The sequence below is a fragment of the Pseudomonas sp. 29 genome, assembly GCF_002754355.1.
In the GTDB taxonomy this organism is placed as follows: Bacteria; Pseudomonadota; Gammaproteobacteria; order Pseudomonadales; family Pseudomonadaceae; genus Aquipseudomonas; species Aquipseudomonas neuropathica.
Genome location: NZ_PEEY01000001.1, coordinates 341,859 through 398,210, shown reverse-complemented (window position 1 = coordinate 398,210; position 56,352 = coordinate 341,859). Strand labels below are relative to the sequence as shown.

The window sequence follows — 56,352 nt, the reverse complement described above, 5'->3', positions numbered from 1 at the left end:
CTCGCGATATCGGTGTGTCAGCCACACATAAGTCGACTGATTCACCGCTATCGCGAGCAGGCTCACTCCTACAGGAGATTTTCATCGTTTCTGTAATATCTGGCATCAATTGGTTACATTCATAACCTCTACGAATCAATCCCCCGAGTCCCGCCATGGCCATCAACTTCGACCTCAACGACCTGCAAGCCTTTCGCGCCGTGGTCGAGCAGGGCAGTTTTCGCAAGGCCGCCGACACCGTGCGCCTGTCGCAACCGGCGCTAAGCCGGCGCATCGAAAAGCTCGAAGACGCCCTCGGCGTCAAACTCTTCGAACGCACCACACGCAAGGTCAGCCTGACCCAGGCTGGACGCGGCTTCATGCCCAGCGTCGAGCGTTTGCTCGATGATCTCGACGTCGCGTTGTTGGGCATCAGCGAAGTCGCATCGACCCGTTTGGGCCATGTCACCGTCGCCTGCGTGCCTTCGGCGGCGTACTACTTCATGCCCCGCGTGGTTGCGCGCTATCACCAGCAATTCCCACGGATCAAAGTCAAAGTGCTCGACTCCAGTGCGCACGATGTCTTGAGTGCGGTGGTCAACGGCGAGGCGGATTTCGGCTTGAGTTTCCTCGGCACGCAGGATGCCAAAATCGAGTTCGAACCGCTTGTGCAGGAGTGCTACGTCGTCGCTTGTCGCCGCGATCACCCGCTGGCCGGGCGCAGCAGCGTGACCTGGGACGAGTTCTATCAGCAGGATTACATCTCGCTCGACAAGACCTCCGGCAACCGCTTTCTGCTCGATCAGGCGTTGAGCAGCGTAGTGCCGCAGCGTTCGAGCATCTGCGAAACCCGTCATGTGACAACGATGATCGGTCTGGTGGAGGCGGGGTTGGGGGTGGCGGCGGTGCCGCTGATGGCGATGCCGGGGCCGGATCATCCGATCCTGACGCGGGTGCCGTTGACCGACCCGCAAGTGATGCGCAGTGTCGGCATCATCAAGCGCCGGGGTCGTACGCTGACCCCGGCGGCACTGGAACTGGAGCGGCTGGTGGTGGAAATGAAAGTCCAGCCGCCAATTGTCAGCGCTTGACCGAATCCAGTCCGGTGGCTTGCACGTCAGCTTGTGCGGCCGGCGCGGCGAGGTAGGCGAGCAGGGCTTTGGCTTCTTCAGGATGCTGTGCGCCGACCGGAATCCCGGCGGCAAAACGCGTCACCGACTGTACCGATTCCGGAATCTTCGCCACGAAACTCACGCCCGGCACCGGCAGCAATTCGCTGACCTGCTGGAAGCCCAGTTGATAGTCGCCAGTGGCAACCACCGAGCCGACCGGGATTTTCGGGATCATTTTTGCCTTCGGCTTCAGCTGATCTTCGATCCCCAGTTTCTTGAACAACTGCTGCTCGATGTAGACGCCGCTGGCGCTGTCGGAGTAGGCCACTGACTGCGCGTCGAGCAGGGTTTTCTTCAGGCCGTCGACACTGCTGATGTCCGGTTTCGGCGCGCCTTCGCGCACCACCAGGCCGATCCGCGAATCGGCCAGCTCAACGCGCGAGGCCGGGTCGACTTTGCCTTGCTTGATCAGGTCATCGAGGGCATAGCCGACCATGATCACCACGTCGGCGTGTTCACCGCGCGCGAGGCGATTGGGGATCGCTTCGGGGGCTTTGCCCATCGACGGGCCGAGGCTGGTGGTCAGGGTGTTGCCGCTGGCGGCAGCGAATTTCGGCCCGAGAATCTTGTAGGCGGCGGTGAAGCCGCCGGAGGTCATCACGCTCAATTCTTCGGCCTGCGCCGCGAGGTTGAACGCGAGACCGGCGAGCAGGGCGGTGACAGTAAACAGTTTTTTCATGGCGAGTTTTCCTCAGGCCGCGACAGGTTGCAGACGACCACCGGCACGGCGGTACAGATAAAGAGTGGCGCACAAGGCACATAGCGCACCGATGCTCATCCAGTAACCCGGCGCGGCTTTGTCGCCGGTGTACTGAATCAGGAAGGTCGACATCGCCGGGGTGAAACCGCCGAAAATTGCCGTGGCCAGGCTATACGCGAGGGAGAAACCGGCAACCCGCACTTCCACCGGCATGATCTCGGTGAGCGCCGGAATCATTGCGCCGTTGTACAAGCCGTAGATAAACGACAGCCACAACAGTGACAGCAGCATGTGGCTGAAGCTCGGCGCCTGCACCAGGTACGACAGCGCCGGATAAGTCGTGGCAAGGGCCAGCAGCGACATGGCGATCAGCACCGGGCGACGGCCGATACGGTCGGACAACAGGCCGCCAATCGGCAACCAGAAGAAGTTCGACACACCGACCAGCAGCGTCACCAACAGTGCGTCGGAGGTGCTCAGGTGCAGCACGGTTTTGCCGAAGGTTGGCGCGTACACGGTGATCAGGTAAAACGCGGTGGTGGTCAGCGCGACCATCAACATGCCGCCGAGTACCACGCCCCAGTTCTGGCCGAGGGTGCGGAACACTTCGCCCATGCTTGGGCGGTGTTTGCGTGCGGCGAACTCTTCGGTTTCCGCCAGGTTACGGCGCAGGAAAAAGATGAACGGGACGATCATGCAGCCGACGAAAAACGGAATCCGCCAGCCCCAATCGGCCACCACATCCGGCGCCATCCATGCGTTCAAGGCGTAGCCCAAAGCGGCGGCGACGATGATCGCCACTTGCTGACTGGCCGACTGCCAAGCGGTGAAGAAACCTTTGCGGCCCGGCGTGGCGATCTCGGCGAGATACACCGACACACCGCCCAATTCCGCCCCGGCCGAGAAGCCTTGCAGCAAGCGCCCGATCAACACCAGTGCCGGCGCAAACAGGCCGATGCTTTCGTAACCGGGCACCAGCACTATCAGGATCGTGCCGCTGGCCATGATCGACAGCGTGACGATCAACCCTTTGCGCCGACCTACGTCATCGATGTACGCACCGAGCACGATGGCGCCCAGCGGACGCATCAAAAAGCCTGCGCCGAACACCGCAAAGGTCATCATCAGGGAGGCGAACTCACTGCTCGCCGGAAAGAACACCGCCGCAATCTGCGTGGCGTAGAAGCCGAAGAGGAAGAAGTCGAATTGTTCGAGGAAGTTGCCCGAGGTCACCCGGAAAATGGCACCGGCCCGCGAGCCGTTGTGTGGGATTGAGGCTGTCATAGAAAAGTACTCCACCGCTTTTATGACGTGCGCGACGGGAGGGCGGCGCACGGTTTTTATTGAGGTGGATGGTGGCGCAGGTGTAACCGGATGTTAATTGCATTATTGGCATGGATTGATGTGCAAAGTGGATCAATGGGGTTTTTTGGGTACAAATCCATTGCTGCTGTAACGGCTGTTTATGGTTTCGCCACCCCAGCCCTCTCCCGAGGGAGAGGGAGCCGATTTCGGTTGGTTTTGAAACTTGCATTCGACTCGGTATCGCACGTCGGCACACTTCTGCCAAACACCTCGGTCAGTCCCCTCTCCCTCCGGGAGAGGGCTAGGGTGAGGGGCTCTTGATTTCCTCTAGCGCCCACCCCCGGTAAAAAAGGAATGATTCCCGCCCCACGCAGTCGGAGTTGAGGTACTACACATCTCAGGAGGTTCACCGATGAACAGCAAAACCCTAATCGCCAGCCTGGCCCTCGTTGCCGGCATTGCCGGGATCAGCCCACTTGTTCAAGCGGCGCAAACCTCAAATGAACAGGCCGTGCAATCCCCGGTCAGCGACCGCGAATTGAAGGTCAATGATCGGGCGCCGGATATTTATCAGCGCAGTGAAAAAGCCATCGACTGGAAAACCAAGGGCCTGAAAAAACCTGTTGATCAGGCGCAATGGGTACAGATCAATGACCAGTACGTCATGGTGATGATCACCAACGGGACGATTGTCGAGATGAAGCCGGTCCCACGTTAAATCTCCGGCAATAATCAGCCATGGACGGTTGATTGCAATCGAGCGCCGTTCGGGTAAAACCCTTGGGGCGTTTTGGATGTCGGGAAGTCAGGAGCAACAGGTTGGAAAAGAAACCGCTGTATCGCAAAGAAAACACCACCGCCCATAACGTCTGGCGCAACAACCCAGGCGGGCACTACCGTGATCAACGAAACACCAAAGCGCAAAGCCACAGCGAGGCCACGCGCGGCTCTATGCATGGCATCAAACACCACGGCTACGACTACACGCCGTTGTTTCGTTTTCTGTTATCCCGCGTCGGCGGTCATTGGGATGAGATTTTCAGCGAAGCGGTATCTCGCCTTGATCGGCCAGAACCGGTTTTCTGGATGGTTGCCATCCACGAAGACGATCGCAAGGACATTGTGCGACTGGGCGAGTCGGCCTACTTCAACGGCCTGTTCGTCGATGAGCAAAAGCAGCTGCAAATCGTCAATCCGCAGCTGAGTGTCGAAGAGATGAAGCCTCATTGCCGGTGTTGCACGCATACCTTCAATGGCATTCCGTTTGGCCTGCCTGCGGACTGATCGAGCTACTCAACCCGAACGTGATTCATCACCTGCCCACCCCCCAACCGATACTGATTATTGCCACTGCGCTTGGCCTCATACATCGCCAGATCGGCAATGTGCAGCAAGCGATCCATAGCCGTCGCATGATCCGGAAACACCGCCACGCCAAGGCTGGTGCCGATGTGGCGCTGGTCGTTGCCGATGCTGATCGGTGGCGACAGTTCGATGAAGATTTTCTGGCAGATGCTGCGGGCTTCGTCCGGCAAACTCAGGTTCGGCGCCAGGCCTTGCAGGATCACCACAAACTCATCACCGCCAATACGCGCGACGGTGTCGGTGGCGCGCAAGATGCGTTTCAACCGTGTTGCCGTGGTGATCAGCACGCGGTCGCCGGCGGCATGGCCGTAGCGATCGTTGATGGTTTTGAAACCGTTGAGGTCGATGAATACCAGTGCGACGCGGGTCTCGGTCTGCCGCGCGTGATCCAGCGCTTCCGACAAGCGTTGCTCCAGCACCAGGCGATTGGGCAGGCCGGTCAGCGGATCGAAGTGGGCGAGGTGTTGCAGGTAGCTGGCCGAGGCTTTTTCTTCGGTGATGTCGCGCACCACGCCCATCATTTTCACCACCGCATCGTGGTCGTTGTGCACCACGTTGCCGGTTTCCCGCAGCCAGCGAATCGTGCCGTCAGGCCACACCACGCGGTATTCCTCATCATGGTTTTCGCCGGTTTCAAGACAGCGCAACTCACCTTCGCGCACTTTGGTGCGGTCGTCCGGATGGACGCAGGAGCAGAACAGCGCATAGGACGGCGTAATCTCGCCGATCTTGAACCCGAACATGCCGTAAATCGCGTCCGACCAGTACAGCCGATCCGTGTCGACTTCCCAATCCCAAGTGCCGATGCGCGCAAAGTACTGGCTGCGTTTGAAACGCTCGACGTCGCCGTCCTGCTGAATGTTTGGGCCATCAGCAGCACGCGTCAGCAGATCCCGGTAGTGCGCGAGTTGCCTGCGCAAACCGCGTTCGCGCCACAGCAGCAGGGCGATGATGGCCAGCACGATCACGCCCACGGCAAGGCTGATCCAGAACAGAGTCATTCGGGCGCTGCCAGCATGGCGGGTCGATCCGTAGAGTAGTGGCGGTTGGCTATGTTAATGCTTCATTACTCGGTTCGGATACCATGTTGATCTGCGCTGGCAGGTTGCCAATCCCCGGCATTTCTGGGAAAACGGCGGCCGGCTGAACAATAGAGTGAATGTTATGAATGATGAACTGCAGGTAATCGATCTTCAGATCGGCGAAGGCAAAGCCGCCGTCAAAGGTGCGCTGATCACCACCCAATACACCGGATGGCTGGAAGACGGCAGCGAGTTCGATTCTTCCTACAGCCGAGGCAAACCTTTCCAGTGCGTGATTGGCACCGGGCGGGTGATCAAGGGTTGGGATCAGGGCTTGATGGGGATGCAGGTGGGGGGCAAGCGCAAATTGCTGGTGCCGGCGCATCTGGGGTATGGCGAACGGACGATGGGCAAGATCCCGCCGGGTTCGAATCTGGTGTTTGAGATTGAGTTGTTGGAAGTGCTGACGCGGGAGGATTGAGGTGGGGGGCGTCGATTTGGATGAAGTCCGTTACTTCATCCAAATGCCGTCAGGGTGGATCAGGTGAATACGTCTATATCGTCAAGCGTGTCTTCGATGATTCCTTGCAGTGAAGGGTGCGTTTGCTTGGCTGATTCGAGTGCCGCAAAAACTGTTTCAGTATCCAGTTCGCCATGTCGGCGAGCGATGTGCCCGAGTGCAGTAGCCGCAGCGGCCACAATTGCTTCGGTTTTGCTGGCGAGCTGTTTCAGGCAGATGTCCTGAGCCCAGTTTCTATCGGTTTCATTCAGGCCAATGGATACGAGTGCGGTGATTACGTTTGCATCCGTGTCGCTGGAAAGTAGGCGAATGGCCTCGTCATGGCTAATAGATGGATCTTGATAGATGAGGCTCACTTTGCATCTCCCAGGATTCTGCCTTTGTTGTCTACTTTTTTAGCCTTGATCAGCGCATTTTTCATATCTTGGTGAAGTTTATCCCATGGCCTTACGTGGCCGTGATAGACATCTCCACCCGTGCGATCGAAGACGACTAGCTCATTTGTTTCTGGATCAATTCCGATTCTACGTGGTGATGTAGGTTTGACCTGAACCGAGTTTTCTAGCGCTTCCTGACCATTGGTTGGTCCTTTACTTTTTATGGGTGTATCTGTTTTTCCGTGGTAACTGGCTGCATCGAACTCAAGCGCCAAAACAATATAAAGGGGTTTAATTCCCGAGTTTGGAGGAAAAACAAGGATGAAATCTCGGTACTCAGGCGGGTAAACCGGATTAACGATGAGCTTGTCCGCTTGCTCAGTCGGCGGATAAATCCAGATCTGGGGAATTTGCGGTGCGCCTTCCAGCGGTGGAATTTCCGATGTACTGCTTGTGTCTACGGCGGGAGTCCAAATCAGTGTTGCCCCATTACCGAAATCTGCGACTTGCTGGGTGCCTTGCTTCACGAACCGTACGACAGGAATCATCTCCCAATCGCTGCGCGTCTGGGTGTTGTACCCATATCCTTTCAAGGTGCCGTCGGCTTGTTGTTTTAAACGCAATCGGACACGAGTGCGACCTTTCTCAAGCGATTTAAGTTGTTCTTCTGTGTATAGCGAGCTGTCGCCCAAACTCGAAGGCCAAAGCAGAGCAACCATGCCGAGCAATGCACCAGCGACAACACCTCCCGTCACTGCACTTGCACCACTCACTGCACTTGCGCCTGGGCTTGCAGTGGTAGTCGTAGCTAATAAAAGCGTTCCTGCCGCAGCGGGAAAATTACGGCCTCCTACTTTTTTCAGCGGGATGTTGCCAGCAGTGTCTCGTTCGCGGCCGCCCAACAAAGACAACTCTCCAAAATCAGCCAACTTCTCGACCGGAATAAATCCGGTACTACTGACATGGTTGATTACACCATCCGGAAGTTGGCAGCTTTTAGCGAACACGCAACCTTTTGCATCGGGCATGGGCTGTTGTGGCTGTTTGATTAGGCTATTTTCGTAAGCTTGCTGTCTGGCAAGCATGTCGTCATAGGCGGTTTGTCTAGCTTCCCGCTCTGCCAACTCGCTGTCGGTCATGTAGCGGCTAGTGATGTGGTGTCCGTCACCGGCCGGTGGATTTTGAACCCGAGGTCTGTCTGTCTTTCGCGCCATGAGCGTCCTTGTTCTATCGTCAGAAAACGATGCGGACGCTAAATGAATGGGCGTTTGATGGATGTAGGACGGGTCTGAAATTGCGACAGTTGTTACAAGTGTAAAAAATCAGGATGGGTACATCGGCAGGTACGCCAACTCGCTCGGGCCTTCCTATGGTCTGGTTTTCAGATATTTGTCAGCAGAAAGAACGCCATCGCGAGCAGGCGAAGGCCTACAGTTGATCGCGGATGCTCATGGGATTTGAGTGCACCGCAGATCTAGTGTAGGAGCGAGCCTGCTCGCGAAGAACGATTACACGGTCAATCAGGCTGCGTGTGCCATTTCGGCCAGTGTGTCGGCCACGGTTCTTTGCAGTGAGGGGAACCGGCGGGTTACGCGGCGCAGTGCGGGCAGGACGGCGTCGATTTCCAGTTCATCGAGTTGGGGAAGGGCGGTGACGGCGGAGGCGACGATGGATTCGCGTTCGCTTTCGAAGAGCACCAGGCAGGCGTTCTGCGCCCAGCGTCCGTCCCGCTCGTTGAAACCCATCGCCACCAGTGCCGCGACGACTTGTGCATCGGTTTTGTTGGACATGTTTATTGCCTCAGGGCGGGTTCGATTTTGTCGAGGGCGCGGTTGACCGCGAGTTCGCCGAGCATGACCACTTGCTGGATGCCGAGCACGGTGTTGCGGTAGGGCGAGTCGAGCAGGGCGGCGAAGTCGCTGAGCATGATGCTGGCCGAGGCCATGGATTCGCAGGCGTGGGCCATGAGGTCTTCGGCGCCGGTGTTCGGGTCGACGAGGAACATGGTGCTGGGTCTGCGCGGTGGTGACGGCGGTGTGGGTTTCAGATAGTGATCGAGGGCGCGTTCGGCGGCTTCGTGGAGTTTTCTGGAGCCCGGTTCGGAGTAGGGGGACGTTGGATTTGGATCAACTTCCGCACCTGTTTCGGGCGGATTCGGCGTTATTTTGAACATTTCTTAGAACCTTTTAATGAGGCCGACACGTTCATTGCGACTAAACAAATGGGTGGCAGCTATGCGCAGGTTAGTCGACCGGTGGTTCTAAGCAATCCCGGCGCACCCGAAGGCGCCCTGCGCACAGCTACCATTAAGCTCAGGCGCGAGAATGCCTGACTGAACGGACTGTATGCTGCCAAAAAACCACCGAGCGACTAAACCCGATCACTGAACATTCAGTGACGCGAACCAAGTTACCGGCAGCCCCCAAGCCGCACAAGCCGGCGGATTCTGGCGTAGTTGTAGGCAAAGGCGCAAGGCGCTGTAGCCTCATGGCTGATGTCTAAATGATGCTGCGTTTGACTGGGCGCCTTCGCGAGCAGGCTCGCTCCCACAGGGGGAACGCATTCCAAACTGTGGGAGCGAGCTTGCTCGCGAAGGCGCCTGCAAAATCACCTCAGGATTCAACCCTCACGCCCCGCCCAAACCGCTCCCGATAAACCGACGGCGGCACCCCCACCACCCCACGAAACGCCACACGAAAACTCTCCACCGACCGATAACCGCAACGCTCGGCAATCTGCTCGGTGTTATGCGGCGTACTCTCCAACAACTCCCGCGCCCGCGCCAAGCGTTCATGTTGCAACCACGCCTTCGGCGACTGCCCACTGGCCTCGGTAAAACGCCGCAGAAACGTGCGCTCACTCATCGCCGCTTCACTGGCCAGATCACGCACCTCCAGCGGTTCATGTAAACGCTCGCGCGCCCACTGCATCACCCGTGACAGATCGTTGCGCGGCGTCGGGCTGACCGGGGTTGGAATGAACTGCGCCTGGCCGCCAGTACGCTGTGGCGACATCACCAGTCGCCGCGCCACCGAGTTGGCGACTTGCGTGCCGAAGTCCCGCGCCACCAGATGCAGGCAGGCATCGATTCCGGCGGCGCTGCCGGCCGAGGTGATCAACTGCCCGGAGTCGACGTAAAGCACATCGGCATCGACGGCAATCGCCGGGAAGCGCTGCGCCAGTTCCGCCGTGTAACGCCAATGGGTGGTGGCGCCGTGGCCATCGAGCAGGCCGGTGGCGGCCAGCACAAATACACCGGAGCAGATCGACAGCAACCGCGCGCCCCGGGCATGGGCCTGACGCAACGCGTCGATCAATGCTGGAGGCACCGCCGCGTTACGGTCGCGCCAGCCGGGAATGATGATGGTGCGCGCCTCGGCCAACAATTCCAGACCGCCATCGGCCAGCACCTGAATGCCGCCCAAGGCGCGCATCGGGCCTTGATCGACCGCCGCAATGGCGTGGGTGTACCACGGGAAATCGAACTCCGGCCGGGTCAGGCCGAAGACCTCCACGGCGATGCCAAACTCGAATGTGCAGAGGCCGTCGTAGGCCAGAATCGCAACCAGACCTGGTGATGTCGGCATTTGGCGGAAAATTCCCGGTGAGTGTCTTGTGCGCCACTGTAGCCGCAAGCGACCGCTCGATAAAGTCTGTTCACACCCGTTCAGATAAAGGAGCAACACCCATGGTCAGCCTGGTTCGCGACATTCCTGCGGCGCCGTCGGCGATCGCCCTGATGCACTTCAGCAATCGTCTGACTTTCGAAACCGATTGTTCCGACGTCTTCAGTAGCCAGGAGGCTGGCGAGATCGATTTTGTCCTGGTCGATGTCCGTGGTCCGCTGGCCTTTGAGCGCGGGCATGTACCGGGCGCGATCAATATCCCGAACCGGTTACTGACGGCGGCGGAGCTGGCGATCTACCCGAAAACCACGCTGTTCGTGGTCTATTGCGCCGGCCCGCACTGCAACGGCGCGAACAAGGCGGCGGTGAAACTGGCAGCGCTGGGGTATCCGGTCAAGGAGATGATCGGCGGGGTTACCGGATGGCTGGATGAAGGCTTTCAACTCAGCGTTGAGCAAGTCGGCAAAACCGCCATCGGCTGCGAATGCTGACGTTCTTTTAAGAGAAATCCTGAGCAAAAAAAGCGCTTGTCCTACAGCCTTTGCACCACGACGGCGCACCCGTTGACCCCGGTCAATCGGTGCGCCGATCTTTCATAAGTATTTGTCGCTTAAACACAATTTACCCTGTGCGCGCCGCCATAGACTGCCGGCCACTTCGGTGTTTGTAGCCAATTGGCCATGACCGAACGCTGAATCGAAAGCTGCCAATAAAAGCCTCCGCACACAGGAGTTATAAATGAAGAAGCTAGTGATGTTCGGTGCCCTGGCACTGTCGATGTTGTCCCTGACCGCCGTGGCCGAAGACGCCAAGCCGATCCGCATCGGTATTGAAGCCGGTTACCCGCCATTCTCGATGAAAACCCCTGACGGCAAACTCGCCGGTTTCGACGTCGATATCGGCGATGCGCTGTGCGCGCAGATGAAAGTCAAATGCACCTGGGTCGAGCAGGAATTCGATGGCCTGATCCCGGCGCTGAAAGTGAAGAAGATCGACGCGATTCTGTCGTCGATGACCATCACCGACGACCGCAAGAAAAACGTCGATTTCACCATCAAGTACTACCACACCCCGGCGCGCTTCGTGATGAAGGAAGGCTCCGGTGTCAAAGACCCGCTGACCGAGCTCAAGGGCAAGAAAGTCGGCGTGCTGCGTGCCAGCACCCACGACCGTTACGCCACCGAAGTGCTGGTGCCGGCCGGGATCGACCTGGTGCGTTACGGCTCGCAACAGGAAGCCAACCTCGACATGGTTTCCGGGCGTATCGACGCGATGCTGGCTGACTCGGTCAACCTGAGCGACGGTTTCCTGAAAACCGACGCCGGCAAAGGTTTTGAATTCGTTGGCCCGACCTACGAAGACGCCAAGTACTTCGGCGGCGGTGCCGGCATCGCAGTGCGCAAGGGCGATACCGCGCTGGCCGAGCAATTCAACAAAGCCATCACCGAAATCCGCGCCAATGGCGAGTACAAGAAAGTCCAGGACAAGTACTTCGACTTTGACGTGTACGGCCATTAATACGCCGTAGAAAAAAGTGGCCCCGTTTGCGCGGTGGCCACTTTTTTTATGCTTTCTTTCTACAGATGGAGATCCCTGTGGGAGCGAGCTTGCTCGCGAATACGGTTTAACATTCAACATCTTTATTGACTGTCAAATTGCATTCGCGAGCAAGCTCGCTCTCACAGGGATCTCATTGATCCAGATCTACCAGACTGCAGGAGTCTTCCCATGCAACGCATCGACCATGTTCTGCCCTGGAGCCACTTGGGCAGCGAACGCTCGCTCAGTGTGTTCCGCTATGGCGCCGGCACCCGCAAGGTCTACATCCAGTCCAGCCTGCACGCCGATGAACTGCCGGGCATGCGCACCGCGTGGGAACTCAAGCAGCGCCTCAATGAACTGGAACAGCAAGGCCGTTTGCAGGGCGTGATCGAACTGGTGCCGGTAGCCAACCCGATCGGCCTCAATCAACACGTGCAAGGTGCGCACATGGGCCGCTTCGAACTGGGCAGCGGCAAGAATTTCAACCGCGCCTTCGTCGAACTCAGTGCCCCGGTCGGGGCGTTGATCGGTGAGCGTCTGGGCACTGATGCCGAGGCCAACGTTGCACTGATCCGCCAAACCATGGGCCAGGTATTCGATGAACTGCCGGCGCCGGCCTCGCAACTGGAAGCCTTGCATCGCCTGTTGCTGCGCCATGCCTGCGATGCCGACATCACCCTCGATTTGCATTGCGATTTCGACGCGGCGATTCACTTGTACGCGCTGCCGCAGCACTGGCCACAGTGGCAATCGCTGGCGGCGCGCTTGAAGGCCGGCGTGGCGCTGCTGTGTGAAGATTCCGGTGGCAGCTCGTTCGATGAATCCTGCTCGACGCCGTGGTTGCGTCTGGCGCGGGCATTTCCCAATGCTGCAATTCCGGCGGCGAATCTGGCGACCACGCTGGAACTGGGCAGCATGGGCGACACCCGGGTCGATCAGGCGCAGGCCAATTGTGAGGCGATCCTCGGCTTCCTCGCCGAGCAAGGTTTCATCAGCGGCGAATGGCCGCCGGCGCCAAGCGAGTGCTGCGAAGGTCTGCCATTCGAGGGCACCGAATACCTGTTTGCGCCGCACCATGGCGTGGTGAGTTTCCTGCGCAATGCCGGCGAGTGGGTGGAGCAGGGCGATGCGTTGTTCGAGGTGGTCGATCCGTTGCAGGATCGCGTGACCACCGTGCGCGCCGGCACCAGTGGCGTGCTGTTTGCGCTGGATCGTGGGCGTTATACCGAGCCGGGGATCTGGCAGGCGAAAGTGGCGGGGCGGGTGGCGTTTCGGACGGGCAAATTGACCAACGACTGACGGGATCTCCGTTGGGGCTAATGGCCTCATCGCGAGCAGGCTCACTCCTACAGGGGGAACGCATTCCAAATGTAGGAGTGAGCCTGCTCGCGATGGCGGCATCAGCAACACCACCGAATTTGGATCCTCGCCGCAGGATGTTAGGCTCCCCCCGAACCCGACACTCCGTGAAGGAAGGCTCTATGTTGAAGGTCTTTGCTCTCTTGACCCTGCTGGCGTCCAGCGCCGTGCAGGCGCAAACCACGCTGCAATCCGATCTGCCGCTCAAGTACATCGAGCAGGTGCACGCCGACGCCGAGCCGCGTCCGTTGGTGATTTTTCTTCACGGCTACGGCAGTAACGAAGCCGATCTGATCGGCATGAAATTCCAGCTCCCGGCGCAATACAACTACCTGTCGGTGCAGGCGCCGTTGTCGTTGGGCGAAGGACGTTTCCAGTGGTTTCGCAAGAAAGGCGAAGGTGCCTACAACGGCGAGACCGATGATCTGAAGGTCAGTGGCCAGAAGCTGCGCGACTTTGTCGCGCAAGCGGCGCAGAAATATCACACCACCCCGAGCAAGGTGTACCTGATCGGCTTCAGCCAGGGCGCGATGATGACCTACGAGGTGGGGCTGCGGCCGCCAGTCGCTGTCGGCGGGATCGCTGCGTTGAGCGGGCGTTTATTGCCAGTGTTGAAAGCTGAACTCAAAGGCGAGCAGCAGCCGTTGCCGCTGAATATCTTTATCGGCCACGGCACCGCCGATGATCGGGTGCCCTACCACGACGGCACCGAGGCCAATGCGCAGCTACAGAAGCTGGGCTACAAACCGCAGTTTCATGCCTATCCCGGCGTCGGCCACAGTATCAGTGCGGCCGAGCTGCGCGACTTGAATGGCTGGCTGCAGCAGCTCAATCCTTGAGGATGGTTTTCACCAAAGCATCGTGACCTTTCTTGTCGCTGGCGCGGGAGATCACCTGTACCAGCGCCATTTTCGTCCCGGAGCCGGCCATCAGCGTGGTGTTGAGGGTCTGGCCACCGCCCTGGGTCGCGGTGCTGTCGACCTGACGCAGGCCAAGGCCGGTGCCTTTCTGGGTCAGGCTTTTTTCGCTGAGTTTGTTGAAGTCCGGCAGGGCCTTGCGCTGGTCGTCGATGAAACTCGAGACGGTGCTGTCGAGGAACTGCCCGTCGTTATCCTTGACGTGCTGGCCTTCGGGAATCTGGTTTTCAGCGGTAATGACCACGGTCTTCGTCGCTTCATTGGTGTACATCGTGCCTTTGGTTCCGCTCGGGCTGGTCGGCAGCGGGTCGGCGACGAAACCTTTAGGCAACACAAAGGTGAACTTGCCCTCGAGCATCGAGACTTTCTCGGTGCCGGCATTTTTCTTGGCCGCTTGCGCGTGGAGGGCGCCGAAACCGGCGAGGGCCGCCACCAGCAGGACGACGGCTTTTTTGCTCAACAATGACATGTGAATCTCCGGTGGATGGTCGCGCGAGGCGGGCGATCATCCCACGGAGGGGGGCGGGCGTTCCAGCGCGAATCGTCTGACCGGTTACTGCGCCTGCGCTTTCGCCAGCGGACGGGCCAACAGGCGTTTGGTCACGCCGAGCATCGCCACCGACACCGCGACACCGACGGCGAATCCACTCAGTCCCATGCTCGGCAAGGTCAGTGCCGAGACCAGACAAAACGCCGAAAACGAATACATGCCGGTGGCCGTCGCCCTTAACAATGCGGCGGTAAATGCCGGGCCGCGCGTCTGTTGCGAGAACACCGCCATTACACTGCCGAGCACCGGGAACACCGCGAGCAAACCGCTCCAGCGCTCGCCGACGGTGCTGGCCAGCATCGTCACCACCAAGGTCAACGCGGCACCGGCGATCATTCGCCAGATCAGTTTGTCCGACTTCGGCGCCGGACCGTTGAGCACCGGTTGTACCGCAGGAAACAGATACGGCGATGCCAACAACGCAACCGCCGCCGCTGCCACGGAAAACGGCAGCGACGCCGGGATCAGCGACAACACCCAAGCAATCACGGCCCACACCGACAGCGACGCCGCCAACGCCAGCGGCCAGTTCGCCCGTTGCGCGACCTGTGCGTAGGTGATGCAGAACGCAATCATCGCGAACATCGCCGATAACGCCGCCACCGCTGATTGCGCGGCAAACGCCGGACCCTGCTCGATGGCGAGGAAAAACAGAATCGGCCCGACCACCACGGGCAACCCCGACAGCCACCCGGCCACGCTCGGCCCCCAGCGTTTGCCCGCCAGGGATATCAGCAGCAGAAAACCGGGAATCAGCAGCAGTTTGAGGATCAGCACGCAGGTGTCTCCGTCCGTTGAGGGTAGGCCACGGTAGCATTGTCGATCGGCGATTGCTGCCTATGTGCGCAGTTTTTGTATACAAAGTAACGGGGGCGATACCCGGCTATGCTGTGTGTATCAGGGTTTACCGGAGTCGATGCCGCGATGAGAAGAACACCGAAGCTGGTGCGAGGATGCTGCGGCATCGGCTTGTGGGCGTTGTTGCTGACGCCGACCTGGGCCAATTGGCAGGACGCCGTGCCCGGCGCGCAGATCATCGGCACCGGCGATTACAGCGTGTTCGGTTTCGATGTCTACAACGCACGATTGTGGAGTGCCGCGCGGCCCTTGGTCGACGGTCAGCCATTTGCGCTGGAGTTGATCTACCGCCGCAACATCTCCCGCGATGATCTGGTCAAGGCCAGCGTCGACGAAATCAAACGGCTGGCCGGTGCCCGCGTAAGCCCGGCGCAATTGGCCGGGTGGCAGGTACAGATGCAGCAATCGTTCGTCGATGTGCAAGCCGGCACGCGGATTACCGGGGTGTATCTGCCGGGGCAGGGTGCGCGGTTTTTTGTCGGTCAGCAGTTGCAGCATGAGATCGATGATCCGCTGTTTGCCCGCGCATTTTTTGATATCTGGCTGGATCCGCGCACACGCAGTCCGGAGTTGCGCGAACAGTTGTTGGGGGTGAGTCGATAGATTCTTTTGCACTTCAAGGCTCCGGCGGAAACCTCTAAGCTGCGCCTTTCCGACTTGTTTCTGGATGTGTGCGTGAAATTCAGTTTGCCCAAAATCGCCACCGCGCCGTTTTGCCCGCCGGAAGTGGCCGGCAGTGTTGCGGTGGATCCCAGCGCCTCGTTCTTCAAGCGCGTGCTGCGTTTCGCCGGCCCCGGCTTGCTGGTGTCGATTGGCTACATGGACCCGGGCAACTGGGCCACCGCCATCGAGGCCGGTTCACGCTTCGGTTACAGCCTGTTGTTTGTGGTGTTGCTGGCGAGTCTGGCCGGCATGGTCGTGCAGTGCCTGTGCTCGCGCCTGGGCATCGCCACCGGGCGCGACCTGGCGCAATTGTCCCGCGAGCGCTACAGCACACCGACCGCACGGCTGCAGTGGGTGCTGGCGGAAATCTCGATCATCGCCACCGATCTGGCTGAAGTGCTGGGTTGTGCGCTGGCGTTCCACTTGCTGCTCGGCTGTTCGCTGACCTTCGGCATCGCCCTGACCGCGTTCGACACCTTGCTGGTGCTGGCCCTGCAAAATCGCGGTTTCCGCCGTCTGGAAGCAATCATGCTGGTATTGGTCGCGACCATCGGCGTGTGTTTCTTCGTTGAACTGCTGCTGATCAAACCCTACTGGCCGGACGTCGCCCAAGGTTTCAAACCGTCGCTGGCGGCGATTGGCGAAGCGGCGCCGCTGTACCTGGCGATAGGTATTCTCGGCGCGACGGTGATGCCGCATAACCTCTACCTGCACACCTCGATCGTACAGACGCGGATGATCGGCAAGGATCTGGCGAGCAAGCAGGACGCGGTAAAACTAGCACGCATCGACACCATCGGTTCGCTGGCCCTGGCGTTGCTGGTCAACGCGGCGATTCTGATTCTCGCGGCGGCAGCGTTCCACCAGTCCGGGCACACCGACGTGGTGGACATTCAGGACGCCTACCACTTGCTCGATCCGCTGGTCGGTGGGGCGCTGGCCAGCGTGTTGTTCGGCGTCGCGTTGCTGGCATCGGGGCAGAGTTCGACCTTCACCGGCACCATCGCCGGCCAGGTGATCATGGAGGGTTATCTGAACCTGCGGATCCCGTGCTGGCAGCGGCGCTTGATTACTCGCGGACTGGCGTTGATTCCAGCATTCGTCGGCGTGTGGCTGATGGGCGATAACGCGATCGGCAAATTGCTGGTGTTGAGTCAGGTGGTGTTGAGTCTGCAGTTGCCGTTTGCCTTGTATCCACTCATTCGAATGACTAACGACAAACAACTGATGGGGCCGTTTGTGAACCGCTGGCCAACTCGGGTGTTGGCCTGGGGGTTGTTTGTGGTGATCAGCGGCGCTAACAGCTGGCTGATTTTGCAGTGGGCGGCTTGAGCCAGCATTTTCAGTGACTGGGCTGGCCTCTTCGCGAGCAAGCTCGCTCCCACAGGGTTATCGGGTGTGCACACTATTGCGATCACCCGATAACTCATGTGGGAGCGAGCTTGCTCGCGAAGACGGACTGTCAGGCGCCCACATCGCTGAACACTGGAATGCGCCCATTGAGTGAAGGCTTGTAGTGCCAGTTCAAGCGATTCAGGTCGATGTCATGCCTGATTATTTCCCTCACCGTTGCGCTGGCAATACTCATCGCCAGCGCTTGCCCCGGACACTCATGCCGGCCACTGCCAAAACTGAAACTGCGGCGGTTGGCGCGCTGTGGCAGAAACTGCTCCGGCTGTTCGTTGAGCGCCGGATCTCGATTGGCCGAGGCCAGCAGCACCAGAATCACATCGCCCGCTTCGACACGTACTCCAGCAATCTCACAGGACGCGGCGACAAAGCGCCGGGTGTTCTGCACGGGCGGGTCGAAGCGCTGGACTTCGTTGAGCAGTGCTTCGATGGATTCGCCGCGCAACGCTGGCTGCTGACGTAGCGCCAGCAGCGTATTGCCGATCAGGCCGGCGCAGGCTTCGAACGTCTGTGAACAGAGGCCGATCAGGTTGGCGATCAAGGTTTCCTCATCGCCAGTGAAGCGCTGCTGGATTGCACTGAGCAACGGGCTGGCCGGCTCGGCGAGCAATTCGATGAAGTCACCGCGCAGTTGTTCAGCCGCTGCCTCTGCTGCGGCCAGTTGCAGGTCATTGCTCAACGGCGACAGGCAGGCAACGAAATCCGCCGTCAATTCACTGATCGCCCGCGCTTGCGCCGGGGTGAACCCCAGCAGCGCCGCGACCACGCACACCGGGCCACGAAGCATTGCCTTGTACACCCCGTCGGCGTCCGCTGTGATCAGCCGCGCGGCGACCAGTCTGTCGACGGCCTCAAGGTCGAGCGAGGCCAACTCAGGCTCAATGGCAGCGCGCGGGCAGCGCTGGCGTTCACCGTCATTCATCCGCATCAGTTGGCCGAAGACTTTGCCGGCCATGCCTTTTGTAATCGCTTTGGGCACTGGCTCCTGCGCCGGACGCACCCGGCAATCCGCGTGGGCCAACACCGCACACACCGCCCGGGCACTGCTGGCGACCCACAGTTTCAGCTCTGGATGAAACGTCAGTCCACCTGCTGCGCGCAGTTCGGTGTAGTAGGGATAAGGATCGGCGTGCGTTGCGGCGCTAATCGGGTTCATGGTTTGCATCCTTGTCGGCGGGGAAAGTGTTGCTACTATCTCCACTGCGCAACGACGATGATTCGTCCGGGAGCGAACTATGCACGCAGAACATCAAGACATCGGCGTTTCCCAAGTGGCCGCCGCCATCGCCGAGCCGGCGCGAACGAAAATCCTCTGTTCGCTGATGGACGGCCACGCCCGCACCAGCACTGAATTGGCGACGATCGCCGAAGTCAGCGCCTCGACCGCCAGCGTGCACCTGGCGAAACTCAAGGACCTGGCACTGCTGCGCCTGCATGTGCAGGGCCGTCATCGCTATTACAGCCTCGCCGATCAGCGCGTGGCGCAGGCGCTGGAAGCGTTGATGGTGATTGGCCAGAACGCCGTGCCGACGTTCAAGGCGCACACCCCGGATCGCCTGCAATTTGCGCGCACCTGCTATGACCACATGGCCGGGACGCTGGCGGTGATGCTGCATGACCGTTTGATCGAGGGCGGTTGGTTGGTGGCAACCGACGAGCAGGCGTATCGCTTGAGTGAAAGCGGGGAGGCGCTGTTTCTCGGGCTGGGTATCGATGTGCATGATTTGACCAGCCTGCGCCGCAAGTTTGCCTGTCCGTGCCTGGACTGGAGCATGCGCCGGCCGCATCTCGGTGGTTCGCTGGGGGCGGCGCTGTTGCAGACCGCGTTGAAGCGCAAGTGGGTGACCCAGGATCTGGACAGTCGGGCGCTGGCGTTGACGGCGCTGGGGCGCAAGGAGATCGGTGCGCGGTTTGGCGTTGAGTTACCGGCAGACGGGCAGATCAAAAGATCGCAGCCAGCCGTAAAGCGTGCCCACCCGATAAATTCCGACCGTACCGAATCCCTGTAGGAGCTGCCGAAGGCTGCGATCTTTTGATTTTCAGCTTCTGACCGACGAGGGGCGCATCTGCCACCTTGTATCACCGCTGCCGACCCTATACTGTATATAAAAACAGTATAGAGCCCGCGCCATGCAAATCATCGACAAGCTCAGCATCCTCGCCGACGCCGCCAAGTACGACGCCTCCTGCGCGAGCAGCGGCGCGCCCAAGCGCAGCTCCGAGGGCAAGAGCGGCCTGGGCTCGACCGATGGCATGGGCATCTGCCACAGCTACACGCCGGACGGGCGCTGCGTGTCGTTGTTGAAGATTCTGCTGACCAACTTCTGCCTTTACGATTGCCAGTACTGCGTCAACCGCCGCTCCAGCGATGTCCCGCGCGCACGCTTCACCCCCGAGGAAGTCGTGGCGCTGACCATGGATTTCTACCGGCGTAACTGCGTCAGCGGGCTGTTTCTCAGTTCCGGCATCATTCGCTCGGCGGACTACACCATGGAGCAACTGGTGCGGGTGGCGAAGCTGCTGCGTGAAGAGCATGAGTTTCGCGGGTACATCCATCTCAAGACCATTCCCGAAGCCGATCCGGCATTGATTGAAGAGGCTGGCCGCTACGCCGATCGCCTGAGCGTCAATATCGAACTGCCCACCGATGCCAGCCTGCAAGTGCTGGCACCGGAGAAGGACATCACTTCGATCAAACAGGCGATGAACACCATCTACACCGGCGTGCAGACCGTGCTGAACGAACCGCGCTCGGCGAAATTCGCCCCGGCCGGGCAGAGCACGCAACTGATTGTCGGCGCCGATGACACCGATGACAGCACCATCCTCCACAGCGCCCAGGCCTTGTACGGCAACTTCCGTTTGCGCCGGGTCTACTATTCGGCCTTCAGCCCGATCCCCGACAGCCCGAAAAGCGTGCCACTGGCCGCGCCGCCGCTGATGCGCGAACACCGTTTGTATCAGGCCGATTTTCTCCTGCGCAGCTACGGCTACAGTGCTGATGAATTGCTCAAGGGACCGGGTAATCTGGCGCTGGACATCGACCCGAAACTGGCCTGGGCGTTGCAAAATCGCGAGGTGTTCCCGCTCGATCTGAACCGTGCCGAAGCTTCCCTGATTGCGCGTATTCCCGGTATCGGCTTGCGCACCACCGAACGACTGGTCGAGCTGCGCCGCCAGCGGCGCATCCGTTACGAAGACGTCGCGCGTATGCGCTGCGTGCTGGCCAAGGCCAAGCCGTTCATCATCACCAGCGACTATCACCCGCAGCAGGCCGAGGTCACCAGCCATATGCTTTATCAGCAATTGCGTGACCGGCCGATGCCGCAACAGATGGGGTTGTGGGGATGATCAATCTCGATTGCGACGACCTGTTCGACACCTGGCGCCAGCAGGCGCGCTGGCTGCTAAGCCATGAAGTCGATCCGAGTCTGGTGAGCTGGGCCTCGCAAGGTGTGGGTGATCTGTTTGCCAGTGATGAGCCGGTGCCTGAAGGGCAGGGGCCATTTCAGGCACGTATCCCGCGAGCGCTGCTCGACACCCTGGAACAGGCCTCGCGTTATCGCGGTGATCAACGCTGGAGTTTGCTGTATGAAGTGCTGTGGCGCGTCAGCCACGGCGACCGTACCGCGATGATGTCCGGGGACAAACTCGGCAGCGAGTTGCAGCGACGGATCAAACAAGTGCATCGGGAAGCTCATCATCTGCATGCGTTTGTGCGTTTCATCGAGCGGCCTTCATCCAGCGCGGGTCCGCAATATGTGGCTTGGCATGAGCCGGCCCACGACATTCTGCACAGCGCCAGTGAGCATTTCATCGGGCGGATGGGTCGCCATCGCTGGTTGATCGCCACCCCGCGTGACGGGGTCTATTACGATGGCGAGCAACTGATCCATCAACGGCAATGCCCGCTGGAATGGCAGCAGTTGGCGCAGAACGTCGATGATCCTCATGGTGATCTTTGGCTGACCTATTACAGCCACATCTTTAATCCAGCGCGGTTGAACGAGAAGGTTATGCAGGGGCATTTGCCGGCGCGGTTCTGGAAGAATCTGCCGGAGGGGGAGTTGATTCCCGGGTTGATTACGCAGGCGCGGATGGGGAAGCAGCAGAATGGGCAGGCGAGTGGGATTGCTGATCGGCTTGGTAAACGGATAACGCTGAAAACCCCCTCACCCTAACCCTCTCCCAGAGGGAGAGGGGACTGACCGAGGTGTTCGGACTTGCTCCATCGACCTGAACGATCAAGTCGAACTCAGGTTTTGAAAAGCACAAAAATCGGCTCCCTTTCCCCCTCGCCCCCCTGGGGGAGAGGGCTGGGGTGAGGGGGAAAAGATCTCAAGCCCTACACAACAATCCCCGCCAAACGCCATAAAAAAGCCCCCCACCAATCACTCGGTGGAGGGCTTTTCTACATCAACACCCGTCAAATCAAACCTTGACGATCCAGCCCGCTGGCGCTTCGATGTCGCCGGTCTGCACGCCAGTCAGCTCTTTGTAGAGCTTCTGGGTCACCGGGCCGACTTCGGTTTCACTGTGGAACACGTGCAGATGGTCGTTGTAGCTGATCCCACCGATCGGGGTGATCACCGCAGCCGTACCGCAAGCGCCGGCTTCCTTGAAGTCCGACAGCTTGTCGATCAGCACATCACCTTCAACCACTTCCAGGCCCAGACGGGTCTTGGCCAGTTCGATCAACGACAGGCGGGTGATGCCTGGCAGAACCGACGGCGAGTTCGGGGTGATGAACTTGTTGTCGTGGGTGATCCCGAAGAAGTTGGCCGAACCGACTTCTTCGATCTTGGTGTGGGTCATCGGATCCAGATAGATCGCGTCGGCGAAGTTGGCTTTCTTCGCTTTCGAGCCCGGCATCAGGCTGGCCGCGTAGTTGCCGCCGACCTTGGCTGCGCCGGTGCCTTGTGGGGCGGCGCGGTCGTAGCTGGAGATCTGGAAGTTGTGTGGGGTCAGGCCGCCCTTGAAGTAGGCGCCGACCGGGATGCAGAAGATCGAGAAGATGAACTCGGGCGCAGTGCGCACGCCGATGTTGTCACCGACGCCAATCACGAACGGACGCAGGTACAGCGCGCCTCCGGTGCCGTATGGCGGAATGAAGCGTTCGTTGGCGCGAACCACGGCTTTGCAGGCTTCGATGAACTGCTCGGTGTCGACCGTCGGCATCAGCAGACGCGCGCAGCTGCGTTGCATGCGCAGGGCGTTCTGGTCCGGGCGGAACAGATTGATCGAGCCGTCCTTGCAACGATAGGCCTTCATGCCTTCGAAGCATTGCTGGCCATAGTGAAGGGCCGTCGAGCCTTCGCTGATGTGCAGCACGTTATCTTCGGTCAGGGTGCCTTTGTCCCACTCGCCATCGCGAAAGTACGACAGATAGCGTTTGTCGGTCTTGATGTAGTCAAAACCCAGCTTGTCCCAATTGATGCTTTCGTTACCCATGACACCCTCTATCACTGAACAACCGCCGAAACGGTTCAAGGCTTCTGACGTTTTTTGGATGGGCACAACAATACTTCATTCTTGAGCGGTTTCGCAGCCCGGACTATCGGATGGCACACAGATAAATCGTGTTGCCCTCAGGAATTCGCGAGCAAGCTCGCTCCCACAGGGGAATGCATTCCAAATGTGGGAGCGAGCTTGCTCGCGAAGGGGCCTACAGGTGCAACGCATGCCCCAAAGCACGCAACGCCGCTTCCTGCACCGCTTCACCCAGGGTCGGATGCGCGTGAATGGTGCCGCCGATGTCTTCCAGCCGCGCGCCCATTTCCAGGCTTTGCGCAAACGCTGTCGACAACTCCGACACGCCAACGCCCACCGCTTGCCAGCCGACAATCACATGGTTATCCCGACGAGCGACCACGCGCACGAAGCCGCTTTTTGACTCCAGCGTCATCGCCCGGCCATTGGCGGCGAACGGGAAACTCGAAACAATGCAGTCCAGCCCCGCAGCCTTGGCCTCGTCCGGCGTCTTGCCGACCACTACCAGTTCCGGGTCGGTGAAGCACACGGCAGCAATCGCAGTCGGGTTGAATTCACGGGTTTTGCCGCTGATCAACTCGGCAACCATCTCGCCCTGAGCCATGGCGCGGTGGGCCAGCATCGGCTCGCCGCTCAGATCGCCGATGGCGTAGACGTTGCGCATGCTGGTCTGGCAGCGACTGTCGATCTTGATCGCCGAACCGTTCATATCCAGGTTCAGCGCTTCGAGGTTCCAGCCCTGGGTATTCGGTTTGCGGCCGACGGCGACCAGCACCTGATCGGTTTCCAGATTCAGGGTTTCGCCCTCCGGATCGCGCACCTGCAAGGTGCCATCGAAACCCAGCACGCTGTGTTTGAGGTACAGCTTCACGCCCAGTTGCTTCAACGCTTCATGCACCGGTTGCGTCAGCTCCGCATCGTAGGCCGGCAAGATACGATCCTGCGCCTCGACCACACTGACCTCGGCGCCGAGCTTGCGATAAGCAATGCCCAGTTCCAGACCAATGTAACCACCGCCCACCACCACCAGACGCTTAGGCACGGATTTCGGCGCCAGCGCTTCGGTGGAGGAGATGATCGGCCCGCCAATCGGCAGGATCGGCAGATTGACGCTGGTCGAACCGGTGGCCAGCACCAGGTGCTCGCACTGGATGCGCGTGTCGCCGACTTCAACAGTCTTGCCGTCGATGACTTTGGCCCAGCCATTGATGACCTGAACCTTGTTCTTCTTCAGCAGCGCCGCCACGCCAGTGGTCAGGCGATCAACGATGCCGTCCTTCCACTCGACGCTTTTCGTGATGTCGAGGCTCGGTGCGGCAACGCTGATGCCCAGCGCCGAATGCTGGCTGTGATGCCGGGTCTGGTGAAACTGCTCAGCCACATGAATCAGCGCTTTCGACGGGATGCAGCCGATGTTCAGGCAGGTGCCGCCCAGAGATTGGCCTTCGACCAGAATCGTCGGGATGCCCAGTTGCCCGGCGCGAATCGCCGTTACATAACCGCCGGGGCCGCCGCCGATGATCAGCAGCGTAGTGTTCAGAGATTGCATGCGCGCCTTACTCCACAAACAAAGTGGCAGGTTGTTCGATCAAGCCACGAATCGCCTGGATGAAGAGTGCCGCATCCATGCCGTCGACCACGCGGTGATCGAAGGAGCTGGAGAGGTTCATCATCTTGCGGATCACCACCTGGCCTTTGACGACCATCGGCCGTTCGACGATTTTGTTGACGCCGACGATCGCTACTTCCGGCAGATTCAGCACCGGCGTGCTGACGATGCCGCCCAGTGCACCGAGGCTGGTCAGGGTGATGGTCGAGCCGGACAGTTCATCACGGCTGGCCTTGCCATTACGCGCGGCGTTGGCCAAACGCGAGATTTCTGTAGCACTGTCCCACAGGCTGCGCGCCTCGGCGTGACGCACCACCGGCACCATCAGGCCGACATCGCTTTGCGTGGCGACGCCGACATGCACCGCGCCGAGGCGAGTGATGACCTGGGCTTCGTCGTCGTAACGGGCATTCATCTGCGGGAAGTCGCGCAGGGCCACAACCAGAGCGCGGACGAGGAACGGCAGCAAGGTCAACTTGCCACGGCTGGCGCCGTGTTTTTCATTGAGATGCGCGCGCAGTTCTTCAATCGCGGTAACGTCGATTTCTTCGACGTAGCTGAAATGCGCGGCACGCTGAGTGGCGTCCTGCATGCGTTGGGCGATCTTGCGACGCATGCCGATCACTTGAATCTGTTCTTCGTCGTTACGCTGTGCGTAAGCAGCGGCAACCGGCGCCGAAGCATTTGACTGACCTTGCGCCAGATAGGCCTCGAGGTCTTCGTGCAACACACGACCGGCCGGGCCGGAACCGCGTACCAGACGCAATTGAATCCCCAGATCCAGTGCATGTTTGCGCACGGCCGGCGAGGCCAGTGGGCGCTCATCCGCTTCGCGGGCAACCATCGGGCCTTGGCAAACTGCAGCTGGACGTGGTGCGGCAGCAGGTTTGCTTTCCACCACGGTTTCAGCTTTCGGTGCAGCAGGTGCTTCTTTGACGGGAGCAGGCGCGGCCGATTCTTTCAGATTGCCGGCCCCTTCCACCTCAATGCTGATCAACACACTGCCAACCGCCATCACTTCACCTGGCTGACCACCGAGCGCAATCACTTTCCCGTGTACCGGCGATGGAATATCGACCATCGCCTTGTCGGTCATCACGTCCGCCAGCACCTGGTCCTCAACGACCAGATCGCCAACCTTGACGTGCCACTGCGACAGTTCGACTTCTGCGATGCCTTCGCCGATGTCCGGCATCTTGATAACGTGCGTGCCCATTCAGACCTCCATAACCCGTTTCAACGCCGCGCCCACTCGGGACGGCCCAGGGAAATACGCCCACTCTTGCGCGTGCGGGTAGGGGGTGTCCCAACCGGTGACGCGTTCGATCGGCGCTTCCAGGTGATGGAAGCAATGCTCTTGCACCAGCGACACCAGTTCGGCGCCGAAACCGCAAGTGCGGGTGGCTTCGTGAACCACCACGCAACGGCCGGTCTTCTTCACCGACTTGACGATGGTTTCCAGGTCCAGCGGCCACAGGCTGCGCAGGTCGATGACTTCGGCATCAACGCCGGATTCTTCGGCCGCGACTTGCGAGACGTAGACGGTGGTGCCGTAGGTCAGCACGGTCACGTCCTTGCCCGGACGGGTGATCGCGGCGACGTCCAGCGGCACGGTGTAGTAACCGTCCGGCACCTGGGCTTGCGGGTGTTTCGACCACGGCGTTACCGGGCGATCGTGGTGGCCGTCGAACGGGCCGTTGTACAGGCGTTTCGGCTCAAGGAAGATCACCGGGTCATCGTTTTCGATGGAGGCGATCAGCAAGCCTTTGGCGTCATACGGGTTGGACGGCATGACCGTGCGCAGACCGCAAACCTGAGTGAACATCGCCTCGATGCTCTGGCTGTGGGTCTGGCCGCCGTAGATGCCGCCGCCGCAGGGCATGCGCAGGGTCATCGGTGCGGTGAACTCGCCGGCCGAGCGATAACGCAGGCGCGCGGCTTCGGAAATGATCTGGTCGGAGGCAGGGTAGACGTAGTCGGCGAACTGAATTTCGGCGACCGGGCGCAAACCATAAGCACCCATGCCCACGGCAACACCGACGATGCCGCTTTCCGAGATAGGTGCGTCGAATACGCGCGAGGTGCCGTACTTGGTCTGCAGGCCTTCGGTGCAACGGAACACGCCGCCGAAGTAGCCGACGTCCTGACCGAACACCACCACATTGTCGTCACGCTCAAGCATCACATCCATGGCCGAGCGCAGGGCCTGGATCATGGTCATGGTGGTCGTGGTCATGGCGGTTTCCAACTGAATATTGTTGTTGTGATCGTTCATGTCAGATCCCCAACTGCTGACGCTGGCGCTTCAAGTGCTCCGGCATCTCTTTGTAGACGTCTTCGAACATGGTCGCGGCGCTTGGAATCTGACCGCCGGCGAGGGTGCCGTACTGTTCGGCCTGTTTCTGCGCGGCAATCACTTCGGCTTCGAGTTCGGCGCTGACGGCGGCGTGCTCTTCTTCTGACCAGTGACCGACCTTGATCAGATGCTGTTTGAGACGGGCGATCGGGTCGCCGAGCGGGAAGTGGCTCCAGTCATCGGCCGGGCGATATTTCGACGGATCGTCGGAGGTCGAGTGCGGACCGGCGCGGTAGGTGACCCATTCGATCATGGTCGGGCCGAGGTTGCGGCGAGCGCGTTCGGCAGCCCAGGCAGATGCCGCATACACCGCGTAGAAGTCGTTGCCATCCACGCGCAGCGAAGCGATGCCGCAACCGACGCCGCGTCCGGCGAAGGTGGTGGCTTCACCACCGGCGATGGCCTGGAAGGTCGAAATCGCCCACTGGTTATTCACCACGTTGAGGATCACCGGCGCGCGATAAACGTGGGCGAAGGTGAGGGCGGTGTGGAAGTCCGATTCGGCGGTAGCGCCGTCACCGATCCACGCCGAAGCGATTTTCGTGTCGCCCTTGATCGCCGAAGCCATGCCCCAGCCGACGGCTTGAATGAACTGGGTGGCGAGGTTGCCGGAGATGGTGAAGAAGCCAGCGTCCTTGACCGAGTACATGATCGGCAACTGACGGCCCTTGAGCGGATCGCGCTCGTTGGACAGCAACTGGCAGATCAGGTCGACCAGCGGCACTTCGCGGGCCATCAGGATGCTTTGCTGGCGATAAGTCGGGAAGCACATGTCGTCGATGTTCAAGGCCAGAGCCTGAGCACTGCCGATGGCTTCTTCGCCGAGGCTCTGCATGTAGAACGACATTTTTTTCTGACGCTGGGCGACCACCATGCGGTTGTCGTAGATCCGCGTCTTGAGCATGGCGCGCATGCCCTTGCGAAGGATCTCGACCGGGACGTTTTCGGCCCAGGGGCCGAGGGCGTTGCCCTGATCGTCGAGCACACGGATCAGGCCACGCGCCAGGTCGGCGGTGTCGGCAGGTTCGACATCAATGGAAGGTTTGCGCACCGTACCGGCATCGGTCAGATGCAGGTAGGAAAAATCGGTTTTGCAGCCTGGACGGCCCGAGGGTTCAGGGACGTGCAGACGCAGCGGTTCATACGCTTGGGTCATGGCTTCTACGCTCGATCTTGTGAATTTCTTGTAGTGAGCTGGCAGTCATTCTTCGGTAGAAGAAATCTTGTCCTACAACAATCATAGGCCCGGGCAAGAAGAATATTTATCTCTGTTTCGTTGCGCTGGAGATGATTTGCAGATAGAAATTCTGCATAAACATAAAAAACAGGTGGTTTTGTCTCATGCGCAAACTGGACCGTACCGATATCGGCATTCTCAACAGCCTTCAGGAGAATGCGCGCATCACCAACGCCGACCTCGCACGCTCGGTGAATCTGTCGCCGACGCCTTGTTTCAATCGGGTGAAAGCGATGGAGGAATTAGGGCTGATTCGCGAGCAGGTCACGTTGCTGGATGCCGACCTGCTGGGGCTGCATGTGAACGTGTTCATCCATGTCAGCCTGGAGAAACAGGTGGAGGAGGCGTTGCAGCATTTCGAGGAGGCGATTTCTGATCGCCCCGAGGTGATGGAGTGTTATCTGATGGCTGGCGATCCGGATTATCTGATTCGGGTGTTGGTGCCGACGATTCAGTCACTGGAGCGGTTCATGATGGACTTCCTGACCAAAGTGCCGGGTGTGGCAAATATCCGGTCAAGCTTTGCGCTCAAGCAGGTGCGCTACAAAACCGCGTTGCCGTTGCCGGCGAATGGGTTGACGTTAGGCGCCTGACCCGAAGCGGAACGCGGAGCGTCCCCGGCAGCATTCTCACGCAGAGCGTGGGGAACGATCGATGTAGGAGCTGCCGCAGGCTGCGATCTTGTGCTGTTAAAGCTTATTGATCGGGATCTTCAGATAAACCACGCCGTTGTCTTCCGCCGCCGGCAGATTCCCCGCCCGCACATTGACCTGAATTGCCGGCAGCAACAGCGTCGGCATGCCCAGCCCGGCATCACGCTGTGTGCGCATCTCGACAAATGCCGCCTCATCAATCCCGTCATGCACATGAATGTTGCTTTTGCGCTGCTCCCCGACGGTGGTTTGGCACTGCGCGGTGCGGCCCTCGGGCGGGTAATCGTGGCAAACGTAGAGTTTCACGCTGGCCGGAAAGGCCAGCAGTTTATGAATCGAGTTGAACAACTGATGGGCGTTGCCGCCGGGAAAGTCGCAGCGCGCGGTGCCGACGTCGGGCATGAACAGCGTGTCGCCCACCAGAATCTGTTCGCCGTCGATCAAGTAGGCCATGTCCGCCGGGGTATGCCCAGGCACATGCAGGGCAGTGGCTTTGAGATTGCCGATCCTGAATGACTCGTTTGGCGCAAACAGGTGATCGAACTGCGAGCCATCGACGCAGAACTCCGGCTCCAGATTGAACAGCGCCTTGAACACGTTTTGCACTTTGCTGATCGATTCACCAATGGCGATTTTCCCGCCCAGCTCCCGGCGCAGATAAGGCGCGGCGGACAGGTGATCGGCGTGGGCATGGGTTTCCAGCAGCCACTGCACTTGCAGATTGTGCGCGCGGACGAAGGCGATGATTTTGTCGGCCTGGGCGGTGCAGGTGCGTCCGGCGGCGCCGTCGTAATCGAGCACCGGATCGACGATCGCACATTGCCCGCCGTCGGTTTCATAGACCACGTAGCTGTAGGTCGAAGAGGCGGGGTCGAGAAAAGCTTCAATCTGCGCGGGCATGGACACCAACCTGAACAAGGAAAATGGGTTGCAACACTTTATCTAAAAACATAATGTTCGCAGCTTAAGTGACCTTGAAGGCCTCGTGCAAATGCAATCCAGTCTGACCGAATGTGAAGTCGCCCAACTGCGCGCCTCGGCCTCCAAGGCCTGCGCGTTGCTCAAGGCCATGGCCAATGAGGATCGCCTGTTGATCCTGTGTCAACTGACCCAGGGCGAGCGCAACGTTGGCGAACTGGAAAAGATGACCGGCGTGCGCCAGCCGACGCTGTCCCAGCAACTGGGCATCCTGCGGGATGAAGGCCTGGTCGCGACTCGGCGTGAAGGCAAGTACATTTTCTACGGCCTCGCCAGTCCGGAAGTCATTCAGGTCATGAAGACCCTCTCCGGGTTGTATTGCGGCGCCGTGCTGAAAAGTCTCGGTCATCAATAAATGCCAGCCAACACACAACCCCTGTAGGAGTGAGCCTGCTCGCGATAGCGGTGGGTCAGCCAACATCCTTATTGACTGACACACCGCTATCGCGAGCAGGCTCACTCCTACAATGGATTTGTGTGAAGACTGAGAAATCCTTGCGTGCAGCAAAAGGAACAAGCAATGAACGATCAACACTGGGGCCCATCCATCAGTGCAGACATCGTGGTCATCGGCGGCGGTACGGCCGGTATCGGTTTTGTCGCCAGCCTGCTCAAGCGTGACCCTGCGCTGAAAATTACCGTGATCGAACCGAGCGCCCAGCATTACTACCAACCGGCGTGGACGCTGGTCGGCGGTGGCGCCTACGACGTCAAAGACACCGCACGGCCGATGAACAAGGTCATGCCCCGGCAAGCGAACTGGCTGCAAGCGGCGGTCACCGCAATCGACCCGGACAAACGCCAACTCACCCTCAACGATCAACGCACGGTCAGCTATCAGAACCTGATCGTCTGCCCCGGTCTGCGCCTGGCCTGGGAGAAGATCGAAGGCTTGCAAGAGAGCCTCGGCCAGCACGGCGTCACCTCCAATTACAGCTATCAGCACGCGCAGTACACCTGGGATCAGGTGCAGAAACTGCGCGGCGGCAAAGCGCTGTTCACCCAGCCGGCGATGCCGATCAAATGCGCCGGAGCGCCGCAAAAAGCGCTGTACCTGTCCTGCGATCACTGGCGCAAAACCGCCGTGTTGAACAACATCCATGTCGAATTCAATCTTGCGGGTGCGGCGCTGTTCGGCGTGGCGACGTTTGTGCCGCCGTTGATGAAGTACATCGAGAAATACAACGCGCAATTGGCCTTTAACTCGAATCTGGTCAAGGTCGATGGTCCGGCGAAAACCGCCTGGTTCGAGATCAAGTACGCCGACGGCAACGTCAGCCGCGTAGCGAAAACCTTCGATCTGTTGCACGTGGTGCCGCCGCAGGTGTCGCCGGATTTCATCGCGCAAAGTCCTTTGGCCGATGCGGCCGGCTGGTGCGAAGTCAATCCGCACAGCCTGCAACACCTGCGTTATCCAAACGTGTTCGCGCTGGGTGATATCTGCGGCACCAGCAATGCGAAAACCGCCGCAGCAGTGCGTAAACAAGTGGTGGTGGTCGCGGAAAACCTGCTCGCCCAGCGCAAGCAACAACCGCTGCCGCTGAAGTACGACGGTTACGGTTCCTGCCCGCTGACGGTGGAGAAGGGCAAGGTGATTCTTGCCGAGTTCGGTTATGCCGGTAAGTTGCTGCCGACCTTCCCGATGGACCCGACCGTGGCGCGGCGCTCGGCGTGGTTGCTCAAGGCGACGCTGCTGCCGTGGTTCTACTGGAACGGCATGCTCAAAGGGCGCGAGTGGCTGACCGGCCTGTCCAAAGTCGACTGAGAACATCCTATGTTGCTGGCAAGCCTGTTTGGTGTGGTGATGGGGTTGGTCCTCGGTTTGACCGGGGCCGGCGGTGGCATTCTGGCGGTGCCGGCGCTGGTGCTCGGGCTTGGCTGGACGATGACGCAGGCAGCGCCGGTGGCGTTGTTTGCGGTCGGCAGTGCGGCGGCGGTCGGTGCCATCGACGGTTTGCGTCATGGCCTGGTGCGCTATCGCGCGGCGCTGTTGATTGCGGCGTTGGGCGCGGTGTTTTCGCCGTTGGGCATTTACTTCGCGCACCAGTTGCCGGAGAAAATCCTGATGATCCTGTTCAGTCTGCTGATGGTCATGGTGGCCTGGCGCATGTTGCGCCGCGAGCGCCAGCAGGAGGGGCCGAGTGATCATGGCCACGCCAGTTGGGGACAGAAGAATTGCATGCTCAATGAACAAACCGGGCGCTTTGACTGGACCGCCAAATGCACCGCAACCCTGGCTGCTTTGGGCGCGATTACCGGGGTGGTGTCCGGTTTGCTCGGTGTCGGTGGCGGTTTTCTGATCGTGCCGGCGTTCAAGCAACTGACCGATGTGCAAATGCGCGGGATTGTTGCTACGTCGTTGATGGTGATCAGTCTGATTTCGGCAATCGGGGTGATCGGCTCGTTTCACGCAGGCGTGCGGATTGACGGGCAGGGCGCGGCGTTTATCGTCGCCAGCATTGTCGGCATGATCATCGGCCGCAAGCTCTGTGCGCGGGTGCCGGCGCGGGCGTTGCAGGTGGGGTTTGCCAGTGTCTGTCTGGTGGTGGCGGGGTATATGTTGTTGCGGGCGTGAGTTTCAAAAGAAACCGCAGCCCATCAAGGGCTGCGGTTTTTTATCGGCTTACAACACCAGATGTGGCAACCACAGCGAAATCGCCGGAATGTAGGTCACCAGCATCAACACCAGAAACAGCACCGCGTAAAACGGCAGCAGCGCTTTCACGGTGCTTTCGATACTGACCTTGCCCACCGCTGAACCGACAAACAACACCGCGCCCACCGGCGGTGTTATCAGCCCGATCCCGAGGTTGACCAGCATGATCATGCCGAACTGCACCGGATCCACACCGATACCGAGAATCACCGGCATCAGGATCGGCGTCAGGATCAGGATCAGCGGCGCCATGTCCATCACCGTGCCGAGCAACAGCAGCATGACGTTGATGCACATCAGGATCACGTAGCGGTTGTCCGACAGGGTCAGGAACAGCGTGGTGATCTTCGCCGGAATCTGCATCAGGGTCATGATGTAGCCGAAGCTCGCAGCGAAACCGATCAGGATCATCACGATCGAAATCGTTCGCACGGTGCGGTGCATCAGTTTCGGCAGTTCACTCCATTTGTAGTCGCGGTAAATGAACATGGTGACGAAGAATGACCACAGCACGGCAATCGCCGCCGATTCGGTCGCGGTGAAGATCCCCGAGAGGATGCCGCCGAGGATGATCACCATCGCCATCATGCCCCAGAGGGCCTCGCCGACGATTTTCAACGCCTGGCGCATCGGGATGACTTCACCTTTGGGGTAGTTGCGCTTTTTCGCGAAGATCAGGCACAGCACCATCAGGCAGGCGCTCATCATCAAGCCCGGCACGATGCCGGCCATGAACAGCGAGGCAATCGAAACAGTACCGCCGGCGGCCAGGGAGTAGAGCACCGAGTTATGGCTTGGCGGAGTCAGCAGGGCTTGCACCGAGCCGCTGACGGTCACGGCAGTGGAGAAATCCCGTGGATAGCCCTTGCGTTCCATTTCTGGAATCAGCACCGAACCCACCGACGCGGTGTCGGCCACTGACGACCCGGAGATCGCGCCGAAAAAGGTCGAGGCGACAATGTTGACCAGTGACAGGCCACCGCGGACAAAACCCACCAGTACCCCGGCACACGCCACCAACCGGCGAGACATGCCGCCCTCGGCCATGATTGCACCGGCCAGCACGAAGAAAGGAATGGCCAGTAGCGAGAATTTGTTCACTCCTGACGCGACCTGGATCATCACCGCCTGGAACGGGATGTCGATCCACCATGCACCGATCAGCGCGGCGGCGCCCAGCGCGTAGGCGACGGGCATGCCGATCAGGATCAATACGATAAAACTGCCCAGCAGTATCAAAGCGTCCATTAAGCGGCACCTTCACTTTCTTCCACCAGGTCGAACTGCACGACCCGCCGTTTGCTCTGATCACCGAGCAAGAGTTTTTCCAGCACGAAAATCAGCGTCAGCAAACCGCCCACGGGAATGGGCAAGTAGGTCACGCCAACCCGCAGATCGGGCAGAGCAGCCATGAACTGATTCCAAGTGGACATGCACAGTTTGGCGCCCCAGATCGTCATGAAGATGCAGATCGCCGCCATGAGCAGTTGTGAAAATATCGCCGCTGCAGATCTCAGTTGTGGAGGCATGCGATCGGTGAGCATGGCCACGGCCATGTGCGCACCGGCGCGGTAACTGGCGGCAGCGCCGATGAAGGTAAACACCATCATCAACAGAATCGCCGTAGGCTCGGGCCAGCTCGAGCCGGTGCCCAGCACGTAGCGGGCGAACACGCCCCAGGGAATCATCAGGGAGATCGCCAGAACGGAAAGGCCGGCGACCCAGATGCACGTCATGTAGATCTTGTCGTTGATACGCAGCAGTAGATTCTTCATCGGGTTCCACCGTAACCCGGCGTGCCTGAGCCATCAGGCATGCCGGGCCTTTTTCAAAATTACGGAGCGGGAGGCGTTACTGAACGGCTTCGATTTTCTTGATCAGGTCGGCGTACTTCGCGCCGTACTTTTCCCGCACCGGTGCGGTGGCGTCGTAGAAGGGTTTCTTGTCGACCTCGATGAACTCGACGCCGGCGGCCTTGAGTTTTTCTTCACTGGCAGCGGACTTCTTGTCCCACAGCACGCGCTCTTCGGCTTGGGCAGCCTTGGCGGCGGTCTTGACCAGCGTCTGCTGATCCGGGGTCAGTTTTTCCCAAGTGATTTTCGACATCACGATCGGCTCTGGCAGGATCAGGTGTCCGGTGAGGCTGTAGTACTTGGCGTTCTGGAAGTGGTTGTGTTCGAGCAGGGTTGGCGGGTTGTTCTCCGCACCGTCGATGACGCCGGTCTGCAAGGCGCTGAAGATCTCGCCAGTGTCCATGGCGATGCCGTTACCGCCCATGGCGTTCATCATGTCGATGAACATCGGGTTGCCTTGCACGCGGATTTTCATGCCCTTGAGGTCTTCGAGCTTGCGCACCGGTTTCTTGGTGTAGATGTTGCGCGTGCCGCCGTCCATCCAGGCCAGGGCCACCAGGCCGAATTCAGAGTTGGTGATTTTGTCGAGGATTTCGTCGCCCACCGGGCCATCAATGACCTTACGCATGTGTTGCTGGTCGCGGAAGATAAACGGCATGTTGAATACGTTCACATCCGGCACGACAGGGCCGACGATACCCAGACTGACGCGTGACATCTGCACCGCGCCGACTTGCATCTGCTCGATGACTTCCTTTTCGGAGCCCAGTACGCCGCCCGGGAAGTATTGGAAGGTCAGCTCGCCGTTGGTTTCCTTGGTCAGGGACTTGCCCATGGTTTCTTCGGCTTCCACGGTTGGATAGCCTTTGGGATGGATGTCGGCGAATTTGAGTTGCAGGGCCTGAGCGGCGCCAGTGAAGGTAAACATCAGCGGGATTGCAGCGGCCAGCAAGGTGCGTTTGAAGTACATGGGGGTGAGTCTCCAGTCTTGTTATTGTTGTGTTCAAGGCGCAGCGGTGCAGCAGAGGGTTTAACGCAAATCGTTGAACAAGGGTTCCGCAAGGCCTTTGACGTTGGGGTTCAGGGCGAACACGCCACCGGCCAGAGAGTGCGGATCGTGGTCGTCGCCGGGACGAATCGAGGTGACGAACAAAGTGTCCATGCGGCTGCCGCCGAAGGCACACATGGTCGGTTTTTTCACCGGCACCTCCAGTGAGAAATCAAGACGACCGTCCGGCGCGAAGCGGTGAATCAGGCCGGCGTCGTTGGCGCAGATCCAGTAGAAACCTTCAGCATCCACGGCAGCGCCATCGGGCCGCCCGGGAAAGTGGTTCATGTCGACGAACACTCGACGATTCGACGGCGTGCCAGTCTCGGTGTCGTAATCGAACGCCCAGATCAGTTGCACGTCGGGGTGCGAATCGGACAGGTACATCGTCGTGCCGTCAGGGCTGAAACCGAGGCCGTTGGGTACGATGAAACCGTCGAGCTGCGTTTCGATCACGCCAGACTGCCCGGCGCTGTAGCGATAGAGCCGGCCTTCGGGCGCACTCAGGCCCATGTTCAGCACCATGCTGCCGGCCCAGAAACGGCCCTGTCGGTCGCAGCGACCATCGTTGAGGCGCATGTCTGCGCGACTGTGCTCGACGCTGGCCAGCCGTTCGCTGTCGAGGCTGCCGTCGCTGTGCGGGTGCAGATGAAAAAAGCCGCTCTCCATGCCGGCAACCCAGCCGCCATTGCTGTGACGGGCGATGCAGGCGAGCATTTCCGGGGTTTTCCAGGCATGCACGTGGCCGGTATCGGCGCTCCAGCGCTGCAGCCCGCCGTTGGCAATATCCACCCAATACAGCGCGTTTTCCTGCGGCACCCAGACTGGGCTTTCGCCCACGGCGTTGCGGGCATCGACGATCAATTCGGCTTGCATACTCATTCCTTCGCGTCGTTGTCAGGGTGATCAGTCGCCGAACGGACCTGCGGCAACAAACGCGCCGCCCTGATAGATCCGTGCCGGGTCATCGGCAGCCGGCATGGGCTGCGCCTCGACTTTTTCGCGGAACACTTCGGAGCTGTCCTTCGCTTCAAAACCGAGGTGACTGGCGAATTTGTTGTCCCACCAGACGTCCTTGTTGGCGGACATGCCGTAGACCACGGTGTGGCCAACGTTCGGCGTGTACAGCGCGCGTTCGAGCAATTGCGTGAGGTCGTCGAAACTCAGCCAGGTGTGCATCATTCGGCGGTTCTGCGGCTCGGGGAACGAGGAGCCGATGCGGATGCTGACGGTCTCGATGCCGTAGCGATCGAAGTAGAAACTGGCCATGTCTTCGCCGTAGGATTTGGACAATCCGTAGTAACCGTCGGGGCGGCGCGCGGAGCTGGCGTCGAGCGGCTCGTCCTGTTTGTAGAAGCCGATAACGTGGTTGGAACTGGCGAAGATCACCCGCTTCACGCCATGCCGGCGCGCCGCTTCGTAGATGTGAAACACGCCGCAGATGTTGGCGCCGAGGATTTCTTCGAAGGGCCGCTCGACGGAGACGCCGCCGAAATGCAGGATCGCATCGACGCCTTCGACCAGTTGATGCACGGCGTGTTTGTCGGCCAGATCGCAAGGGACGATTTCTTCGCGATCATCGACGGCCGGGGCGATGGCGGCAATGTCCGACAGGCGCAGGACATTGGCATAAGGGCGCATACGTTCGCGCAGAACTTTGCCCAGGCCCCCGGCAGCGCCGGTCAGCAGCAGACGGTTGAACGGGGCGCGGGGAGTGGAGGTAGACGTCATGGCAAGCCCTTACACGTTGTTATTAGGTTTGTTGTAGGTTGTCGTATGACTGCGCTGAAGTATCGGTAGGGTTTCCGGAACTTGTCAACGCGACTTTTGGTGTAAATGACGGAAGGCCCGGTTCCTTTCCCTTCAGCACAATTCCCTCCTTGCAATGCAATCCCCTGTAGGCCTTCGCCTGCTCGCGATAGCGGTGTGTCGGTTGAGGAAGAGGCGGCTGACACACCGCTATCGCGAGCAGGCTCACTCCTACAGGGGGATTGCGGCGCCCGCTGGTTACAACAACGAAATCGGATAACTGATAAAGATCCGGTTCTCGTCAAACTCGTTGGTGCTGAAGTCCCGGCGTATCGTTGCGTTGCGCCATTTCACGTTGAGGTTTTTCAGCGGGCCGCTCTGCACCGTGTAGGCCAGTTCCGACTCGCGCCCCCATTCCTTGCCGTCATTGGTGCTGGCGGTGTGCACGTTGTCGCCGCTGATGTAGCGGTTCATCAGGGTCAGGCCGGGGATGCCGAGGGCGACGAAGTTGTAGTCGTGGCGCAACTGCCAGGAGCGCTCTTTGGCGTTGTCGTAACTGGCGTTGTAACTGTCGTTGGCGAGGGTGCCGCCGCTGGTGCCGTTGACCCGCATCCACGCGTCGTCGCCGCTGAGCTTTTGCAGGCCGACATAAAACGTGTTGCCACCGTATTTGGCCGAAAGCAGGGCAAACGCAGTCTTGTTGTCGAGGTCGCCGGCCTGGGCGCTGCCGTCCTCCTTGCCGGTGAAGAAACCGAGGTTGGCGCCCAGGGTCCAGTCGCCCAACGGCTGGCTGTGGCTGAGGTTGAAATACTGCTGCTGGTAGATGTCGCTGAGTTCGGCGTACCACACGCCGACCAGGGTGCGCTTGTCGTTGAAGGTATATTCGCCGCCGCCGAAGTTGAAGCGGTCGGAAGTGAACGCGCCACGGCCGTTCATTGACATGTCTTCCATGCTCGCATCGTTGCGCGGGCTGTTGCCACGGAACTGGCCACCGTAGACGGTCAGACCGTTGATCTCGGTGGACGTGATCTGCCCGCCGCGAAAGGTTTGCGGCAGCGAGCGGCCATCGTCAGAGCGCAGGATCGGCAGCACCGGCATCCATTCGCCGACCTTCAATTCAGTCTTCGAGACTTTGGCCTTCAACGCCACGCCGAGCCGTCCGAAATTGTCGGCCGGACGCCCGTCATCGTGGATCGGCAACAGTTGCGTACCGCCCGTACCTTTGCCGCCATCGAGCTTCTGCGAATACATCCCCAGCACATCGAGGCCGAAGCCGACGGTGCCCTGAGTGAAGCCGGATTTGGCATCGAGAATGAAGTTCTGCGTCCATTCCTCAGCCTTGCCTTGTGGGTAGGCAGGGTTGACGAAGTTGCGGTTGAAGTAGGCATTGCGCAGGTTCAGCGTGGCTTTGCTGTCTTCGAGAAAGCCTTCGGCATCGGCGCTCATCGGCAAGGCCAAGGCCAGGCTGCTGCAACCGATCAGGCCAAGGGTTGTGTGCGGGCGCAGCGTGGCAAAGCGGGAAGGGCGGACGAAATTACGGGCGAGTGTGCTCACTGTGACGCTCCCTGTTGCGTTTGTTGTTTTTATTATTTGTCATACGTCGTCGTACAACATGGTTGCGGATATTTCCTAGGTTTTAGGGGAATGTCAACAGCAAGTTATACGATGACTCCCGGCCCTCACACAGAACCCTTGTAGGAGTGAGCCTGCTCGCGATAGCGATGTGTCAATGATGGAAATGTCGACTGATACACCGCTATCGCGAGCAGGCTCACTCCTACAAGGATTTGTGTTGTCCATGGGATGTGTGTTGCCGGTGAATTTGCGGCAAACTTCACCCACCTTCCGCACAAGGCTTCTCCATGGATCACTACGCCCCGCGCAACTGGCAGCCCCACGAAAAGCCCAGTCTGCCCGGTTCCCCCTCGACGCCGTTGCACTCCAACCCCAAGCGCCTGGCCTATGCGCTGGTCGGCGTACTGGTGGCGGTGACCGGTGGCTTGGGCAACTCGCTGGTGGTGGCCAACCTGCCTTATCTGCAAGGCGCACTCGGCGCGACCACGGCGGAAATGGCCTGGCTGCCGGCGGCGTATGTGATGACCAACGTGTCGATGAACCTGTTGCTGGTGAAGTTTCGTCAGCAGTTCGGTTTGCGTGCATTCACCGAAGTGTTTCTGGTGCTGTATGCGCTGGTGACTTTCGGCCATCTGTTTGTCAACGATCTGAATTCGGCGGTGGCGGTGCGCGCGGCCCACGGCATGGTGGGCGCGGCGCTGAGTTCGCTGGGCCTGTATTACATGGTCCAGGCGTTCCCGGCGAAGTGGCGGTTGAAGGCACTGGTGCTCGGTCTCGGCACCTCGCAACTGGCCTTGCCATTGGCGCGTTTATTTTCCGAAGACTTGCTGCAGATCGCCGAATGGCGCGGCTTGTATCTGTTCGAACTGGGCATGGCACTGCTGTCGCTGGGCTGTGTATTGATGCTCAAGTTGCCGCCGGGCGACCGCTTCAAAACCTTCGAAAAACTCGACTTTCTCACCTTCGCCATTCTCGCCACTGGCGTGGCGCTGCTGTGTGCGGTGTTGTCGCTGGGGCGGATTGACTGGTGGCTGGAGGCCAACTGGATCGGCTACGCGCTGGCTGCCTCGATTGCTTTGATCCTCGCCGGTCTGGCCATCGAACATAACCGCAGCAACCCGCTGCTGATGACCCGCTGGCTTGGCAGCGGGACGATGATCCGCCTGGCGCTGGCGGTGACCCTGATTCGTATGGTCACCTCGGAGCAGTCCACCGGTGCGGTCGGTTTCATGCAGAACCTGAACATGGGCTATGAGCAGTTGCACAGCCTCTACGTGGTAATGCTGATCGGCAGCGTCGCGGGGTTGGTGACCAGCGCACTGACGATCGACCCCAAACACCTGCTGATGCCGTTGATCATCTCGCTGGGTCTGATGGCCACCGGGTCGGTGATGGACAGTTTTTCCAACAACCTGACTCGTCCGGAAAACCTCTACTTCAGCCAGTTTCTCCTGGCGTTCGGCAGCACGTTTTTCCTCGGCCCGACCATGGTTTTCGGTACGCGCAACGTGCTGACCAATCCGCGCAATCTGGTGAGTTTTTCCGTGTTGTTCGGGATCTGCAACAACCTCGGCGGCCTGCTCGGTGCGGCGCTGCTGGGCACTTTTCAGATCGTCCGGGAAAAATTTCATTCCAGTCACATCGTTGAACACCTGACGCTGTCTGACCCCTTGGTGGCCGCGCGCGTGCAGAGCGGCGGTTCGGCGTATGGCTCGTTGCTGGCCGACCCGAGTCTGCGCAACCTGGCGGGGATTCGCAGCCTGGCCAACGCCGCCACCCGTGAGGCCAATGTGCTGGCCTACAACGATGTGTTCATGTTGATCGCCGTGATTGCGGTGCTGACCATGATCTGGCTGTCCATTCGTGCGCTGTGGCTGATGAGCACCACCAAAGCCGTCGCCCCAGTGCCATCCACACCTTCGAGCGGTGCCACTTCTTCATGACCGAACCGACCACCACAACCACCAACGCCATTGCCGCCACGCCTGAGGGTGTGGCGCCGTCGTCATCGCCGAACACCGAGCCGCGCTCGCTGCGGGTGCGGATCATTTCTTCGCTGGGCTTTGCCGCGATTGCCATCGTCGGCGTGTTGATCGTTTTGTATGCCTGGCAATTGCCGCCGTTCAGCAGTGCGGTCGAAACCACCGAAAACGCCCTGATTCGTGGGCAGGTGACGATCATCGGCCCGCAACTCGCCGGTTATGTTTACGAGGTGCCGGTGCAGGATTTCCAGTACGTGAAAGCCGGGGATTTGCTGGTGCGTCTGGACGACCGCATCTATCAGCAGCGACTCGACCAGTCACTGGCGCAACTGGCGGTGCAGAAAGCCGCGTTGGCCAATGTGGTGCAGCAACGCAACAGCGCCGAAGCGACGATCAAATTGCGTCAGGCGGCGCAGGCCGACAGCGAAGCGCAGTTGCGCAAGAGTGAAGCGGATCTGCGCCGCAATCAGGAATTGGTGCGCGACGGTTCGGTGTCGAAGCGAGAGATGGACGTCGCACTGGCGGCGAATGCGCAAAGCATTGCGGCGGTCGCGCAAGCCAAGGCCAATCTGGAAATCGCCCGTCAGGATCTGCAAACAGTGATCGTCAATCGTGGCTCGCTGGAGGCGGCCGTGGCCAGCGCCGAAGCGGCGGTGCAACTGGCACGGATCGATCTGTCGAATACGCGCATCGTCGCCCCGCGTGATGGCCAGCTCGGGCAGATCGGCGTGCGCCTCGGTGCTTACGTCAACTCCGGAGCGCAGTTGATGGCGTTGGTGCCAAACCAGAAATGGGTGATCGCCAACATGAAAGAAACCCAGATGGATAACGTGCGCGTCGGGCAACCGGTGCGCTTCACCGTCGATGCGCTGAATCACCGCCGATTCACTGGGCATGTGCAGCATATTTCGCCGGGGACGGGCTCGGAATTTGCCCTGTTGCAGGCGGACAACGCCACCGGCAACTTCGTCAAAATTGCTCAGCGGGTGCCGGTGCGGATCACCATCGATCCGGATCAGCAGGAAGAGGAGCGGTTGCGGCCGGGGATGTCGGTGGTGGTCAGCATCGACACCGCAGCGGGCGACACCCAGCCCCACTGATTCACATAATTCCCCTGTAGGAGTGAGCCTGCTCGCGATAGCGGTGTGTCAGTTAGGGATATTTGGCTGACACACCGCTATCGCGAGCAGGCTCACTCCTACATTGGATCTCCATGATCTTTAGGTTGTGATCATCGGGGGTAGGGTGCCCAGCAGCGAGACCGCCGCAACCGCGCCAATGCCGAGCAACCACTCCAGCAGCACACTGCGCTTGAGCGTGCCCATCCGCTGCTCGCAATCATCAATCCGCAAACGATTGAACAGCGCCAAGCCAAGCATGCCCAGCACGATCAGCGCCTTGATCAACAGAATCAACGCAAACCCGCTGAACAACGGAGTCGGCCACCACTGGCCGGTCAGCACGCGCACATTGATCAATCCCGTCAGCAGCAGCCCCGCGACCAGCGCATAACCGACACCGCTGAAACGCCGCAAAACTTCACGCATCGGTTCCGTCGGCTGACGCAGAATCATCACCAGCAACAACAAACCACCCAGCCACGCCGCCACGCAGGTCAGATGCACGATCTGGTTGAGAATCAGCAATTGCCCACTCAACCCGTCGAGCATGGCGCCGTGTCCGACCGGGGCCAGGGTCGCGAGCAACAATGCGCTCAAGCCCAGTCGCATCGGCATGCTTGAGCGCCAAGGCGTGAACAACAGCGCCAACAGCGCGGCATTGATCAGCAAATGCCAACGCCATACCTGACCAAAAAACGTATTGCCCAGCACCAGCGCAACCGTGTCTGGGTCAAACGCCGCTGTAGCCGAGCCGGCCATGCTCGCAGTAATCAACAGCGCCCAGGCAATCCCGCTGAGCAGTGCCACAGTCGCCAGCCAACGCGCCAGTCGCGCCAGGTGCCGATCCACTTGTGGCGCTTCATCCTTGAGCAGCAACGGCCTGAACAACCAGGCCCCGAACAGCATCAACACCACGATGAAATGCACAAAGCGGCACAGCACCAGCGCTTCACTCATGGGTTACTGGCCAACCTTGAACTGATAGGCGCCTTCGCTTTTGTGCGTGTCGACCGACACTGCGTGCCATTCGACTTTGTACTCGCCGGCGCTCAAAGGAGCTGCAGGGGTAACGATCAGGGTTTTCTTGTCGCCCTCGGTGGTCAGCGGTTTGACCGCGACCGGTGCGCCATCGCGAGTCAACGTGACTTTGGTGAAACTGGCCTCGACACCTTCGGAAAAGGTCAGGCGCAAATCGGCGGGAGCAGCGACGGTGCTATCGGCGGCCGGGGTCTGGCTTTTCAGGTGGGCGTGGGCAAATACGGAAGATGCCGCGAACAGCGAAGCGAGCAGGGCAGTGGTGGTCAGGACGTTCTTGAACAGCATCGCGGATACCTCTGAGGCAGGATCGAAGAAGCGTCAGTTTAGCCATCCGCTCACGCCAGTACGAAGTTTTGTTTGCAGCGGTCGCCCGCGGACCAGAGCGGATGCTAGTCTTGGGCAACGCTGTTGTCAGGGAGCCCTCATGGGCAATCACAAGATCGAGATTCGTCGCAACAACGTCGAGAAAATTCTCCTCGCGGCGGAAAAAGTCTTCGCCGAAAAAGGCTTCGGCGGCACGGCCATGGCCGACATCGCGGCTGAGGTGCAGCTGCCGCGTTCCAATCTGCATTATTACTTCAGCACCAAGAGCGAGCTGTACAGCGCGGTGCTGTTCGATCTGCTGGAAGTATGGAAACAGGATGCGCTGTGCTTTGAGATGTTCGACGATCCGCGCGTGGTGCTGAGCAGCTACATCCGCGCCAAGATGAACCACTCGCGCAGCCGACCGTACGGCTCGAAAGTCTGGGCCAACGAAATCATCCACGGCGCGCCAACGTTGGGCGAGGCGCTGGATGTCAGCCTGTATGACTGGGCGAAAATGAAGGAAGCGAAGATTCGTCAGTGGGTCGAGGACAAGCGGATTCTGCCGGTGGAGCCGTCGAGTTTGTTGTATATGATCTGGGCGTCGACACAGCACTATGCCGACTTTGATCATCAGGTGAATATTCTGAATGAGCATCAGCCATTGTCGGATATGCAGTTTGAGCGGGCGGTGCAGACGGTGACGAGTGTGATCTTGCGTGGGATCGGGTTGGAACCTTGAAGAGCAAGATCAAAGGCTGACCCTCACCCCAGCCCTCTCCCAGAGGGAGAGGGGGCCGACCGAGGTGTCCTGCGAGATATATCGACCTGAAAAACCGAGTCGATTGCGGATTCAAAGCAAATCGTTCAGGTCGGTGGATTTCTGAAGCATCCCCCAATCAGTCCCCTCTCCCTTTGGGAGAGGGTTAGGGTGAGGGGGCTGTTGGATCAGTCGGCGATCTAGACCGCAACGTGATACGGATTGCGCGGATCATGATTCCAGTCCAGAAACGGCTTCCCAGTCTCCATCGGCACCATCTCGATACAGTCCGCCACCGGACACGTGATCTGACACAGATTGCAGCCCACACACTCCTCATCAATCACTTCATATTTATGCGTCCCGTCCGCCTGCTTCAGACTGCTGATCGCCTGGTGTGAAGTGTCCTCGCAAGCAATGTGGCAACGCCCGCACCCAATGCACGCATCCTGATCAATCTTCGCGATCACCTGATAGTTGATGTCGAGGTATTTCCAGTCCGTGGTATTGCCCACCGCGCGCCCGGAAAACTCACTGATGCTGGCGTAACCCTGACTGTCCATCCACCGCGACAACCCATCCTTCATCTCCTCGACAATGCGGAACCCATGCAACATCGCCGCCGTGCACACCTGCACCGCGCCGCTGCCCAGCGCCATGAATTCTGCCGCATCGCGCCAACTGCCGATGCCGCCAATCCCGCAGATCGGCAAGCCCTGGGTCTGCGGGTCGCGGGCGATTTCGGCGACCATGTTCAGCGCAATCGGCTTCACTGCCGAGCCGCAATAACCGCCGTGGGTGCTTTTGCTGCCGACGGTGGGCAGGGCGACCATGTGTTCCAGGTCGACGCTGGTGATCGAGTTGATCGTATTGATCAGCGACACTGCATCGGCACCGCCGCGATGGGCGGCGCGGGCGGCGACGCGGATGTCGGTGATGTTCGGCGTCAGTTTGACGATCACCGGCAGCGAACAATAGGTTTTGCACCAGCGCGTGACTTGCTCGACATATTCCGGCACCTGACCGACCGCCGCACCCATACCGCGTTCAGGCATGCCGTGCGGGCAGCCGAAATTCAGCTCGATACCGTCAGCGCCGGTGGCTTCCACCAGCGGCAGGATGTGTTTCCACGACTCTTCGACGCACGGCACCATCAGCGAAACGATCAGCGCGCGGTCCGGCCAGTCCTTCTTCACCTGAGTGATTTCGCGCAGGTTGATCTCCAGCGAACGGTCGGTGATCAGCTCGATATTGTTGATGCCCAGCACTTCACGGTTATTGCCGTAGTGCGCCGAGTAACGCGACGACACGTTGACCGCCGCCGGATCCTCTCCGAGGGTTTTCCAGACCACGCCACCCCAGCCCGCTTCGAAGGCGCGGACCACGTTGTAGGCTTTGTCGGTCGGTGGCGCAGAGGCCAGCCAGAACGGATTCGGTGCTTTGATGCCAGCGAAGACAATCGACAGATCGGCCATTTACGCAGCCTCCACGTTAAGCATCAGTTGAGCATTGATCGCCTCGGCGGCGCGTTTGCCGTGCTGCACGGCTTGCACGGTGAGGTCCTGATCGAGGCTGGTGCAGTCGCCGCCGGCATACACGCCGGGGATGCTGGTGCGCAGGTTTTCATCGACGTAGATGCGTTCGCCCTGACGCTTGAGTTCGCGGGCTAGCGGGTCGGCGAGGGCGCTGCCATCGAACGCCTGACCGATGGCTTTGAAGATCGCGTCGGCGGCCAGCTCGAAGGTCTCGCCGGTGGTTTGCAGACGACCGTCGACCAGATCGGTGCGGGCGAAACGCATGCCGCGCACTTGGCCCTGAGCGTCGAGCAGCACCTCTTCCGGTTGTGCCCAGGTCAGCAGGCGCACCTGATTGGCTTTGGCGATGTCCTGTTCATGACCGGTGGCGCCCATGTCGGCAGCGCCACGGCGATACACCAGATTGACGTCGCGAGCCCCGAGGCGAGCCATTTGCACGGCCATGTCGATCGCGGTGTTGCCGGCACCGAGGACGATGCAGCGTTCAGCCAGCGGCAGTTGCGTGAGGTCATCGGCCTGGCGCAATTCGCGAATGTAGTCGGTGGCAGCGAGCAGGCCCGGGGCATCTTCGTGAGGCAGACCGAGTTGCTTGCTGGCGCTGAGGCCGAGGCCGAGGAACACCGCGTCGAACTGCTGATGCAGTTCGCTGAGGGTCAGATTCTCGCCGAGTTTCTGCCCGTGACGAATCTCGATGCCGCCGATCTGCAGAAGGAAATCCAGTTCCTTCTGCGCGTAGTCGTCGACCAGTTTGTACTTGGCGATTCCGTATTCATTGAGACCGCCAGCCTTCTCCCGCGCTTCGAAAATCACCACGTCATGACCGTGCATGGCGCTGCGATGCGCACAGGACAAACCGGCCGGCCCGGCACCGACCACGGCGATGCGTTTGCCGGTCGCTGCGGCGCGCTGGAACGGATGTTCGCTGAAGTGCGCGTTGTCCACGGCGTAGCGTTGCAGCAGGCCGATCAGTACCGGCGCGCACTCCTGAGCGTTGTTGCGCACGCAGGCTTGTTGGCAAAGGATCTCGGTTGGACAGACCCGCGCGCAACTGCCACCGAGGATGTTCGCCGAGAGGATTTTCTGCGCCGCGCCGGGGACGTTGTCCTGATGAATGTTGCGGATGAACGACGGGATGTCGATCTCGCTGGGGCACGCATTGACGCACGGCGCGTCGTAGCAATACAGACAGCGCGAGGCTTCCAGATGCGCCTGCCGGTCATTGAGCGGCGGCGCCAGATCGGTGAAATGCCCGGCGAGGGCGGCCGCGCTTTCGTGCGGGTGGGGGAGATGGTTCAGGGTCTCGATCACGGTTTTGTGCCTCACGGTTATTGAGGTTCTCTGCCTCTGATGGGCAGTGGTTTTTGTGTTGTTTGAACTGACGCCATCGCGAGCAGGCTCACTCCTACAGGTGTACGCATTCCAAATGTAGGAGTGAGCCTGCTCGCGATGAGGCCGAAGGCCTCGCTTTAGCGCTTGACGGCAGTCGGGCGATGTTGCTCAGCCCGCTTGCTCAGCAAATCAAACACCGCCGGATACGCCGGCCGTTCGATATACCGCCCGGCCCCACGCTCGGCACGCAGGTCGCCATCGGCCCAGACCACCCGGCCCTGGCTGACGGTATGGCTCGGCACGCCGCGCACGGTCTTGCCTTCGAAGATGTTGAAGTCCACCTGCTGATGGTGGGTCTTGGCGGAAATGGTCCGGGTGCCTTGCGGATCCCACAGCACCAGATCGGCATCGGCGCCGACGCGAATCGCACCTTTGCGCGGATAAAGATTGAAGATCTTTGCGGTGTTGGTGGAGGTGAGAGCGACGAAATCCTGCATCGACAAACGACCACTGTTGACGCCTTCGTCCCACAGCACCGCCATGCGATCTTCGATACCCGCCGTACCGTTGGGGATCTTGCTGAAGTCATCACGGCCAGCGGCTTTCTGCTCGGCGCAGAAGCAGCAATGGTCAGTCGCGGTGGTGTGCAGATTGCCGTTTTGTAGTCCGTGCCACAGCGCCTCTTGATGGCCGCGCGGACGGAACGGCGGGCTCATCACGTAACCGGCAGCGGTCTGCCAGTCCGGGTGTTGATAGACGCTGTCGTCGAGCAACAAATGCCCGGCCAGCACTTCGCCGTACACCGGTTGGCCCTTGCTGCGCGCATAAGTGATTTCGTCGAGGGCTTCCTTGGTCGAAACGTGCACCAGATACAACGGCGTGCCGATGGTTTCAGCAATACGAATCGCCCGGCTCGCCGCTTCACCTTCAACCTGCGACGGCCGCGACAGCGGATGCGCCTCCGGCCCGGTGATGCCCTGGGCCATCAACTTGCGTTGCAAGTGATAAACCAGCTCGCCGTTTTCCGCGTGCACGGTCGGCACCGCGCCGAGTTCCAGGCAGCGCTCGAAACTCGCCACCAGCGTGTCGTCGGCGGCCATGATTGCGTTCTTGTAAGCCATGAAGTGCTTGAAACTGTTGATCCCGTGATGGCTGACCAGCTCGGCCATTTCCTCACGAACCTGCTCGCTCCACCAGGTGATTGCGACGTGAAAGCCATAATCCGACGCCGATTTCTCGGCCCAGCCGCGCCACTGATGAAAGGCTTCCATCAGCGACTGCTGCGGATTGGGAATCACAAAATCGATGATCGATGTGGTGCCGCCGGCCAGACCTGCCGCCGTGCCGCTATAGAAATCCTCGCTGGCCACGGTGCCCATGAACGGTAGTTGCATGTGCGTGTGCGGATCGATGCCGCCAGGCATCAGGTATTGGCCGCTGCCGTCGAGGACTTCGGCGCCGGTGGGAACATCAAGGTTTTCACCGATGGCTTTGATCACGCCGTCGGCGCAATAGACGTCGGCGCGATAACTTTCATCATGGGTAACAACGGTGGCGCCACGGATCAACAGAGACATTCCGAGTTCCTCGCAGGCATTGACCGACTTGTGCCGGTTCTAGATGTTTTATTGATGTACGGCGATGCAGGGCGTATTCCTGTCAGCGCTGTCAGGAATAGAAACTAGTCGCAGATTTGCAATAGAGCAAGATTATTTTTTATAAGCTTATGACTGTTTTAAGTGTATGAAAAGTAACGATAAAAAACGTAAATCACCAAAATGGTGAGGCTGTTCACCATTTTGACGCACTTGACAGGATGGAAATATGAGCAAGATTTCCTATGTGAAATCAGCCGCTTGAAGTTGAGCTGCGGCTGCTCGCTCACGATGAAAATAAATGCAGTGCACCAGTTTGAGTCCTGTCTGTTCGGACAACTTGCCAGGTGTTTAGCCTGAGCACCCAGACAAGTTTCCGTGAACTCACCCGGTGAATAATTAAAACTGATGAATATCAGAAAGTTGCAAAGCGTTTGACCCTCGGCCCGATGCGTAAGCGGGGCACCCGGCACGTTTATTGATGCCGCCGCTGACACCTTGGCCGGTGCACGAAAGTTGTCAGTTCCTCCGGCCATCGTCCGGCTCGCACCCGCGTGTGCCTGCCGCCTGATGAGCAAAAAAATAATCAGAAGAACAGTGGAGCGGCCATGCAACAGATCAGATCGCAAGTGACCGAGCGCGACGGCTTGTTCGAACTCGAAGCCGGCAGCGACGTCCTCGACAGTCCCCGTTACAACCACGATATGGCACCGACCAAGGTGCATGAACGAACCTGGAACAAATGGCACATCACCGCGCTGTGGGTCGGCATGTCGATCTGCGTGCCGACCTACACCCTCGGCGGCGTGCTCACCGCCTACTTTGGCCTGACCGTCGGTGAAGCGCTGCTGGCGATTCTGTTCGCCAACATCATCGTGCTGATTCCGCTGACACTTAACGCTTTCCCCGGCACCAAATACGGCATTCCGTTTCCGGTGTTGCTGCGCTCGTCGTTCGGCATTCTCGGTTCCAACGTGCCGTGTCTGATTCGTGCGTTGGTGGCGTGTGGCTGGTTCGGCATTCAGACGATGTTTGGCGGGTTGGCGATTCACCTGTTTCTCGGCTCGGTGTTCGAGGGCTGGAAATCCCTCGGCGGCACGGGGGAGGTGATTGGCTTCATGGTGTTCTGGGCGCTGAACCTGTGGGTGGTGATTCGCGGCGCCGAGTCGATCAAATGGCTGGAAACGTTGTCGGCGCCGTTGCTGGTGGCGGTCGGCATCGGTCTGCTGGTGTGGGCGATGCCCAATGTGTCGATGACAGAGTTGATGGCGATCCCGGCCAAACGCCCCGAAGGTGCCAGCGTCTACGGCTACTTCGCCGCCGGACTGACGGCGATGGTCGGCTTCTGGGCGACATTATCGCTGAACATTCCGGACTTCAGTCGTTACGCAAAGAGCCAGAAAGATCAGATTCTCGGGCAGATCATCGGCCTGCCGCTAACCATGTTTCTGTTCGCTGCGCTGGGTGTGGTGATGACCGCCGCGTCGGTGAAACTGGTCGGTGTGACTGTCTCTGATCCGGTGACGCTGATCGGCCATATCCAAAGCCCGGTGTGGGTCGCGGTGGCGATGGCACTGATCATCATCGCCACGCTATCGACCAACACTGCCGCGAACATCGTTTCGCCGACCAACGACTTTCAGAACATCGCCCCCAAGGTGATCAACCGCACCAAAGCAGTTTTGCTGACCGGGTTGGTCGGGCTGTTGCTGATGGGTCATGAACTGCTGAAAAAACTCGGCTGGATTGTTTCCGAGGTCAGTCTGGAAAGCGTCTATTCCAATTGGCTGCTGGGTTATTCGAGCCTGCTCGGACCGATCGCCGGGATCATGGTGGTGGACTATTTTCTGATCAAGAAACAGCAACTGGATCTCGCCGGGCTGTACCGCGACGACGTCTATCCAGCGTGGAACTGGGCCGGGTTTGTTGCCTTTGGCGTACCGGTGGTGTTGACCGTGATGTCGCTGGGCAGCGATGCGTTCAGCTGGTTTTACAGCTATGGCTGGTTCACCGGCTCGGCGCTGGGCGGGATTATTTATTACGGGTTGTGCGTGATGCGTGCTAGTCCGTCAGTAGTGAAATCTGCGGTGTGAATGCAGGCCTCTTCGCGAGCAAGCTCGCTCCCACATGTGAACGCATTCCAAATGTGGGAGCGAGCTTGCTCGCGAAGGCGGCCTGACTTACGGCAGAGATTTATCTGAAGAAACTCATAAGAAAAGCAGCCTGAGGAGATCCCCATGAACGCAGCCGTAGACGTTCTGCAATCGAGCCATCAGCACATCAACCGCGACCGCCTGTGGGCGTCGCTCATGGAGCTGGCCAAGCTCGGCGCCACGGTCAAGGGCGGTGTCTGTCGCCTGGCCCTGACCGATCTCGACCGCCAGGCCCGCGACCTGTTCGTGCAATGGTGCAAGGACGCCGGATGCAGCGTCACGGTCGATGCCGTCGGCAACATCTTCGCCCGTCGCCCGGGGCGCAATCCCAACCTGCCGCCGGTAATGACCGGCAGCCACATCGACACCCAGCCCACCGGCGGCAAGTTCGACGGCTGCTTCGGCGTACTCGCCGGCGTCGAAGTCCTGCGCACGCTCAACGACCTCGGCGTCGAAACTGAAGCGCCGCTGGAAGTGGTGGTCTGGACCAACGAAGAAGGCTCGCGCTTCGCCCCGTGCATGATGGGCTCCGGGGTGTTCGCCGAGAAATTCACCCTCGAAGAAACCCTCGCCAAAGTCGATGCCGATGGCGTCACCGTCGGTGAAGCGCTGAACGCCATTGGCTATGCCGGTGCGCGTAAAGTCAGCGGGCATAAGGTCGGCGCCTATTTCGAGGCGCACATCGAACAAGGCCCGATCCTCGAAGACGAACAGAAAACCATCGGCGTCGTGCTCGGCGCGCTGGGGCAGAAGTGGTTCGACCTCAAGCTGCGCGGCGTCGAAGCCCATGCTGGTCCAACGCCGATGCACTTGCGTAAAGACGCGCTGGTCGGCGCCTCGGTGATCGTCGGTGCGGTCAACCGCGCCGCCCTCGGCCATCAACCCCATGCCTGTGGCACCGTCGGTTGCCTGCAAGCCTATCCCGGCTCGCGCAACGTCATTCCCGGCGAAGTGCGCATGACTCTCGATTTCCGTCACCTGGAACCGGCGCGCCTCGACTCGATGATTGCCGAGGTTAAACAAGTCATCGAAGCCACCTGTGAAGAACACGGTCTGACTTATGAACTGACGCCGACAGCGGACTTCCCGCCGCTGTACTTCGAAAAGGGCTGCGTGGAAGCGGTGCGCGGCGCAGCGAAAGGGCTGGGTTTGTCGAATATGGACATCGTCAGTGGCGCCGGACATGACGCGATTTTCCTCGCCGAACTCGGCCCCGCCGGGATGATCTTCGTGCCGTGCGAAGGCGGCATCAGCCACAACGAAATCGAGAACGCCGCGCCGGATGATCTGGCGGCGGGGTGTGCGGTGTTATTGCGGGCGATGCTGGCGGCTTCGGCGATGGTCGCGGGAGGGCAGCGGGCGGCTTGAAGATGAAAAGATCGCAGCCTTGCAGCAGCTGTCGAGTGTAACGAGGCTGCGATCTTTTCCTGTCACCCAAACGTCACAAACCTGTGCGATGTTGCCGGTCCATGAAAATCATCACCTCCGGCGCGTCCTATCTGGACATTGACGCCTACGCCTGCTGCATTGCCTATGCCGAATTGCTCAACCTGCAAGGCATTCCCGCCCGCGCCGTCAGCAGCGCGCCTGCCAACGCCAGCGTTTCGCCAAGCGTGCTCGGCTGGGGCGCGGCGTTTCACGACTACCAGCCGACATCGGACGATGAGTTTGTCTTGGTCGATGTCTCGGACTATCACCATTTCGACCCGTTGGTGGTGCTTGAACGGGTGGTGGAGGTCATCGACCATCATCCAGGCTACGAAAACTATTGGCAGCAGAAGCTTGGATCTGCTGCCGATATCCGCCCGATCGGCGCCGCAGCAACTCAGGTTTTTCAGCGCTGGCAGGCGGCCTGTGTGCTGCCGCAGATCAGCGTGCAAAGTGCCGCTTTGCTGGCCACCGCGATTCTCGACAACACGCAGAATTTCACCGGGCAGATGACCACGCCAGCGGACATCGAGGCTTACGTCGACCTCGCTTCACGGGCAAAACTGCCGGCAGACTGGCCTCGGCAATATTTTCTCGAGTGCCAGGCCAGCATCGAATCGAACCTTGCCGCTGCATTGGCAGCCGACTCGAAACGGATGAAACCCGAGAGCAACCTGCCATGCTTTTTCGCGCAAATGACTGTTTGGGATGCCGATGCCTTGCTGCAAAAACACCTGCCGCTGATCAGGCGCTGGATGGCAGAGCAGGGCGATGACTGGCTGCTGAATGTGATCAGTATCCGCGACCGCGAAAGCTGCTTTCTGGCGCCAGCCGAGGTCAGCCAGCAAAAGCTCAATCGCTTGTTGCCACTCGACTGGCAGGGCGGATTGGCCGTGCGCGCACCCTCAATGCTGCGCAAGGAACTGTTGAAATTGGCACTGGACGCTGGCAGTCACTGCGCACCAAACACCATCGTCCAGTAAACGCCTTCATCACTGCGCGCCTCACTGGCAAACCCGGCGCCGACCTGAGTAAACATCGGATTCATCAGGTTGGCGCAGTGCCCGGGGCTGGCCAGCCATCCGGCCATGGCTTTGCCCGGTGAACTCTGTCCGGCGGCGATGTTTTCACCGATTTGCCGACCGCGATAGCCGGCTGCACGGGCGCGATCGGCAGGCAGGTCGCCGTCCGGATCGCGGTGGGCGAAGTAGTTGCCGTAAGCCATGGCTTTGCTGTGCCCCTGCGCGGCGGCGCCCAGTGCTGCGTTCCAACTCAACGGCCGGGCGGCGGCGAAGCGCTGGCGTCCGCACATCCGTGGCCGGGCGCGCGCGGCGTTTACCTCAGCGAGCAAGGCCTTGCCGACGCTGCGGTTATCGCCAACGCGGCTGTCGAGCACCGGTTGCGCCAACACCACTTGCCATTCATTGCGTGAGCGACTGATGCCGATGTCGGCGTAGCTCGCATCCAGCAGCGCGGCGCAGTGTTCGTCTTGCAGCAAGTCGAAGGCCTCTTCGGCGTCCTCGGCCCCGATCACGCGAATACTGCGTACCGCAACGGCGGAGTAGCCGGACGACTTCAGCGCTTCACGCATGCCGCCGGCGTAGCGATAACCGATCGGCAAGGCCAGGTTCGACTTCAGCGCCAACGGCGCCAGGCGTTGTGCCGGGCGTCGATCGCAGCGCTGCGGATGGGCACGATAGTCGTTGATGGCGGCCACCAGTTGCCGCTCGGCACCGGCATGGGCGGTTGCAGCGAACAGCGGCGAAAGGATCAGCAGGCACAGCGAAACGAAGCGAGACGAACGAACGGCGTGGCGCATGAGACGGGCAGCTCTGAAGAGGGACAGCGCAAAAGTTGAGTGAGCCGCAGAAAGCGGCGCGAGTAGGACTGGGCTTTTTCGACTTGGTTCAAGGGGCGGTGAAGGCTTTACGGCGAAGCGACGAACAGTGGAATCAAACAGAGCGCTATGTTGCGCCGGATGACGCTATCGCGAGCAGGCTCACTCCTACATTTGGAATGCGTTCCCCTGTAGGAGTGAGCCTGCTCGCGATGGCGTCACTGAAAACAATACAAAAGACACAGGCAGACCACTATCACCGATTCAACACATCCTTCATCCACTGCAAATACTGCGCACGATCCGAGATCGAGTTATGCCCCGAATCCGGCACCACCCGGAGCACCGCCACGCCTTGCGGGAAATTCTCCAGCAAACGCTGGGTGCTGGCGCGCGGAATCACCTCGTCATCACTGGCCGCGAGCAACAACGTCGGCACGCGGATATGCGCGGCGTACTTGCCGGATTCAAATCGGTCCTTGAGCAACCACTGCACCGGCACCCACGGATACTGGCGCGCCGCGATTTCTTCGAGGCTGTTGTAAGGCGTCACCAGAATCAGCTGTTGCACCGGCCGTTGACTGGCCAGACGCACGGCCACGCCGGAACCGAGGCTGCGCCCGACCACGGCCACCTGCGGATGACTGGCGTAGACCTGATCGAACAGCGCCAGCGCATCCTCAGCAATCGCCGCCTCCGACGGTGAACCGCCGCTGCCACCGAAACCGCGGTAGTTGAGCAAATACACTGCGTAATCGGGAAACGCCTCGGCAAACTCCGGCAGATTGCGCGACACGTCCTCGGCATTGCCGCCGAAATAGATCAGCGCCCGTGGCCCGACACGCTCGCGGGTGATCACTGAAACCCGCGCGTCCGGCATCGACAGGATCAGGTGTGAGTCGCTGCCGCTGACGGCATTGGGCTGCGGAAAATAGATCAGCGAGCGCTGAAAAAAGAACAGCGCCGCGCACAGCACCAGGTACACGGCAACGATCAATGCGACGAGTGACATCAGGGTTCGGGACATTCGGCTACTTTTAACGGTGTGTGAAGGATCGCTGTCGCAGTGTAGTTCAGCCCTGCCACCGGGCCGCTCGCACACACAACAGGCAACAGATCCACGTAGCAGGGGAACCAGCATGAGCCACACTGAGGGTTACTCCCGTCGCCGATTGCTCACGCTGGCTGCCGGGGTTTCGGCGGTCTTCACCTTTGATCGGGCGCTGGCCACAACCACCACGTCCACGACCACCGGAGGCCAAACCATGCAGACCCGTGCCATCCCGTCCAGTGCCGAGTCGCTGCCAATCGTGGGCCTGGGCACCTATCGCGGCTTTGACGTCGCGCCCGGTGACCCGGCCTATCGGCAATTGCCGGCGGTGCTCGATGAGCTGTTCAAAAAGGGCGGCACGCTGATCGACAGTTCACCGATGTATGGCCGCGCCGAACAGACCACCGGCGAACTGCTATCGATCCACGAACCGCGTTCGCCAGCGTTTCTGGCGACCAAGGTGTGGACGCGCGGGCGCAAGGAAGGCATCGCGCAGATGGAACAGTCGTTCAGCCTGCTACGCACCGAGCGCATCGATCTGATGCAGATCCACAACCTGCTCGACTGGCAAACCCACCTGCCGACCCTGCGTGAATGGAAAGCCCAGGGGCGCATCCGTTACATCGGCATCACCCATTACACGCCCTCGGCCTATGAGGAAGTCGAATCGGTGTTGAAGGCCGAACAACTGGACTTTCTGCAAATCAATTACGCCCTCGATGACCGAGGCGTGGAGAAACGTATTTTGCCTTTGTGCCGCGAGCGCGGCGTCGCGGTGATCTATAATCGACCGTTCGGTGGCGGGGGACTGCTGGCCCGGCTCAAAGGCAAACCGCTGCCGGGCTGGGTGTCGGATGTGCAGGTCAACAGCTGGGCACAATTGGCGTTGAAGTTTCTGCTCTCGCATTCGGCGGTGACTTGCGTGATCCCGGGCACGGGCAATCCGCGCTATATGGCCGATAACGCCAAGGCCGGGTTCGGGCCGATGCTCACCGATGCGCAACGGCATCAGTTGATTGCGTTAGCAGCGGGATAATCGATCTCGTAGACGGCGCTTAACCGCGATAGCGCAACGCCTCCAGCAACAATGCAAACGCCGGCGCCGCCTGGCGTCGGCTCGGGTAGTAGAGGTGGTAACCGGCAAACGTCGGGCACCAATCTTCCAGCACTTGCAGTAAACGGCCGTCGGCCAGATACGGTGCGACGATGTTTTCCGGGATGTAACTCAGGCCGAAACCGTCCAGCGCAGCGTCGAGTAACGGGTAGACGCCGTTCAGAGTGATCTGCCCGGAGACCCGCACTTTCAGGCTTTCGCCATCCTTCTCGAACTCCCAACTGTACAACCCGCCGTTGGTGGGCAGGCGCAGGTTGTTGCAGGCGTGGTCGGTCAGGTCGCGGGGTGTTTGCGGCGGGGGCCGTTTGGCGAAATAGGCGGGTGAACCGACCACCGCCATGCGCATGTCGGGGCCGATGCGGGTGGCAATCATGCCTTGCGCGACGTCTTCGCCCAGGCGCACGCCAGCGTCGAAACCCTGGCCGGCGATGTCGACGAAACCATAGTCACAGCTGACTTCGACGCTGATGTCCGGATATTTGGGCAGAAATTCCTTGAGTACCGGGCGCAGCAGCCAGTCCAGCGAATGGTCGGTGG

Annotated in this window: 55 protein-coding genes (1 of these 55 cut by a window edge); 24 read left to right on the top strand and 31 right to left on the bottom strand. The window is 60.0% G+C overall.

All coding sequences use genetic code 11. The features are described from left to right. Positions 1–155: 155 nt before the first annotated feature. A complete protein-coding gene (locus CLU80_RS01790) occupies positions 156–1,070 on the top strand; it encodes a LysR family transcriptional regulator (protein WP_099756597.1) in 915 nt (304 codons plus the stop codon). Here the strand turns inward: CLU80_RS01790 and CLU80_RS01785 are convergent. Continuing rightward, complete coding sequence (locus CLU80_RS01785) at positions 1,060–1,830, bottom strand: substrate-binding domain-containing protein (protein WP_099756596.1); 771 nt, start codon at positions 1,828–1,830, stop codon at positions 1,060–1,062. The genes CLU80_RS01790 and CLU80_RS01785 overlap by 11 nt on opposite strands. A 12-nt stretch (positions 1,831–1,842) precedes the next feature. Continuing rightward, on the bottom strand, positions 1,843–3,135 hold the full coding sequence (locus CLU80_RS01780) for an MFS transporter (protein ID WP_095048013.1): 1,293 nt from the start codon (positions 3,133–3,135) through the stop codon (positions 1,843–1,845). Between the two features lie 433 nt (positions 3,136–3,568). On the opposite strand from CLU80_RS01780, the gene CLU80_RS01775 reads away from it, so the two are divergent. Then, complete coding sequence (locus tag CLU80_RS01775; RefSeq protein ID WP_034156152.1) at positions 3,569–3,874, top strand: RcnB family protein; 306 nt, start codon at positions 3,569–3,571, stop codon at positions 3,872–3,874. 101 nt (positions 3,875–3,975) lie between these two features. Further along, on the top strand, positions 3,976–4,440 hold the full coding sequence (locus CLU80_RS01770; RefSeq protein ID WP_095124530.1) for a hypothetical protein: 465 nt from the start codon (positions 3,976–3,978) through the stop codon (positions 4,438–4,440). Positions 4,441–4,445: 5 nt separating this feature from the next. Here CLU80_RS01770 and CLU80_RS01765 read toward each other — a convergent pair whose 3' ends face one another. After that, complete coding sequence (locus CLU80_RS01765; protein ID WP_099756595.1) at positions 4,446–5,522, bottom strand: sensor domain-containing diguanylate cyclase; 1,077 nt, start codon at positions 5,520–5,522, stop codon at positions 4,446–4,448. A 163-nt stretch (positions 5,523–5,685) separates the two neighbouring features. Between CLU80_RS01765 and CLU80_RS01760 the strand changes: the two genes are divergently transcribed. Beyond that, positions 5,686–6,024, top strand: a complete 339-nt coding sequence (locus CLU80_RS01760) for an FKBP-type peptidyl-prolyl cis-trans isomerase (RefSeq protein WP_099756594.1) — start codon at positions 5,686–5,688, stop codon at positions 6,022–6,024. Positions 6,025–6,083: 59 nt separating this feature from the next. Here the strand turns inward: CLU80_RS01760 and CLU80_RS01755 are convergent, their stop codons facing one another. From CLU80_RS01755 to ftrA, 5 genes are all read right to left on the bottom strand, one after another. Further along, entirely contained in the window at positions 6,084–6,419 is a 336-nt protein-coding gene (locus CLU80_RS01755) for a hypothetical protein (RefSeq protein ID WP_099756593.1), read from the bottom strand. Further along, positions 6,416–7,654, bottom strand: a complete 1,239-nt coding sequence (locus CLU80_RS01750) for an S-type pyocin domain-containing protein (protein ID WP_099756592.1) — start codon at positions 7,652–7,654, stop codon at positions 6,416–6,418. The genes CLU80_RS01755 and CLU80_RS01750 overlap by 4 nt, the downstream gene beginning before the upstream one ends. Positions 7,655–7,960: 306 nt before the next feature. Beyond that, on the bottom strand, positions 7,961–8,230 hold the full coding sequence (locus tag CLU80_RS01745) for a hypothetical protein (RefSeq protein ID WP_095124533.1): 270 nt from the start codon (positions 8,228–8,230) through the stop codon (positions 7,961–7,963). A 2-nt stretch (positions 8,231–8,232) separates the two neighbouring features. Next, on the bottom strand, positions 8,233–8,613 hold the full coding sequence (locus CLU80_RS01740) for a DUF6124 family protein (protein ID WP_099756591.1): 381 nt from the start codon (positions 8,611–8,613) through the stop codon (positions 8,233–8,235). Between the two features lie 439 nt (positions 8,614–9,052). Further along, positions 9,053–10,027 (bottom strand): transcriptional regulator FtrA, encoded by a 975-nt coding sequence (ftrA, locus tag CLU80_RS01735; protein WP_095048007.1) that lies wholly within the window; start codon positions 10,025–10,027, stop codon positions 9,053–9,055. A gap of 101 nt (positions 10,028–10,128) precedes the next feature. On the opposite strand from ftrA, the gene CLU80_RS01730 reads away from it, so the two are divergent. From CLU80_RS01730 to CLU80_RS01715, 4 genes are all read left to right on the top strand, one after another. Then, complete coding sequence (locus CLU80_RS01730; RefSeq protein ID WP_099756590.1) at positions 10,129–10,557, top strand: rhodanese-like domain-containing protein; 429 nt, start codon at positions 10,129–10,131, stop codon at positions 10,555–10,557. Between the two features lie 247 nt (positions 10,558–10,804). Beyond that, on the top strand, positions 10,805–11,584 hold the full coding sequence (aotJ, locus tag CLU80_RS01725; RefSeq protein WP_016984244.1) for an L-arginine-binding protein AotJ: 780 nt from the start codon (positions 10,805–10,807) through the stop codon (positions 11,582–11,584). A 210-nt stretch (positions 11,585–11,794) separates the two neighbouring features. Then, entirely contained in the window at positions 11,795–12,907 is a 1,113-nt protein-coding gene (locus tag CLU80_RS01720) for a M14 family metallopeptidase (protein WP_099756589.1), read from the top strand. 182 nt (positions 12,908–13,089) lie between these two features. Further along, complete coding sequence (locus CLU80_RS01715) at positions 13,090–13,806, top strand: alpha/beta hydrolase (RefSeq protein WP_099756588.1); 717 nt, start codon at positions 13,090–13,092, stop codon at positions 13,804–13,806. Here CLU80_RS01715 and CLU80_RS01710 read toward each other — a convergent pair. After that, entirely contained in the window at positions 13,796–14,353 is a 558-nt protein-coding gene (locus CLU80_RS01710) for a DcrB/PsbP domain-containing protein (protein WP_093440992.1), read from the bottom strand. The genes CLU80_RS01715 and CLU80_RS01710 overlap by 11 nt on opposite strands. An 84-nt stretch (positions 14,354–14,437) precedes the next feature. Beyond that, positions 14,438–15,211, bottom strand: coding sequence for a hypothetical protein (locus tag CLU80_RS01705; RefSeq protein ID WP_099756587.1), 774 nt, complete (start codon positions 15,209–15,211; stop codon positions 14,438–14,440). 147 nt (positions 15,212–15,358) lie between these two features. Here CLU80_RS01705 and CLU80_RS01700 point away from each other — a divergent pair, with 147 nt between their 5' ends. Then, a complete protein-coding gene (locus CLU80_RS01700) occupies positions 15,359–15,895 on the top strand; it encodes a chalcone isomerase family protein (RefSeq protein WP_099756586.1) in 537 nt (178 codons plus the stop codon). Positions 15,896–15,967: 72 nt separating this feature from the next. Beyond that, positions 15,968–17,287, top strand: coding sequence for an Nramp family divalent metal transporter (locus CLU80_RS01695; RefSeq protein WP_093441251.1), 1,320 nt, complete (start codon positions 15,968–15,970; stop codon positions 17,285–17,287). Positions 17,288–17,417: 130 nt separating this feature from the next. Here the strand turns inward: CLU80_RS01695 and CLU80_RS01690 are convergent, their stop codons facing one another. Next, positions 17,418–18,521, bottom strand: a complete 1,104-nt coding sequence (locus CLU80_RS01690) for a cytochrome P450 (RefSeq protein WP_099756585.1) — start codon at positions 18,519–18,521, stop codon at positions 17,418–17,420. A 79-nt stretch (positions 18,522–18,600) separates the two neighbouring features. Between CLU80_RS01690 and CLU80_RS01685 the strand changes: the two genes are divergently transcribed. The 3 genes from CLU80_RS01685 (at position 18,601) to CLU80_RS01675 (ending at position 21,546) form a co-directional block, all read left to right on the top strand. Next, positions 18,601–19,374, top strand: a complete 774-nt coding sequence (locus tag CLU80_RS01685; protein ID WP_099756584.1) for an ArsR/SmtB family transcription factor — start codon at positions 18,601–18,603, stop codon at positions 19,372–19,374. Positions 19,375–19,495: 121 nt separating this feature from the next. After that, positions 19,496–20,716, top strand: a complete 1,221-nt coding sequence (locus CLU80_RS01680) for a putative DNA modification/repair radical SAM protein (RefSeq protein WP_093440974.1) — start codon at positions 19,496–19,498, stop codon at positions 20,714–20,716. Beyond that, the gene (locus CLU80_RS01675) at positions 20,713–21,546 is read left to right on the top strand and encodes a TIGR03915 family putative DNA repair protein (protein WP_099756583.1); all 834 of its coding nucleotides are present in this window, start codon (positions 20,713–20,715) and stop codon (positions 21,544–21,546) included. The genes CLU80_RS01680 and CLU80_RS01675 overlap by 4 nt, the downstream gene beginning before the upstream one ends. Positions 21,547–21,796: 250 nt before the next feature. Here CLU80_RS01675 and CLU80_RS01670 read toward each other — a convergent pair whose 3' ends face one another. The 5 genes from CLU80_RS01670 to CLU80_RS01650 form a co-directional block, all read right to left on the bottom strand. Next, positions 21,797–22,816 (bottom strand): branched-chain amino acid aminotransferase, encoded by a 1,020-nt coding sequence (locus CLU80_RS01670; RefSeq protein WP_007915073.1) that lies wholly within the window; start codon positions 22,814–22,816, stop codon positions 21,797–21,799. A 214-nt stretch (positions 22,817–23,030) separates the two neighbouring features. Next, on the bottom strand, positions 23,031–24,404 hold the full coding sequence (gene lpdA, locus CLU80_RS01665; protein WP_099756582.1) for a dihydrolipoyl dehydrogenase: 1,374 nt from the start codon (positions 24,402–24,404) through the stop codon (positions 23,031–23,033). A 7-nt stretch (positions 24,405–24,411) separates the two neighbouring features. Beyond that, on the bottom strand, positions 24,412–25,680 hold the full coding sequence (locus CLU80_RS01660) for a dihydrolipoamide acetyltransferase family protein (RefSeq protein WP_099756581.1): 1,269 nt from the start codon (positions 25,678–25,680) through the stop codon (positions 24,412–24,414). Further along, positions 25,681–26,739, bottom strand: coding sequence for an alpha-ketoacid dehydrogenase subunit beta (locus CLU80_RS01655; RefSeq protein WP_003224000.1), 1,059 nt, complete (start codon positions 26,737–26,739; stop codon positions 25,681–25,683). A 1-nt stretch (position 26,740) separates the two neighbouring features. After that, on the bottom strand, positions 26,741–27,976 hold the full coding sequence (locus CLU80_RS01650) for a 3-methyl-2-oxobutanoate dehydrogenase (2-methylpropanoyl-transferring) subunit alpha (RefSeq protein WP_003224001.1): 1,236 nt from the start codon (positions 27,974–27,976) through the stop codon (positions 26,741–26,743). A 185-nt stretch (positions 27,977–28,161) separates the two neighbouring features. On the opposite strand from CLU80_RS01650, the gene bkdR reads away from it, so the two are divergent. Beyond that, on the top strand, positions 28,162–28,650 hold the full coding sequence (gene bkdR, locus CLU80_RS01645; RefSeq protein ID WP_025111414.1) for a Bkd operon transcriptional regulator BkdR: 489 nt from the start codon (positions 28,162–28,164) through the stop codon (positions 28,648–28,650). Between the two features lie 96 nt (positions 28,651–28,746). Here bkdR and CLU80_RS01640 read toward each other — a convergent pair whose 3' ends face one another. Continuing rightward, positions 28,747–29,610 carry an MBL fold metallo-hydrolase gene (locus CLU80_RS01640; RefSeq protein ID WP_093440952.1) on the bottom strand — a complete coding sequence of 288 codons (864 nt, stop codon included), beginning with the start codon at positions 29,608–29,610 and terminating at the stop codon, positions 28,747–28,749. 91 nt (positions 29,611–29,701) lie between these two features. Here CLU80_RS01640 and CLU80_RS01635 point away from each other — a divergent pair, with 91 nt between their 5' ends. The 3 genes from CLU80_RS01635 to CLU80_RS01620 all read left to right on the top strand — a co-directional run bounded on the left by CLU80_RS01635 (position 29,702) and on the right by CLU80_RS01620 (position 32,263). After that, positions 29,702–30,043 (top strand): ArsR/SmtB family transcription factor, encoded by a 342-nt coding sequence (locus tag CLU80_RS01635; protein WP_007915092.1) that lies wholly within the window; start codon positions 29,702–29,704, stop codon positions 30,041–30,043. 165 nt (positions 30,044–30,208) lie between these two features. Beyond that, the gene (locus CLU80_RS01625; protein ID WP_099756579.1) at positions 30,209–31,453 is read left to right on the top strand and encodes an NAD(P)/FAD-dependent oxidoreductase; all 1,245 of its coding nucleotides are present in this window, start codon (positions 30,209–30,211) and stop codon (positions 31,451–31,453) included. A 9-nt stretch (positions 31,454–31,462) separates the two neighbouring features. Further along, a complete protein-coding gene (locus CLU80_RS01620) occupies positions 31,463–32,263 on the top strand; it encodes a sulfite exporter TauE/SafE family protein (RefSeq protein WP_007915096.1) in 801 nt (266 codons plus the stop codon). 48 nt (positions 32,264–32,311) lie between these two features. Here CLU80_RS01620 and CLU80_RS01615 read toward each other — a convergent pair whose 3' ends face one another. The 6 genes from CLU80_RS01615 to CLU80_RS01590 form a co-directional block, all read right to left on the bottom strand. Next, positions 32,312–33,592: a TRAP transporter large permease gene (locus tag CLU80_RS01615; protein ID WP_099756578.1), complete on the bottom strand. Its 1,281-nt coding sequence runs from the start codon at positions 33,590–33,592 to the stop codon at positions 32,312–32,314. After that, complete coding sequence (locus tag CLU80_RS01610; protein ID WP_038365548.1) at positions 33,592–34,119, bottom strand: TRAP transporter small permease; 528 nt, start codon at positions 34,117–34,119, stop codon at positions 33,592–33,594. The genes CLU80_RS01615 and CLU80_RS01610 overlap by 1 nt, the downstream gene beginning before the upstream one ends. A gap of 76 nt (positions 34,120–34,195) precedes the next feature. Then, positions 34,196–35,167, bottom strand: a complete 972-nt coding sequence (locus CLU80_RS01605) for a TRAP transporter substrate-binding protein (protein ID WP_099756577.1) — start codon at positions 35,165–35,167, stop codon at positions 34,196–34,198. 60 nt (positions 35,168–35,227) lie between these two features. Next, positions 35,228–36,121 carry an SMP-30/gluconolactonase/LRE family protein gene (locus CLU80_RS01600; RefSeq protein ID WP_099756576.1) on the bottom strand — a complete coding sequence of 298 codons (894 nt, stop codon included), beginning with the start codon at positions 36,119–36,121 and terminating at the stop codon, positions 35,228–35,230. 30 nt (positions 36,122–36,151) lie between these two features. Further along, a complete protein-coding gene (locus CLU80_RS01595; RefSeq protein WP_093440924.1) occupies positions 36,152–36,976 on the bottom strand; it encodes an NAD-dependent epimerase/dehydratase family protein in 825 nt (274 codons plus the stop codon). Between the two features lie 276 nt (positions 36,977–37,252). Further along, positions 37,253–38,548 (bottom strand): OprD family porin, encoded by a 1,296-nt coding sequence (locus tag CLU80_RS01590; RefSeq protein ID WP_093440919.1) that lies wholly within the window; start codon positions 38,546–38,548, stop codon positions 37,253–37,255. Positions 38,549–38,856: 308 nt separating this feature from the next. Between CLU80_RS01590 and CLU80_RS01580 the strand changes: the two genes are divergently transcribed. After that, the gene (locus tag CLU80_RS01580) at positions 38,857–40,512 is read left to right on the top strand and encodes an MFS transporter (protein ID WP_099756575.1); all 1,656 of its coding nucleotides are present in this window, start codon (positions 38,857–38,859) and stop codon (positions 40,510–40,512) included. Continuing rightward, complete coding sequence (locus CLU80_RS01575; protein ID WP_099756574.1) at positions 40,509–41,651, top strand: HlyD family secretion protein; 1,143 nt, start codon at positions 40,509–40,511, stop codon at positions 41,649–41,651. Before CLU80_RS01580 ends, CLU80_RS01575 begins: the two co-directional genes overlap by 4 nt. A gap of 120 nt (positions 41,652–41,771) precedes the next feature. Here CLU80_RS01575 and copD read toward each other — a convergent pair whose 3' ends face one another. Both copD and copC read right to left on the bottom strand, forming a co-directional pair. Next, the gene (copD, locus tag CLU80_RS01570; RefSeq protein ID WP_099756573.1) at positions 41,772–42,629 is read right to left on the bottom strand and encodes a copper homeostasis membrane protein CopD; all 858 of its coding nucleotides are present in this window, start codon (positions 42,627–42,629) and stop codon (positions 41,772–41,774) included. 3 nt (positions 42,630–42,632) lie between these two features. Further along, on the bottom strand, positions 42,633–42,995 hold the full coding sequence (gene copC, locus CLU80_RS01565; protein ID WP_099756572.1) for a copper homeostasis periplasmic binding protein CopC: 363 nt from the start codon (positions 42,993–42,995) through the stop codon (positions 42,633–42,635). Positions 42,996–43,134: 139 nt separating this feature from the next. Between copC and CLU80_RS01560 the strand changes: the two genes are divergently transcribed. After that, positions 43,135–43,755, top strand: coding sequence for a TetR/AcrR family transcriptional regulator (locus CLU80_RS01560; protein ID WP_007919317.1), 621 nt, complete (start codon positions 43,135–43,137; stop codon positions 43,753–43,755). Between the two features lie 218 nt (positions 43,756–43,973). Here CLU80_RS01560 and preA read toward each other — a convergent pair whose 3' ends face one another. From preA to hydA, 3 genes are all read right to left on the bottom strand, one after another. After that, positions 43,974–45,248: an NAD-dependent dihydropyrimidine dehydrogenase subunit PreA gene (preA, locus tag CLU80_RS01555; protein WP_099756571.1), complete on the bottom strand. Its 1,275-nt coding sequence runs from the start codon at positions 45,246–45,248 to the stop codon at positions 43,974–43,976. Further along, on the bottom strand, positions 45,249–46,616 hold the full coding sequence (locus CLU80_RS01550; protein ID WP_099756570.1) for an NAD(P)-dependent oxidoreductase: 1,368 nt from the start codon (positions 46,614–46,616) through the stop codon (positions 45,249–45,251). It abuts the gene before it with no gap. A gap of 158 nt (positions 46,617–46,774) precedes the next feature. Further along, positions 46,775–48,214, bottom strand: a complete 1,440-nt coding sequence (hydA, locus tag CLU80_RS01545) for a dihydropyrimidinase (RefSeq protein ID WP_099756569.1) — start codon at positions 48,212–48,214, stop codon at positions 46,775–46,777. A gap of 626 nt (positions 48,215–48,840) precedes the next feature. On the opposite strand from hydA, the gene CLU80_RS01540 reads away from it, so the two are divergent. The 3 genes from CLU80_RS01540 to CLU80_RS01530 all read left to right on the top strand — a co-directional run bounded on the left by CLU80_RS01540 (position 48,841) and on the right by CLU80_RS01530 (position 52,796). Continuing rightward, positions 48,841–50,325, top strand: coding sequence for an NCS1 family nucleobase:cation symporter-1 (locus CLU80_RS01540; RefSeq protein ID WP_099756568.1), 1,485 nt, complete (start codon positions 48,841–48,843; stop codon positions 50,323–50,325). Positions 50,326–50,469: 144 nt separating this feature from the next. Beyond that, positions 50,470–51,753: a Zn-dependent hydrolase gene (locus CLU80_RS01535; protein WP_099756567.1), complete on the top strand. Its 1,284-nt coding sequence runs from the start codon at positions 50,470–50,472 to the stop codon at positions 51,751–51,753. A gap of 101 nt (positions 51,754–51,854) precedes the next feature. Beyond that, the gene (locus CLU80_RS01530; RefSeq protein WP_099756566.1) at positions 51,855–52,796 is read left to right on the top strand and encodes a DHH family phosphoesterase; all 942 of its coding nucleotides are present in this window, start codon (positions 51,855–51,857) and stop codon (positions 52,794–52,796) included. Here the strand turns inward: CLU80_RS01530 and CLU80_RS01525 are convergent. Beyond that, positions 52,766–53,632 carry a CAP domain-containing protein gene (locus CLU80_RS01525; protein ID WP_093440870.1) on the bottom strand — a complete coding sequence of 289 codons (867 nt, stop codon included), beginning with the start codon at positions 53,630–53,632 and terminating at the stop codon, positions 52,766–52,768. The genes CLU80_RS01530 and CLU80_RS01525 overlap by 31 nt on opposite strands. A 274-nt stretch (positions 53,633–53,906) precedes the next feature. Further along, entirely contained in the window at positions 53,907–54,677 is a 771-nt protein-coding gene (locus CLU80_RS01520) for an alpha/beta hydrolase (protein ID WP_099756565.1), read from the bottom strand. A 112-nt stretch (positions 54,678–54,789) separates the two neighbouring features. Here CLU80_RS01520 and CLU80_RS01515 point away from each other — a divergent pair, with 112 nt between their 5' ends. Next, the gene (locus CLU80_RS01515) at positions 54,790–55,737 is read left to right on the top strand and encodes an aldo/keto reductase (RefSeq protein ID WP_286079690.1); all 948 of its coding nucleotides are present in this window, start codon (positions 54,790–54,792) and stop codon (positions 55,735–55,737) included. Positions 55,738–55,756: 19 nt separating this feature from the next. On the opposite strand, the gene CLU80_RS01510 is transcribed toward CLU80_RS01515, so the two are convergent. After that, positions 55,757–56,352, bottom strand: partial view of a LysR family transcriptional regulator gene (locus tag CLU80_RS01510; protein WP_099756564.1) — the 3' portion only. Its footprint extends 298 nt past the window's final position; only the last 596 of its 894 coding nucleotides appear in the window; its start codon lies beyond the right edge, outside the window — the gene reads right to left on this strand; its stop codon occupies positions 55,757–55,759.

Bases quoted from the DNA above. Each gene is read 5' to 3' on its own strand.
- CLU80_RS01540 (WP_099756568.1), top strand. From the start codon at position 48,841: ATGCAACAGATCAGATCGCAAGTGACCGAGCGCGACGGCTTGTTCGAA.
- CLU80_RS01775 (WP_034156152.1), top strand. From the start codon at position 3,569: ATGAACAGCAAAACCCTAATCGCCAGCCTGGCCCTCGTTGCCGGCATT.
- CLU80_RS01675 (WP_099756583.1), top strand. From the start codon at position 20,713: ATGATCAATCTCGATTGCGACGACCTGTTCGACACCTGGCGCCAGCAG.
- CLU80_RS01615 (WP_099756578.1), bottom strand. From the start codon at position 33,592: ATGGACGCTTTGATACTGCTGGGCAGTTTTATCGTATTGATCCTGATC.
- CLU80_RS01535 (WP_099756567.1), top strand. From the start codon at position 50,470: ATGAACGCAGCCGTAGACGTTCTGCAATCGAGCCATCAGCACATCAAC.
- ftrA (WP_095048007.1), bottom strand. From the start codon at position 10,027: ATGCCGACATCACCAGGTCTGGTTGCGATTCTGGCCTACGACGGCCTC.
- CLU80_RS01525 (WP_093440870.1), bottom strand. From the start codon at position 53,632: ATGCGCCACGCCGTTCGTTCGTCTCGCTTCGTTTCGCTGTGCCTGCTG.
- CLU80_RS01610 (WP_038365548.1), bottom strand. From the start codon at position 34,119: ATGAAGAATCTACTGCTGCGTATCAACGACAAGATCTACATGACGTGC.
- CLU80_RS01625 (WP_099756579.1), top strand. From the start codon at position 30,209: ATGAACGATCAACACTGGGGCCCATCCATCAGTGCAGACATCGTGGTC.
- CLU80_RS01660 (WP_099756581.1), bottom strand. From the start codon at position 25,680: ATGGGCACGCACGTTATCAAGATGCCGGACATCGGCGAAGGCATCGCA.
- CLU80_RS01750 (WP_099756592.1), bottom strand. From the start codon at position 7,654: ATGGCGCGAAAGACAGACAGACCTCGGGTTCAAAATCCACCGGCCGGT.
- copC (WP_099756572.1), bottom strand. From the start codon at position 42,995: ATGCTGTTCAAGAACGTCCTGACCACCACTGCCCTGCTCGCTTCGCTG.
- CLU80_RS01715 (WP_099756588.1), top strand. From the start codon at position 13,090: ATGTTGAAGGTCTTTGCTCTCTTGACCCTGCTGGCGTCCAGCGCCGTG.
- CLU80_RS01605 (WP_099756577.1), bottom strand. From the start codon at position 35,167: ATGTACTTCAAACGCACCTTGCTGGCCGCTGCAATCCCGCTGATGTTT.
- CLU80_RS01650 (WP_003224001.1), bottom strand. From the start codon at position 27,976: ATGACCCAAGCGTATGAACCGCTGCGTCTGCACGTCCCTGAACCCTCG.
- CLU80_RS01785 (WP_099756596.1), bottom strand. From the start codon at position 1,830: ATGAAAAAACTGTTTACTGTCACCGCCCTGCTCGCCGGTCTCGCGTTC.
- CLU80_RS01635 (WP_007915092.1), top strand. From the start codon at position 29,702: ATGCAATCCAGTCTGACCGAATGTGAAGTCGCCCAACTGCGCGCCTCG.
- CLU80_RS01790 (WP_099756597.1), top strand. From the start codon at position 156: ATGGCCATCAACTTCGACCTCAACGACCTGCAAGCCTTTCGCGCCGTG.
- CLU80_RS01765 (WP_099756595.1), bottom strand. From the start codon at position 5,522: ATGACTCTGTTCTGGATCAGCCTTGCCGTGGGCGTGATCGTGCTGGCC.
- CLU80_RS01710 (WP_093440992.1), bottom strand. From the start codon at position 14,353: ATGTCATTGTTGAGCAAAAAAGCCGTCGTCCTGCTGGTGGCGGCCCTC.
- preA (WP_099756571.1), bottom strand. From the start codon at position 45,248: ATGGCCGATCTGTCGATTGTCTTCGCTGGCATCAAAGCACCGAATCCG.
- CLU80_RS01780 (WP_095048013.1), bottom strand. From the start codon at position 3,135: ATGACAGCCTCAATCCCACACAACGGCTCGCGGGCCGGTGCCATTTTC.
- CLU80_RS01595 (WP_093440924.1), bottom strand. From the start codon at position 36,976: ATGACGTCTACCTCCACTCCCCGCGCCCCGTTCAACCGTCTGCTGCTG.
- CLU80_RS01575 (WP_099756574.1), top strand. From the start codon at position 40,509: ATGACCGAACCGACCACCACAACCACCAACGCCATTGCCGCCACGCCT.
- CLU80_RS01520 (WP_099756565.1), bottom strand. From the start codon at position 54,677: ATGTCCCGAACCCTGATGTCACTCGTCGCATTGATCGTTGCCGTGTAC.
- CLU80_RS01680 (WP_093440974.1), top strand. From the start codon at position 19,496: ATGCAAATCATCGACAAGCTCAGCATCCTCGCCGACGCCGCCAAGTAC.
- CLU80_RS01580 (WP_099756575.1), top strand. From the start codon at position 38,857: ATGGATCACTACGCCCCGCGCAACTGGCAGCCCCACGAAAAGCCCAGT.
- CLU80_RS01760 (WP_099756594.1), top strand. From the start codon at position 5,686: ATGAATGATGAACTGCAGGTAATCGATCTTCAGATCGGCGAAGGCAAA.
- CLU80_RS01655 (WP_003224000.1), bottom strand. From the start codon at position 26,739: ATGAACGATCACAACAACAATATTCAGTTGGAAACCGCCATGACCACG.
- CLU80_RS01685 (WP_099756584.1), top strand. From the start codon at position 18,601: ATGCACGCAGAACATCAAGACATCGGCGTTTCCCAAGTGGCCGCCGCC.
- hydA (WP_099756569.1), bottom strand. From the start codon at position 48,214: ATGTCTCTGTTGATCCGTGGCGCCACCGTTGTTACCCATGATGAAAGT.
- CLU80_RS01515 (WP_286079690.1), top strand. From the start codon at position 54,790: ATGAGCCACACTGAGGGTTACTCCCGTCGCCGATTGCTCACGCTGGCT.
- lpdA (WP_099756582.1), bottom strand. From the start codon at position 24,404: ATGCAATCTCTGAACACTACGCTGCTGATCATCGGCGGCGGCCCCGGC.
- bkdR (WP_025111414.1), top strand. From the start codon at position 28,162: ATGCGCAAACTGGACCGTACCGATATCGGCATTCTCAACAGCCTTCAG.
- CLU80_RS01600 (WP_099756576.1), bottom strand. From the start codon at position 36,121: ATGCAAGCCGAATTGATCGTCGATGCCCGCAACGCCGTGGGCGAAAGC.
- CLU80_RS01640 (WP_093440952.1), bottom strand. From the start codon at position 29,610: ATGCCCGCGCAGATTGAAGCTTTTCTCGACCCCGCCTCTTCGACCTAC.
- CLU80_RS01745 (WP_095124533.1), bottom strand. From the start codon at position 8,230: ATGTCCAACAAAACCGATGCACAAGTCGTCGCGGCACTGGTGGCGATG.
- CLU80_RS01690 (WP_099756585.1), bottom strand. From the start codon at position 18,521: ATGAACCCGATTAGCGCCGCAACGCACGCCGATCCTTATCCCTACTAC.
- CLU80_RS01670 (WP_007915073.1), bottom strand. From the start codon at position 22,816: ATGGGTAACGAAAGCATCAATTGGGACAAGCTGGGTTTTGACTACATC.
- CLU80_RS01700 (WP_099756586.1), top strand. From the start codon at position 15,359: ATGAGAAGAACACCGAAGCTGGTGCGAGGATGCTGCGGCATCGGCTTG.
- CLU80_RS01530 (WP_099756566.1), top strand. From the start codon at position 51,855: ATGAAAATCATCACCTCCGGCGCGTCCTATCTGGACATTGACGCCTAC.
- CLU80_RS01560 (WP_007919317.1), top strand. From the start codon at position 43,135: ATGGGCAATCACAAGATCGAGATTCGTCGCAACAACGTCGAGAAAATT.
- CLU80_RS01740 (WP_099756591.1), bottom strand. From the start codon at position 8,613: ATGTTCAAAATAACGCCGAATCCGCCCGAAACAGGTGCGGAAGTTGAT.
- aotJ (WP_016984244.1), top strand. From the start codon at position 10,805: ATGAAGAAGCTAGTGATGTTCGGTGCCCTGGCACTGTCGATGTTGTCC.
- CLU80_RS01720 (WP_099756589.1), top strand. From the start codon at position 11,795: ATGCAACGCATCGACCATGTTCTGCCCTGGAGCCACTTGGGCAGCGAA.
- copD (WP_099756573.1), bottom strand. From the start codon at position 42,629: ATGAGTGAAGCGCTGGTGCTGTGCCGCTTTGTGCATTTCATCGTGGTG.
- CLU80_RS01730 (WP_099756590.1), top strand. From the start codon at position 10,129: ATGGTCAGCCTGGTTCGCGACATTCCTGCGGCGCCGTCGGCGATCGCC.
- CLU80_RS01620 (WP_007915096.1), top strand. From the start codon at position 31,463: ATGTTGCTGGCAAGCCTGTTTGGTGTGGTGATGGGGTTGGTCCTCGGT.